Origin of the sequence: Neisseria gonorrhoeae (assembly GCF_003315235.1) — a bacterium.
Lineage (GTDB): Bacteria > Pseudomonadota > Gammaproteobacteria > Burkholderiales > Neisseriaceae > Neisseria > Neisseria gonorrhoeae.
Window position 1 is genome coordinate 60133 of record NZ_QNRU01000004.1, and the last position, 56771, is coordinate 116903.

The following is a 56771-nucleotide window of genomic DNA, read 5'->3' on the forward strand; positions in this document are numbered from 1 at the left end:
CATCGCCCGTTCCAGCCTTTCAGACGGCATCAGTGCGTCGAAAAACTGGAACGGGATGCCGCGACTGCCGAAGGTATCGGCAATGTGCGCCCTGCGTTCTGCGGCGGAAGCCAAGCTGATAACGTGGTTTTGCATTAAATCTCCTGTTCTTTCCCTGCCGAATCCGACCGCGCCTGCCGGCGGTTTTTAATCAGCCGGTACAAAATGCCGAAGTATTGCCTCAAGGTAAACAGCCGCCTCATCCTGCCGTCTGCCGCGAAATCCAGCCACGCGCCGGAGGGCGGCGTGTCCGTCCGTTTGAAGCATTGGTACAAAAACCGGCGGGCGCGTTCAAAATCTTCTTCCGGCAAATCCTTCTCCGGCAATTCGTACGCCGCTGCTTTTGTTTGGCGGTATTCTAGGCTGTCGAACCGGGTTTTAAAACCCATAGACTGCAAAAAATCGTTTCTGGCGGTTTTTTGGATGCCTTGCGCGATTTCGTGTTGGCGGACGCTGTGTTTGGATGAAACCTGATTGGCGTGAAGGCGGTATTTGACCAAGGCTTCGGGATAATAAGCCAGCCTGCCCAATTTGCTGACATCGTACCAAAATTGGTAATCTTCCGCCCAATCCCGCTCGGTGTCGTAACGCAAACCGCCGTCAATGACGCTGCGCCGCATAATCATCGTGTTGTTGTGTATGGGGTTGCCGAAAGGGAAAAAGGCGGCGATGTCTTCGTGCCGGGTCGGCTTTTTCCAAATTTTGCCGTGTTTGTGGTGCCGCGCCAGCCGGTTGCCGTCCTTTTCTTCCGACAAAACTTCCAGCCACGCGCCCATCGCAATGATGCTGCGGTCTTTTTCCATCTCGCCCACGATTTTCTCAATCCAGCCGGGGGCGGCAATATCGTCGGCATCGGTGCGCGCAATATACCCCCCCCCCGACTTTGCCAATTCGTCCAGCCCGATGTTTAAAGAGGGAATCAGGCCGGAATTTTGAGCTTGTGCAAGGATTTTGATACGGCTGTCGCGCTTTTGAAAATCCTTGGCAATGGCAAGTGTGCCGTCTGTCGAGCCGTCATCGACAATCAAAATATCCAAGTTGCGCCAAGTCTGATTCACGACGGCGGCTAATGATTGGGCAAAATATTTTTCTACGTTGTAGGCGCAAATCAATACGCTGACTAAAGGCTGCAATTTACTCTCCCGATAATTTGATGCCGCCTGAAGGCTTCAGACGGCATTTGGACTGTACAACGGTTACTCGCCCAAAAGCGCGATGTCGGCCACCGCGTTCATCTGCTCTGCCAAGCGGTTCAGCAGGTTCAGGCGGTTTTGTTTTACGGCGGCATCTTCCGCCATCACCATCACGCCGTCGAAGAAGGCATCAACCTGCGGCTTGACGGAAGCCAGTTCGGACAAAGCAGTTTGGAAATTGCCTTCGGCGACGGCGGCGGCAATTTTCGGCTGCAAACCTTGCGCGGCAGCGTACAGGGCTTTTTCTTCGTCCTGTTGCAGCAGGCTTTCATTGACTTCGCCCAACGCGGCATCGGCTTTTTTCAGCAGGTTTTGCACGCGTTTGTTGGCGGCGGCGAGCGCGGCGGCTTCGGGCAGTTGTTTGAATACGGCGACGGCCTGCAGTTTGGCGGTCAAATCGTCCAAACGGCGCGGCTGTTTGGCGAGTACGGCGGCAACGATGTCTTGCGGATAATCGTTTTGCAGCAACACGGCAAGGCGCGCCTGCATAAAGTCGGCGGTTTCAGACGGCGTTTTCTCGTTGAGCAAACCTTGCGGGAAGCTGTCGAATGCCGTCTGAATCAGTTCGTTCACGTCCAAACCGTACTGCATCAGCATCCGCAAAATACCCAAGGCGGCGCGGCGCAGGGCGTAGGGGTCTTTGTCGCCGGTAGGAATCAAACCGATGCCCCAAATGCCGACCAGGGTTTCCAGTTTGTCGGCAAGTGCCACGGCGGCGGCAATTTTGCTTTCGGGCAGCTTGTCGCCGGCAAAACGCGGTTGGTAGTGTTGCTCAATAGCTTCGGCGATTTCTTCGGTTTCGCCGTCCAAGCGGGCGTAGTATTTGCCCATCGTGCCTTGCAGTTCGGGGAACTCGCCGACCATTTCAGTTACCAAGTCGGCTTTGGCAAGACGCGCGGCGCGCTCGGCTGCCGCGGCATCCGCGCCCAATGCTTTGGCGATGTGGGCGGCGATGCTTTGCAGACGCTCGATGCGTTCGGCCTGCGAACCGATTTTGTTGTGGTACACCACGTTTGCCAGCTTGGGCAGGCGGCTTTCCAAGGTCGCTTTTTGGTCTTGTTTGTAGAAGAACTCGGCATCAGACAGGCGCGCGCGCAATACGCGTTCGTTGCCTCGGATGATGTGCGACGGGTCTTCGGTTTGCAGGTTGGAAACCAGCAGGAAGCGGTTCATCAGCTTGCCGTTTTGGTCGAGCAGCGGGAAGTATTTTTGGTTTTGCTGCATCGTCAAAATCAAGCATTCTTGAGGCACGGCGAGGAAGTGTTCCTCAAAACCGGCTTCCAATACCACAGGCCATTCGACCAGTGCGGTTACTTCGTCCAACAGGGCTTCATCGGCGGCAACGGTCGCGTTCAGACGGCGTGCCTGCCCTTCCAATGCCGTCTGAATCGCGGCTTTGCGCCCGGCAAACGAAGCGACGACTTTGCCTTGCCCGCGCATTTGTGCGGCGTAGCTGTCGGCGTTTTCAATGATGATTTCGCCGTCGGAAAGAAAGCGGTGTCCCAAGGTTTGATTGCCGCTTTGCAGGCCCAAAACGCTGACGTTCACGACATCGCCGCCGTGCAGCACAATCAGCCCGTGAACAGGGCGCACGAAGGTAAACGTGCTGCTGCCCCAACGCATTACTTTCGGAATCGGCAGCTTCTTAACAGCTTGATTGATAATGTTTTCCAAAAGTCCGCCCAACGGTCTGCCGGTTTGGACGTATTCGTAGGCGTACACGTCCTGCCTGCCGTCGTGGATGATGGTCAGGTCTTCGATTTTCGCCCCCGCCCCGCGCGCAAAACCTTCCAAAGCCTTGGTCGGCGTACCGTCTTTTACGGCATTCGCCACGGCAGGGCCTTTTTTCACGATTTTCTGATCGGCTTGAACGGCCTTCACGTTTTTGACTTGAACCGCCAAACGGCGCGGCGAGGCATAAGCCGTAAATTCGGCCGCGCCGTCAACCAGTTGCGCTTTTTCCAAGCCTTCGGCAACGGAAGCGGCAAAATGGTTGCCCAGATTATTCAGGGCTTTTGGCGGGAGTTCTTCGGTAAGGAGTTCGATTAAAAGGGTTTGGGTTGTCATGTGAGACTTTCTGTTTGTCCGTAGGCCATGCTTATAAAGCCTGCATATGCCGTACGGCCTGTATTAATGGATACGCAATAAAGGTCGCCTGAAAACCTGTTTCAGACGACGTATCGTTATTTTTTAATCAACGGGAAGCCCAGTTTCTCACGGCTTTCGATATATTTTTGCGCCACGGCGCGGCTCAATGCACGAATACGTCCAATATAAGTTGCCCGCTCGGTTACGGAAATCGCGCCGCGTGCGTCTAAAAGGTTGAACGTATGCCCCGCTTTGAGGACCAGCTCGTAGGCAGGTAAGGCAAGGCCGGCGTTTTCTTCGGCGAACAGGCGTTTGGCTTGCGCTTCGTAGTCGTTGAACTGGCGCAGCAGCCAGTCGGCATCGCTGTATTCGAAGTTGTAGGTAGATTGCTCGACTTCGTTTTGATGGTACACGTCGCCGTAGCTTACGGTATTGCCGTCCGGCGTTTTTGCCCAAACGAGGTCATAGACGTTTTCCACGCCTTGCAGGTACATCGCCAAGCGTTCGATGCCGTAGGTAATTTCGCCGAGTACGGGCGTGCAATCGATACCGCCGACTTGTTGGAAATAGGTAAACTGGGTTACTTCCATGCCGTTGAGCCAGACTTCCCAGCCCAAACCCCACGCACCGAGGGTGGGGTTTTCCCAGTCGTCTTCGACAAAGCGGATGTCGTGGACTTTGGGATCGATGCCCAATTCGCGCAGGGAGTCGAGATAGAGGTCTTGGATATTGGCGGGGGCGGGTTTGAGGGCGACTTGGAATTGGTAATAGTGTTGCAGGCGGTTGGGGTTGTCGCCGTAGCGGCCGTCTTTGGGGCGGCGGCTGGGTTGGACGTAGGCGGCAAACCAAGGCTCGGGGCCGAGCGCGCGCAGGCAGGTGGCGGGATGGGATGTGCCGGCACCGACTTCCATGTCGAAGGGTTGGATGACGGTGCAGCCTTTGTCTGCCCAGAAGGTTTGCAGTTTGAAGATGATTTGTTGGAAGGTAAGCATGGCTTATTGTTCGATAAAATAAAGGTTTTATTTTACTGTTTCCATAGCCGCTTGAATAGATTTATCTCGAAGACAGCCTGATTTGAAACCAGGGGATGGATAATTTTTTAATTTAAATCCGGAAAATAAAAAGCACGGCCAAACGGTCGTGCTTTTTCAAACCAAACAAGTTTATTTCTTGTGCGAACGGATATAGTCCAAAGTTTTGAGCTGTGCAATTGCGGCAGCCAATGCTTTATGTGCTTCCGCCAAAGCCTTATCGTCTTTAGCTTGGGAAATGCCCGCTTCTGCGGCTTTTTTCGCCTCTTCCGCACGTGCCCGATCCATTTCCGCACTGCGGACGGCAACATCCGCCAAGACAGTTACTTTATCAGGCTGTACTTCCAAAATACCGCCGGAAACAGCAACCAAAACCTCTTTATCCTCGCCCGGAACGGTCAAACGCAACGCACCGGGACGCACCAAACTCATAATCGGCTCGTGTCGCGGATAAATACCGAGTTCGCCCTGTACAGTCGGAACAACGATAAATGTTGCCTCGCCTGAATAGATTTTCTGCTCGCCACTTACCACCTCAACTTGCATGATGCTCATGCCGACCTCCTCAGTTTAAGGTTTTCGCTTTCTCAACCGCTTCTTCGATGCTGCCGACCATATAGAATGCCTGTTCGGGCAGATGATCGTATTCGCCGTTCAAGATGGCTTTGAAGCCGGCAATGGTATCGCGCAGGGCGACATATTTGCCTGGAGAACCTGTAAACACTTCGGCAACGTGGAACGGTTGAGACAGGAAGCGTTGGATTTTACGGGCACGCATTACAGCCAGTTTGTCTTCGTCAGACAATTCGTCCATACCCAGAATGGCGATGATGTCGCGCAATTCTTTGTATTTTTGCAGAGTAGACTGTACACCGCGCGCTACGTCGTAGTGCTCTTGACCCAATACCATCGGATCCAATTGGCGCGAAGTAGAGTCAAGCGGGTCAACTGCCGGGTAAATACCCAAAGAGGCAATATCACGGCTCAATACGACGGTCGCGTCCAAGTGGGCGAAAGTTGTCGCCGGAGACGGGTCAGTCAAGTCATCCGCAGGTACATATACGGCTTGGATGGAAGTAATGGAACCGGTTTGGGTAGAGGTAATACGCTCTTGCAAACGACCCATTTCTTCAGCCAATGTCGGTTGGTAACCCACTGCAGAAGGCATACGGCCCAACAGTGCGGATACTTCGGTACCGGCCAGAGTGTAACGGTAGATGTTGTCAACGAAGAACAATACGTCACGACCTTTACCGTTTTCGTCTTTTTCGTCACGGAAGTATTCAGCCATAGTCAAACCGGTCAAAGCAACGCGCAGACGGTTGCCTGGAGGTTCGTTCATTTGGCCATACACCATGGCTACTTTATCCAATACGTTGGAATCTTTCATCTCGTGGTAGAAGTCGTTACCTTCGCGGGTACGCTCACCTACGCCTGAGAACACGGACAAGCCGCTGTGCGCTTTGGCGATGTTGTTGATCAATTCCATCATGTTCACGGTTTTACCCACACCGGCACCGCCGAACAGACCTACTTTACCGCCTTTGGCAAACGGACACAGCAAGTCAATCACTTTAATGCCCGTTTCAAGCAATTCGGTTGTGGAAGACAGTTCGTCAAACTTAGGAGCGGCTTGGTGGATGGCACGACTCTTGTCGGTATCAATTGGACCTGCCTCGTCAACAGGCGTTCCCAATACATCGACAATGCGTCCCAACGTACCTTTACCTACCGGCACAGTAATGGGCGAACCAGTATTGCTCACAGTCATGCCGCGTTTCAAACCGTCCGAGCTGCCCATAGCGATGGTACGGACTACGCCATCACCCAAAAGCTGTTGGACTTCCAAAGTCAGACCGTTTTCGTCTAATTTCAAAGCGTCGTAAACGCGCGGAATCATGTCGCGTGGAAATTCCACGTCAACAACCGCACCGATAATTTGTACGATTTTGCCTTGGCTCATTATCGTATCCTAATTTCCGTACAGGATTCAGACGGCATCAGACGGCCGCCGCACCTGCTACAATTTCTGACAATTCCGTGGTAATCGCAGCTTGACGCGATTTGTTATATACCAGACGCAACTCTTTGATGGCATTGCCTGCATTGTCTGTTGCAGCTTTCATGGCAACCATGCGGGCTGCCTGTTCGGATGCCATATTGTCGCTCAACGCCTGATAAACCACAGACTCTAAATAGCGGCGAACCAGATATTCCAACACTGCAAGTGCAGTCGGTTCGTAGCGGTATTCCCAGCTGAACGGTGATTTGGGAGCTGAATCGCCAATCACGTTCTCACCGATAGGCAGCAATACTTCCATCCTCGGTTCTTGACGCATGGTATTGACAAAACCCGAATACACCAGATGGATTCTGTCAATTTCATGTTTCTCATACCGTTGGAAAAGTTCTGTCAAAGGTCCGAGCAGCATTTCCATTTTTGGGGTATCGCCCAAATTTACGGCACTGGCAACCACATTCAGACCAATGCTCTGACACGCCATCAGACCTTTACTGCCAAGGCATACGATTTCCTCTTCAATACCTTGATTCCGATACTCTTGAACTTGTGCCAAAAACTTTTTCAGCACGTTGGCGTTCAAACCGCCACACAAACCCTTATCAGACGTAATCAAAATAAAACCGACACGTCTGATTTCCCGATGAGATTCCAGTAACGGAATACCATGATCGGTATTGGTTTGCGCAAGATGGCTCATCACCATACGCACTTTTTCGGCATACGGACGCGCCAAACGCATCCGTTCCTGAGTCTTCCGCATTTTAGAGGTTGACACCATTTGCATCGCTTTAGTGATCTTTTGGGTATTCTGAACACTGCGGATTTTGGTGAGAATCTCTTTTCCTACTGCCATTTCAGACTCCTTTCACTTCAAGCCTTATGCCTGATAGGCGTAAGAAGATTTGAAGGATTTCATGGCTGCTTCAAGCGTTTTCTCGCTCTCGTCGGACATTGCACCTGAAGCATTGACGGCTTCCAAAACTTCCGGATGTTGGGTACGGACAAAGCTCAAAAATTCAGATTCAAAAGCTAGAGCTTTGGCAACCGGAACATCAGAATACGAACCGTTGTTGATTGCCCAAAGGGTCAAAGCCATTTCAGCCGTATTCAACGTACTGAACTGTTTCTGTTTCATCAGTTCGGTTACGACTTCGCCATGCTCCAACTGTTTGCGCGTAGCTTCATCCAAATCGGATGCAAATTGCGAGAACGCCGCCAATTCACGATATTGTGCCAACGCCAAACGGATACCGCCACCCAGCTTTTTAATCACTTTGGTTTGTGCAGCACCGCCTACGCGGGATACGGAAATACCGGCATTGATTGCAGGACGGATACCGGCGTTGAAGAGGTCGGTTTCCAAGAAAATCTGACCGTCGGTAATCGAAATGACGTTAGTCGGAACGAAAGCAGATACGTCGCCCGCTTGGGTTTCGATAATCGGCAACGCGGTCAGAGAACCGGTTTTGCCTTTTACTTCGCCGTTGGTCAATTTCTCCACTTCGTGTTCATTGACACGTGCCGCACGTTCCAACAGACGGGAGTGCAGGTAGAACACATCGCCGGGATAGGCTTCGCGGCCGGGCGGACGGCGCAAAAGCAGGGAAATTTGACGGTAAGCCACAGCCTGTTTGGACAAATCGTCATAAACAATCAAGGCATCTTCGCCACGATCGCGGAAGAATTCACCCATCGTACAACCTGAATAAGGTGCGATATATTGCAATGCCGCCGCTTCAGATGCAGTTGCAGCAACCACAATCGTGTGTTCCATCGCGCCATGCTCTTCCAATTTGCGGACCACGTTGGCAATAGAAGATGCTTTTTGACCGATAGCGACATAGATACAGATAACACCCGTACCTTTTTGGTTGACGATGGCATCCAATGCTACGGCCGTTTTACCTGTCTGACGGTCTCCAATAATCAACTCACGCTGACCGCGACCGACAGGAATCATAGAGTCAATCGCCTTCAGACCGGTTTGCATCGGCTGATCAACCGATTTGCGTGCAATCACGCCCGGTGCGATTTTTTCGACAGGGGCGGTCAAAGTTGTATTAATCGGGCCTTTGCCGTCGATAGGCCGACCCAATGCATCGACGACGCGTCCGACCAATTCGCGTCCGACCGGCACTTCTAAAATACGGCCGGTACAGGTAACCGTGTCGCCTTCTTTAATATGTTCGTACTCGCCCAACACTACGGCACCGACGGAGTCGCGCTCCAGGTTCATCGCCAAGCCTAAAGTGTTACCCGGGAATTCGAGCATCTCACCTTGCATTGCATCTGACAAACCATGGATGCGAACGATACCGTCAGTTACCGAAATCACCGTACCACGGGTACTCACTTCGGCATTTACAGACAGATTTTCGATCTTGGCTTTAATCAGATCGCTAATTTCAGCAGGATTAAGCTGCATGAAAACTCTCCTAATTCGTCATAGTCGTGTACAAAGCACTCAGTTTGCCTTGTACAGACAAATCCAAAACCTGATCACCCACTTCAACTTTTATGCCGCCAATCAGCTCCGGTTCGATTTCGACAGAGATTTTCAGCTCGCTGTCGAAACGCTTATTCAGCATTTGCGCCAACTCGCCGACCTGTTTGTCGGTCAACGGATAGGCACTGTAAATGACGGCAGATTTGATATGGTTGAATGATAAGGTCAAGTCTTGATATTGAGCATACACTTCCGGCAATATCGACAAACGTTTCTGCCCGGCCAAGACGATAACAAAGTTTTTTAACTCCTTGTCTTTCAAACCGACCAAATCGATGAGGATATCTGCTTTTTCTGAAGCATTCGTTTCAGGACGGTCAATCAATGAAGCCACCTTCCCTTCCTGAACAACCGCCGCAAGTTTTTCCAGTCCGCCCAACCAAGACTCAATTTGGTTTTTTTCCTGAGCCAGACCGAACAATGCCTTTGCATAAGGTCTGGCGATCGTTGCGAACTCTGCCATAAGATTACAACTCCTGTTTCAGGGTATCGAGCAGTTTTGCGTGTTTGGAAGCATCGACTTCGCTGCGCAAAATAGATTCGGCACCTTTGACAGCCAACACGGCAACCTGATCGCGCAGGGATTCGCGTGCGCGGAACAATTCCTGCTCCACATCGGCCTTTGCCTGAGCTGCAATGCGCGCCGCCTCGGAAGAAGCCTGTTCTTTGGCTTCTTCGACAATTTTGGCGGCACGTTTTTCGGCGTTGGCAACCATTTCGGAAACCTGATTACGCCCTTCTGCCAAAAGTTCTGCAACCTTTTTTTCAGCCTGCTCGAAATCGCTTTTACCACGCTCGGCGGCAGCCAAGCCCTCGGCGATTTTTGCGGCACGCTCATCCAAAGCTTTTGCAATCGGCGGCCACACAAATTTCATGGTAAACCATACCAAACCGAAAAAGACGATGATTTGAGCGAATAATGTTGCATTGATATTCACGTTACTTAACCTTCGTATTGGGGTTAATCAAACAGGCTGCACCTGTACGAACGGACGAATCCGTCCTGATTATGCACCTGCAAACGGGTTGACGAAGGCGAACAGTAGTGCAATGGCGACACCGATCAAGAATGCGGCATCAATCAGACCGGCAATCAGGAACAGTTTGGTTTGCAGCGGACCAATCAGTTCAGGTTGGCGAGCAGAAGACTCCAAATATTTAGAACCGACCATTGCGATACCGATAGATGCACCCAATGCACCCAATGCAACGATCAAACCACATGCGATAGCAATCAAACCCATTTTAAACTCCTTAAAGAAACAAAGGTTAAACTACAAAAACAAACTACTTGGGAAAATCAGTGGGCATCGTGCGCCTGCCCGATATAGACGAACGCCAACGCCATGAAAATAAATGCCTGCAGGGTAATCACCAAAATATGGAAAATCGCCCATGCCAAACCGGCAATAATGTGGAATACAAACAGAATCGGATCCATGACTTCAACGCTGCCGGAAGCCGCCCAAGCACCGCCAAGCAAGGCTATCAGCAGGAATACCAGCTCGCCCGCATACATATTGCCGAACAACCGCATACCGTGGGATACGGTTTTAGAAAGAAACTCGACCAAGTTCAACAGAAAGTTCGCAGGTGCGAGTTTTGCACCGAACGGCGCACTGAACAACTCGTGAAACCAGCCGCCCAATCCTTTGATTTTGATGTTGTAATAGATACAAATCAGCAACACGCCGACAGCGAGTGCCAAAGCGGTGTTCAAATCGGCAGTCGGTACGATGCGCAGCAGGGCGTGATGGTTGCCGGTAATGCCCTGCCATACCATCGGCAGCAAATCGACCGGCAGCATATCCATCGCGTTCATCAGGAAAATCCAAACAAACAGCGTCAGACCCAACGGCGCGACGGCTTTTCTAGACTTTTCGCTGTGAATGATGCTCTTACACATATCGTCCACAAACTCGAACAAGATTTCCACGGCGGCCTGGAAACGTCCGGGAACGCCTGCCGTTGCTTTTTTTGCACCGCGCCACAACAGGAAGCTGCCGATTACGCCCAACAGGACGGCAAAAAAAACGGCATCAAGGTTAATAAACGAAAAATCAGCAATGTTTTTCAGTCCCTGACCCTGAGTAACATCCGACAAACTGGTCAAGCTCTGCAAGTGGTGCTTGATGTAGTCGGCAGCGGTAATGGTTTCACCTGCCATAATCTTTCACTCTCAACAATACTAAAAAAACCAGATGGCTGACACCGAGCAGCCCCATCAAAAACGGGACGAACACCAGCGATTGATGCCATATTGCAAATACGGCAAGCATGGACAACAGCGACAGCACTACTTTTAAAATCTCTCCGAAGACGAACATCCTGCTTTGCAGGAAGGGGTTTCCCCTGAAAAGTTTTAGAAGTAAAACTGCAACAAACGTGGGAAGCAGGTAGGACAAACCGCCCCCGACCGCCGAAAGGAATCCGGCAAAACCCCATACGGCAAAGGCAACTGCGGCGCATATGGACAATACGGCGGATTGTAGGATGATAATCTGCTTCATAAAGGGAATGTTTCCGCCTCAGGTTTGGGGCGCGGCTAATATAATTTAGAAGCCTTATTACGTCAAGCAATATGTTAATCTTTGTGAAACTCGCCGCCGATACAGACGAGCGACTCCCCAAAATCCAACTCCGCTATTCTAACACATATTACATATGATTACAGGATATTAAGGAGTTTGTCCGCAATTTCTTTACACTTTTAATGTTCTTACGTGATTTGTTTGCTTTACGTGGAAATAATAAAAAATCAACGCGAAATTGTAGTAGTTTATCGGTCGGATTGTCGGCAGTTTGGGGAGTTTGCTCAATAAATAAAAGGTCGTCTGAAAATATTTTCAGACGACCTTTTCCGAATAAAGGATTAGCAGCGGCCTGCCGCTTTAAGCAAAGCATTGCATTGACTTTTGGCTTTGTTCGTTCCGCCTCCCGAACAAATTGCATCGGAAGTGGTAACGCCGATTGTGCTGATTACACTGGTAACATAGCATTGGCTCACGCGCTTACCCACAGTTGCGGTAAAGTTGATGCGTGTGTTCATAATTTCCTCGAAAATTAAAAATGAAAACAGGAAAACGATTCTTACGCGAAGCAGAAAAAATGTCAATAGAATTATATTTCCCACTTAAAATCTGGAAAGCTATTCTCTATATTTCAAACGGCATATCCCGCAAAATTAAGGCCGGTAATCTATGCCCAACTGCTTCAAGATATGGTCGAAGGTTTCGGGCGTGTCGAAATGCAGGATGATTTTGCCTTTTTTATGGTTGGCGGTCTTGATTTCGGCGTTGACACCCAATTTTTCAGTCAGCAAATCATTCAGGCGGCCGATGTCGGCGGCGGCAGTTTTTTTTGGCTCGGGACGTTTGTTTTGAAGGGCGGCCTGGCTGCGGCGTTCGACTTCGCGCACCGACCAGCCGTTTTTGACGGCCTTTTGCGCCAATTCGAGCTGTTCGACGACGGGCAGGGTCAGCAGTGCGCGGGCGTGCCCCATTTCGAGGCGGCGTTGGTAAAGCATTTCCTGCACGGATTCGGGCAGGCTTAAAAGGCGCAGGCTGTTGGAAATCGCGCTTCGGCTTTTGCCGACGGCTTGGGCGATGGTTTCGTGGGTCAGCCCGAACTCGTCGGCAAGGCGTTTCAAGCCTTGTGCTTCTTCGATGGGGTTGAGGTTTTCGCGCTGGAGGTTTTCGATCAAACCCATTGCCAATGCGGTTTCGTCGCTGATGGTTTTGATAACGGCGGGGATTTCGGACAGGCCGGCAATCTGAGCGGCGCGCCAACGGCGTTCGCCTGCAATCAGTTCGTATCGGGACAGTCCGTGTTCGCGCACGATGACGGGCTGTATCACGCCTTGCGCCTTAATCGAATCTGCCAGTTCCTGCAAGGCTTCGTCATCGATTTGGACGCGCGCCTGATAGCGGCCGGGCCGGATATCTTTAACCGCAACCGCAGTCAGCCGGTCGCCGCTGCTGTTGTCCGCACCGTTGGCGAGCAGCGAATCCAAGCCGCGCCCCAATCCGCCTTTTACTTTTGCCATACCGCCCTCCCGTGCCTATTCAGATAGGATGTTAAATCGGGTATTTTATCGGATATTGGGTGTTGCCGACAATTTGTATCCGTGTTTATCGGATTTCTGTTTTTTCACTATAATAGCCGGTTTGCCGTTGCAGGCGGTTTTATGGGAAAGGCGGATGATGGTACGGCGTTTGATAATCGGCATCAGCGGGGCGAGCGGTTTCCAATACGGCGTGAAGGCTTTGGAACTTTTGCGCGCGCAAGATGTCGAAACGCACCTTGTGGTATCGAAAGGCGCGGAGATGGCGCGCGCTTCGGAAACGGATTATACGAAAGACGAAGTATATGCCTTGGCTGATTTCGTCCATCCGATCGGCAATATCGGGGCGTGCATTGCCAGCGGTACGTTTAAAACGGACGGGATGCTGGTCGCACCCTGTTCGATGCGGACGCTTGCCTCTGTCGCGCACGGCTTCGGCGACAATCTCTTGACGCGTGCGGCGGATGTGGTTTTGAAGGAAAGGCGGCGGCTGGTGCTGATGGTGCGCGAAACGCCGCTGAACCTTGCCCATTTGGACAATATGAAGCGGGTAACGGAAATGGGCGGCGTGGTGTTTCCCCCTGTTCCTGCGATGTACCGCAAGCCGCAGACGGCGGACGACATAGTGGCGCACAGTATCGCACACACGCTGTCGCTGTTCGGAATCGATACGCCGGATTTGGCGGAATGGCAGGGAATGGCGGATTAAAGGACAAAAATGCCGTCTGAACACGGAATGCGGTTCAGACGGCATCATTTTATACGACTGCCTTATTTGGCTGCGCCTTCATTCCATGCGGCAGGGTATTTGTAGCCCTCGAAGCGTTTGTGCGCGTAGGCTTTGAACGCGTCGGAGTTATAGGCCTCGGTTACGTCTTTAAGCCATTGGCTGTCTTTGTCGGCGGTTTTGACGGCAGACCAGTTGACATAGGCAAAGCTCGGCTCTTGGAACAGGGCTTCGGTCAGCTTCATGCCGCTGCTTATGGCGTAGTTGCCGTTGACGACGGCAAAATCCACGTCGGCGCGGCTGCGCGGCAGTTGTGCGGCTTCAAGCTCGACGATTTTGATGTTTTTCAGGTTTTCCGCGATGTCGGCTTTGGATGCGGTCAGCGGATTGATGCCGTCTTTGAGTTTGATCCAACCCAGTTCGTTCAGCATCACCAAGGCGCGTGCGAAGTTGGACGGGTCGTTGGGCGCGGATACGGTGCTGCCGTCTTTGACTTCTTCCAGCGATTTCAGTTTGCCCGGATACAGTCCCAAAGGCGCGGTCGGCACTTGGAAGGCTTCGGTGATGTCCAGGTTGTGTTCTTTTTTGAAATCGTCAAGATAGGGTTTGTGTTGGAAGACGTTGATGTCCAACTCGCCCTCCGCCAATGCCAGATTCGGGCGCACATAGTCGGTAAATTCGACCAATTTGACGGTGTAGCCTTTTTTCTCCAGCTCGGCTTGGATTTGTTCTTTGACCATATCGCCGAAGTCGCCGACGGTCGTGCCGAAGACGATTTCTTTTTTCGCCGCGCCGTTATCGGCAGAAGGGGCGGCGGCAGAGGCTGCGGGCGCGCTGTCTTTTTGACCGCCGCAGGCTGCGAGGATGAGCGCGAGTGCGGCGGCGGAAAGGGTTTTGAAGAAGGTTTTCATATTTTCTCCTGATGTTGTGGCGGTTTCAAACAAAAATGACAGGCAGGGAGTCCTGCCGTCCGGATTCGGCGTTCAGACGGCATTTGCCGCGAACAGGGGGATTTTATAGCATTTTTCGGATAGCGGCGGGGTTTTTGGCGTTCAGACGGCATTCGGGTTTAACGTTTGTCGAGTTTCCGCGCCAACGCGTTGCCGGTGCTTTGAATCAGGATGACCAGCAGCACGAGGAGGGCGACGATGAAGACGATGACTTCGGTTTGGTAGCGGTAGTAGCCGTAGCGGATGGCGAGGTCGCCCAAGCCGCCGCCGCCTATCATGCCTGCCGCCGCGCTGTATGACAAAAGCCCGATGGCAAGCACGGTAATGCTGGAAACCATGCCCGCGCGCGCTTCGTTCAAGAGGACTTTGAGGACGATGGCAATCGGCGGCGCACCCATCGCGGCGGCGGCTTCAATCACACCTTTTGGGACTTCGCGCAGGTTTTGTTCCACCAGTCGGGCAAAATAAAACAATCCCGACACGCTCAACACCAGCGAGGCGGCAACCGGGCCGATGGTGCTGCCGACGATGGCGCGTGTGGCGGGTATCATCGCAATCATCAGGATGACGAAGGGGAAGGCGCGCATGAGGTTGACGAGGTTGTCGAGCAGGAAGTTCACCGGCTTGTTGTAATGCAGTTGGCGGCTGGAAGTTACGAAGAGCAACACGCCCAAGAGCGTGCCGAAGATGACGGCGAATGTGGTGGACAAGCCGACCATCACGAAAGTTTCGCCCAAGGCGCGGACGATTTCGTCTTTCATGCCGACGATGGTGGAAACGGCTTGTTCGAATGTTAAGTCTGCCATATCAGTCCTCCCGAATCAGTTCGCGCCCGATTTCGGATTGAGCGTGGATTTGGTTGCCGCGTACTTCGACGATTTCCACCACTTTCCCTTTATCCAACAGGGCGGCGCGGTCGCACAATCGTCTGATGACGCTCATTTCGTGGGTTACGATGACGATGGTAACGTTGAAGCGTTTGTTGATGTCTTCCAAACATTCCAAGACACTGCGCGTGGTGGCGGGGTCGAGGGCGGAAGTGGGTTCGTCGGCGAGGATGACTTGCGGCTTGGGCGCGAGCGCGCGGGCGATTCCGACGCGTTGTTTCTGCCCGCCTGAAAGCTGGGCGGGGTAGTGGCCGGCGCGTTCGGTCAAGCCGACGATTTCGAGGCACTCGGCAACGCGCGCTTTGATTTTTTCAGACGGCCATCCGGCGATTTCCAGTGGAAAGGCAACGTTGCCGGCGACGGTGCGGTTGCTTAAAAGGTTGAACTGCTGAAACACCATGCCGATATTCTGCCGCGCCTGACGCAATGCGGCGGCATCGAGCGCGGTCAGTTCTTGTCCGCAGACGTTGACTTTGCCCGTGTCGGGGCGTTCCAACAGGTTGATCAGGCGCAACAAAGTGGATTTGCCCGCGCCGGAATAGCCCATCAGCCCGAAGATTTCGCCGTCTTGAATTTCGAGGCTGGTCGGCTCGACGGCGGCAAAACGGGTTTTGTCGCGCGTTTGGTAATGCTTGGAAACCTTGTCCAAAATAATCATTGTCTTTCCCATACAACAAAGCCCGATGTCGGACACAACGGGCGCGGAAGATAAAGCTGAAATTGTCGGAACGCTTTAGCTGTTATGCCCGCAAGCTGTGTCAAATCGGCAGGTTAATTTTCGTAGGATATTATCGGGAAAGCGTTTTTTTGTCAATAAGGCAGGAAGCGGGCAACCATTTCGGACAATGCCGTCTGAAACGGGCAAAGGCAGCGGTTCGCACCAAAACGGCAAATAATTGAAAAATATATAGTGGATTAACAAAAATCAGGACAAGGCGACGAAGCCGCAGACAGTACAAATAGTACGGCAAGGCGAGGCAACGCCGTACTGGTTTAAATTTAATCCACTATAAATTATGTCGGAAACATTCCAAAGGCGGTGCAGTTTCGGCATATAATTCATGCAAACGCCTGTTCAGACGGCATTTTGTCTTTTCCAACCCTGACCGTTCAGGGTTCCGATTCTTAAGGAAATCCGATGTACCTACCCTCTATGAAGCATTCCCTGCCGCTGCTGGCGGCCCTGGTGCTTGCCGCGTGTTCTTCGACAAACACACTGCCAGCCGGCAAGACCCCGGCAGACAATATAGAAACTGCCGACCTTTCGGCAAGCGTTCCCACCCGCCCTGCCGAACCGGAAGGAAAAACGCTGGCAGATTACGGCGGCTACCCGTCCGCACTGGATGCAGTGAAACAGAAAAACGATGCGGCAGCCGCCGCCTATTTGGAAAACGCCGGCGACAGCGCGATGGCGGAAAATGTCCGCAACGAGTGGCTGAAGTCTTTGGGCGCGCGCAGACAGTGGACGCTGTTTGCACAGGAATATGCCAAACTCAAACCTGAAGGGCGCGCCCAAGAAGTCGAATGCTACGCCGATTCGAGCCGCAACGACTATACGCGTGCCGCCGAACTAGTTAAAAATACGGGCAAACTGCCTTCGGGCTGCACCAAACTGTTGGAACAGGCAGCCGCATCCGGCTTGTTGGACGGCAACGATGCCTGGAGGCGCGTGCGCGGACTGCTGGCCGGCCGCCAAACGACGGACGCGCGCAACCTTGCCGCCGCATTGGGCAGCCCGTTTGACGGCGGTACACAAGGTTCGCGCGAATATGCCCTGTTGAACGTCATCGGCAAAGAAGCACGCAAATCGCCGAATGCCGCCGCCCTGCTGTCCGAAATGGAAAGCGGTTTAAGCCCCGAACAACGCAGTTTCGCGTGGGGCGTATTGGGGCATTATCAGTCGCAAAGCCTCAATGTGCCTGCCGCCTTGGACTATTACGGCAAGGTTGCCGACCGCCGCCAACTGACCGACGACCAAATCGAGTGGTACGCCCGCGCCGCCTTGCGCGCCCGACGTTGGGACGAGCTGGCCTCCGTGATCTCGCATATGCCCGAAAAACTGCAAAAAAGCCCGACCTGGCTCTACTGGCTGGCACGCAGCCGCGCCGCAACGGGCAACACGCAAGAAGCGGAAAAACTTTACAAACAGGCGGCAGCGACGGGCAGGAATTTTTATGCCGTACTGGCAGGGGAAGAATTGGGGCGCAAAATCGATACGCGCAACAATGTGCCCGATGCCGGCAAAAACAGCGTCCTCCGTATGGCGGAAGACGGCGCGATTAAGCGCGCGCTGGTGCTGTTCCGAAACAGCCGAACCGCCGGCGATGCGAAAATGCGCCGTCAGGCTCAGGCGGAATGGCGTTTCGCCACACGCGGCTTTGACGAAGACAAGCTGCTGGCCGCCGCGCAAACCGCGTTCGACCACGGTTTTTACGATATGGCGGTCAACAGCGCGGAACGCACCGACCGCAAACTCAACTACACATTGCGCTATATTTCGCCGTTTAAAGACACGGTAATCCGCCACGCGCAAAATGTTAATGTCGATCCGGCTTGGGTTTACGGCCTGATTCGTCAGGAAAGCCGCTTCGTTATAGGCGCGCAATCCCGCGTAGGCGCGCAGGGGCTGATGCAGGTTATGCCCGCCACCGCGCGCGAAATCGCCGGCAAAATCGGTATGGATGCCGCCCAGCTCTACACCGCCGACGGCAATATCCGTATGGGGACGTGGTATATGGCGGACACCAAACGCCGCCTGCAAAACAACGAAATCCTCGCCACCGCAGGCTATAACGCCGGCCCCGGCAGAGCGCGCCGATGGCAGGCGGACACACCCCTCGAAGGCGCGGTATATGCCGAAACCATCCCGTTTTCCGAAACGCGCGACTATGTCAAAAAAGTGATGACCAATGCCGCCTACTACGCCTCCCTCTTCGGCGCGCCGCACATCCCGCTCAAACAGCGTATGGGCACCGTTCCCGCACGCTGACGTGCCGATGCCGTCTGAAACCCGCCCGGTCTTTCAGACGGCATTTTTATCCCGAACGGCATTGACGGCGAACCATAAATATAAGACAATCCGAAAATTGTTTTTCCTACTTTTTCAAGCAGCTTGACACGGCACAAGCCGACCCGTTAGGAGGTGATGTTTCCGTCACGGCGCGTATCCCGCCGCCGAAAGGCACAGCGATACGGAAAACCTACAACACCGTCTGCCCTACCCTTTCCACCGATATGATGGGCAGATGAAACAACCGAATTTATTAAAGGAAATAAAATGCCTGCAATCCGCGTAAAAGAGAATGAACCATTTGAAGTCGCTATGCGCCGTTTCAAACGCGCCGTAGAAAAAACCGGCCTGCTGACCGAGCTGCGCGCCCGCGAAGCCTACGAAAAACCGACTACCGAACGCAAACGCAAAAAAGCGGCAGCCGTAAAACGCCTGCAAAAACGCCTGCGCAGCCAACAGCTGCCGCCCAAAATGTACTAAACGTTCAAGTACAGATTACAGGTCAGCCCTGTGATATGAAGACACACCGCAAGACCTGCTCTGCGGTGTGTTTTGCTTTTCAGACGGCATCGAAACCCGCCGTTTCCATCCGACATCCCAGCGAGGACATCATGAGCCTGAAAACCCGCCTTACCGAAGATATGAAAACCGCGATGCGCGCCAAAGATCAAGTTTCCCTCGGCACCATCCGCCTCATCAATGCCGCCGTCAAACAGTTTGAAGTAGACGAACGCACCGAAGCCGACGATGCCAAAATCACCGCCATCCTGACCAAAATGGTCAAACAGCGCAAAGACGGCGCGAAAATCTACACTGAAGCCGGCCGTCAGGATTTGGCAGACAAAGAAAACGCCGAAATCGACGTGCTGCACCGCTACCTGCCGCAAATGCTCTCCGCCGGCGAAATCCGCACCGCCGTCGAAGCAGCCGTTGCCGAAACCGGCGCGGCAGGTATGGCGGATATGGGCAAAGTGATGGTCGTATTGAAAACCCGCCTCGCCGGCAAAGCCGATATGGGCGAAGTCAACAAAATCTTGAAAACCGTACTGACCGCCTGATTGCCCGAATATCGGACAAAACGCCGTCTGAAGCCCGTATCGCAGGTTCAGACGGCATTTTCAATGTCCTAATATCGAATCGGCAGGGGCAACACGGTTTCGATACGCCGAAACAGGTTTTGCCGACAAACGGATTCCGTTTGCGCCCCATCGGACAAAATGCCGTCTGAAACACGATTCCGTTCAGACGGCATAGATTTATTTGACCAATTTCAAACCTTTTTTGGCGGGCCGGGGCGCGGTTTCGGCAGAAGTGTTTTCAGACGGCGTGTCGGGGCGGTACTCCTCCAATTCAAACCCCATACCTTCTCCGGTCTCCCGTGCGAAAAGGCTGAGGACGTGTCCGACAGGTATCCATATGTCGTGCGCTTGTCCGCCGAAACGGGCGGAAAAGCTGATCCAATCGTTGTCGATTCGAAGGTTTTGCGTGGCGGTCGCGCCGATGTTGAGCATAATTTCGTTGTCGCGGACGTACTGCATGGGGACGCGCGTATGCTCGTTTACCCAGACAAGGATGTGCGGCGTGAGGCTGTTGTCGCTGCACCATTCGCAAAGTGCGCGGAGGATGTAGGGTTTGGTTGAGGTGGGCATGATGGGTTCCGTGTGGTGTGCCTGAATGTGAAAATGCCTGCAAAACGGCGGGTTTTGCAAGCATTTCGGACTTATTTGCGCATGGCTTTTTCGGCGGGTGTCAGTGCTTCGATAAAGGCTTCGCGCTGGAAGATACGCTCGGCGTATTTGAGCAGCGGCGCGGCACTTTTGCCCAGTTTGACATCGTAATGGTCGAGCCGCCACAACAGCGGGGCCAGGGCAACATCAATCATAGAAAAATCTTCGCCGAGGATGTATTTGCTTTTGCTGAACGAAGGGGAAAGCATCGTCAGGCCGTTGCCGATGGCTTCGCGCGCTTTTGCCTGTTCCTTGTTGGCGGCGGCGGGGTTTTCCAAAACTTGGACGTGGTTGAACAATTCTTTTTCCATACGGTACAGCACCAGCCGCCCCCGGCCGCGCATAACGGGATCGCCGGGCATAAGCTGCGGATGGGGGAAGCGTTCGTCGATGTATTCGTTGATGATGTTGGACTCGTGCAGCACCAAATCGCGCTCGACCAGCACGGGGACTTGGTTGTACGGGTTCATGACGGCGAGGTCTTCGGGCTTGTTGTAAATATCGATGTCTTTGATTTCAAAATCCATACCTTTTTCGTACAAAACGAAGCGGCAGCGGTGGCTGAAGGGGCAGGTAATGCCGGAATAGAGGGTCATCATAATAATTGTCGCTCCTGTGTGATGCCTGCAAAACGGCTGATTTATAGTGGATTAAATTTAAACCGGTACGGCGTTGCCTCGCCTTGCCGTACTATTTGTACTGTCTGCGGCTTCGTCGCCTTGTCCTGATTTAAATTTAATCCACTATATAAAGGTTTAATCGCGCAATTATACGCGATTTCCGGCACTTAATCCAGAAATTCGGCTCAATCTGTTGTTTTTAATATATTTTCCCCGATTTTCCGTATCAGTGCAAACTTACTGTCTTTGTTGCGCGGGCGCGCACCCTGCCAGACCGTCTGCCAGCCTTGCGGCGCATCCGCGTTTTGGGGCAGGCGGACGATACGGTAGCGGCAACGGACATCGCCGACGCGGTGCGGCAATGTGCCGTACTGCGTCCAAACAATCCGCGTGTGCAGGTCGCCGCCGCCTATGCCGATACACTCGATGCCGTCTGAAAGCTCCCGTTTTAATTCCGGGGAAAACGATGCCTCCATACTCCGGACGACGGGCGCGTGGCTTTTCGCCGCGTCCAGCCACGGCAGGAACAGCGTCATCAGCAAAGCCCAGGTCAGGGTAACGCCTGCCGCCCAGTTGGTAACCGCCTGCCTGCCGCGTATGTTTTTCCGGGTAATCGCCCACAGCCACAAGGGTGTGAACAGTACGGCAACCGCCATCGGAATGGGATCGATGTCGGGAACGTAATACGGGCTGAAGTAGGCGGCGCGTTCGGCAAGCTTGGCGGGCCAGCCGTAATTCATGGCGAAAAAGCCCGTCCACAGGAACACGGCAAACAGCCCGAACGCCATAATGCCGAACCAGTTGACAAAAGCCGCCGCGCCGCGCCTCAGGCTGTCCAGTTGCGCCGCGCCGAACAGGGCAAGCGGCGGCAGCAGCCAGACGAGGTTGTCTTGAAAACGCTGCGGATTAAAGGCGAGCAGCACCAAAACGGCAAGCATCCAGACAATGCCCAAAATCCCCCAGTCGGTCGAAAACAGGCGTGTGCGGCAAACCGTCCAAACCGCCAGCGGCAGCGCGGGCAGTGCGAACCAAAGCAGATTTTTCAGATAGTAAAACAAACTGAATGCCGTCTGAATGTGCCGCACGCCGCCGAACGTACCGAAAACGTGATAGTTGAGCCATTGCGCAAACAGCGCGGGCTGCGTTTTTGCCAAGAGCAGCGGGTAAACGGTCATAAGCGGCAGGGCAAAGGCAAGCGAGGCGACTGCCGTCAACATCAAACGCCTGCTTTGCCACGGACGGAAAAACATCAGCACGGGCAGGGGCAGCATCAGCGCAAACGCCGCCGGATAAGCTGCCGCCAGCGACATCAACGTCCAACCCGTACCGAGCAGGAAAGAGGCGGCAATCACGCGCCGGCGTGCCAGCGAGTAGCCGTGCAGCACCAGTCCGGCGGCGGCAAAGGCGGCGGCGGCGGGATTGAGGAAATGGGCAACCGGAATCAGCCCGATACAGCCGATATGGATTAAAACAACGCTGCGCCCGTGGTGTCTGCCCAAAAAGTTGAAACCGGCAAAGCCGCAAGAAGTCAGTCCGATAACGGCAAAAAATACGCCTGCAAAGCGTGCGGCATCATACGGGTCGGCTGCCCACGGCGACAGCAAATGTTTGAATGCGGCGGCAACCCAAAGATACACGGGCGGTATGCCGAAATCGGTTTGACCGAACAGATGGGCAACCAAGGGGGTGGGGCTGCCTGCCAGTGCTTCGACGGCGGTATAGACGGCAGGTTCGGCAGGATTCCACAAATCGTGGGAAAACACGCCGGGCCACAGCCAGGCAAACGCCATCAACAGCAGCAGCCACGGTTTTTCGTGGGTTTTGGCGGGCGGGCGGGCATCGGGCGGGGTATAGGTCAGCATAAGCGTGAGAAGAAATGGACGGATTGCCAAGTGTAGCAAATATTCGCACAAAGGTCGTGCAGAGACTGCTTCAGACGGCATCAGACACAAAAAGACCGGCAACAAAAAAGACTGCACGGGGCAGTCTTTGCAGATACTATCTTTTTCATAATATTTTTTCCTGGCCCGACACAGTCCATAGCATATCAAAACTGTTGTTTTCAATCAGGATATATATCCCCAATCCTAAATAAACAACGGCAACAAACCATCTGCTATATTTTTCCAAAGTTTCTCCGACAGAAGGGACTTGTGCCAATTTTTGGGCAGAAAAAACCAAGAGATAAATCATAACTAGAAAGGTAAGTAAAGCCACTATCAAATTCGCTAAATTTAAGGTAGTAAAATATGGGACAAAGACACCAATATTGTCAGCGCCACAACTTGCAAAAGTAATCATAGCGACTAGAAAAATCAGGTTTTTATTATCTTTGCGCAAACCCTCTTTGGCAATAGACTCTCCATCGGAATCTCCTAACAGCAAAACTTTGAGGCCTAGGAAAATCGGAATCAAGCCGAGCAAACCTAAAATCTCTTTACTAGGAATATAATCTAAGACAAATGCAAAAAGCAAACTTAGCAATATCAGGCTAACAGAGCCTAGAAATTGTCCTAAATAGATGTTAATGATGTCTTTTCTGCTTTTTTTTTGGCAAAAAATAACATTAGGATAAGTAAGTAAGTCTACGGCTGTCCCAGAATACAGGATTATTGAAGTAACAACATTTTGAATCATAAAACATCCCATTCAAATATATTTTTTAATGTATTCAAACATTAAACTTTGTAGATGTCAACTTCAACCCCGTCAAAATATAGTGGATTAACAAAACCGGTACGGCGTTGCCTCGCCTTGCCGTACTATTTGTACTGCCTGCGGCTTCGTCGCCTTGTCCTGATTTTTGTTAATCCACTATATAGATAAGAAGTCAGTGTGCCAAATATTAAAAAGCCCTGCCATCGAAATGATGGCAGGGCTTAATTCTTGCAAAGCGGCAATCAGCGTTTGAACAGGTTGCCGAATTTGTTGTTGAATTTGTCCACGCGGCCGGTGGTATCGACGATTTTTTGGGTGCCGGTATAGAACGGGTGGCACAGGGAGCAAACCTCGATGTTAAAGTTTTCTTTTTCCATTGCGGATTTGGTTACGAATTTGTTGCCGCAAGAGCAGGTAACGTTAACTTCGTGGTAGTTCGGGTGAATACCTTGTTTCATTTGATTTCCTTTCAAAAAAGCGGGCATAGGGGATGTACCTATGCCTCAGACAAGCTCGGCATTCTCGCTATTTTCTGTTGTTTCGTCAAGAGGATATTCGATAAAATGTAAAAAGTTCTTTTGAGGAAGGTTTGATGGAATCAAAATTCTTTTTCCTGCTGCTGCGTTTTGCCGGTTCGGTGCTGCCGCCGTCGCATATGCGCGGCATCGGCATCATCGGCAGACGGGTGCTCGGTTTTCTGGCGCGGCGGATTTCGCCGCATATCGGACGCGGGGCGTATGTGTTTCCGGATACGGTTTTGGGCGACGGCTCGGGCATCGGGGCAAACTGTGAAATCTGCCGTGGGCTGGTGGTCGGCAAAAATGTGATGATGGGGCCGGAATGCCTGTTCTATTCGACCAACCACAAGTTTGACCGTGAAAAAAACGCTTTGAGGGCTACACGGAAATCCGTCCGATTACGTTGGAGGACGATGTCTGGCCGGGGCGCAGGGTGATTGTGATGGCGGGCGTAACCGTCGGACGCGGCTCGGTCGTGGGCGCAGGCGCGGTAATTACAAAAGACATTCCGCCCTACTCTTTGGCGGCAGGCAATCCTGCGGTGGTAAAAAAGAATCTGCCGGAAGGTTGAATGCCGCCTGAACGTGTCGGGGCGGATGATCTGAAAAAACAGGAACATCGTTTCTGTTTTTTGCGCTTCAGACGGCATCGCTATTGCGCCAGCGCGGTATCGATTTCTTGGTAGAGTTTGCCGAAATCGGGTTCTCCGACGTAGGTTTTGAGAATTTCGCCTTTTTTGCCGATAAGGACGGAAGTCGGATAAACCTGTGTGCCGAATGCCTGTCCGACGGCTTTGTCCGCATCATAAATGACGGTAAACGGCAGTCCGTAGTCTTTGACGTATTGGCGGACGCTTTCTATCGGATCGATGGGCTGGGCAACGGCGAGGACTTGGAAATCTTTATTTTTGTAGTCGTTTGCCGTTTTGATGACTTTGGGCATTTCGCTCACACAACCCGGACAGGAGGGAAACCAAAAATTAATCAGGGTGACTTTGCCTTGCAGGTCGGCGTTGGAAACGGTTTTTCCGTGCAGGTCGGGCAGGGAGAAGGCGGGCGCGGTTTTACTGTCGGGGATGAGGACGGTGGCAAGGAGGATGCCGATCAGTGCGACGGCGGCGGCGGTGAGTATTTTTTTCATTCGGACAAGGCTTCCAGTGCGCGGGCAAGGGTGGCGGGCAGGCTGACGGTGCGTTGTGTGGCGGCGTGGACGGGCATCAGGGTGATGTCGGCTTCTGCGGCGGTTTTGCCGTTTGGCAGTGTAATCGTCTGGGTCAGCACAATGCGGCGCATGCCGGGGGTTTTCAGGCGGCATGAAAACTGCAATACGTCGCCTTCGACGGCGGGACGGCTGTATCGGATGTCGATGCGGGCGACAATCAGTATGAGGCCTGCCAACTCGTGCATCAGTCCGCGTTTTTCAAAAAACGCCCAGCGCGCTTCCTCGAGAAATTCGAGGTAGCGTGCATTGTTGACATGACCGTAGCCGTCGAGATGGTAATTGCGGACGGTCAGCTTCATCAGTTCAGGTTGATGGGTTGGAAGGCTTCGCGGGCAAGCGGTTCGTGTTCGAGGTCGGTGATGACGGTAGAAAGCTGGATGTCGAACCATTCGTTGAAAATGTCGGCATCGAGTGCGGGCCACTCGCGTTCGTCTTCGCACCAGTCGGCAAGTTCGGCGGCGAAAATGTCTTCGAAACGGGCTTCGATTTCGTCCCATACTTCGTCGGCGGTTTCGCACGGGCGGACAAGGTAGGAATTGGCATCGGCTTGGATGTCTTCGAGGGTCAGTCCGTCGAGGTGGTTGCCCGGCAGGGTTTGCAGCCAGTTCCAAAAAGGTTCTAAAGGGATGAGGACGAATACGCTGCGGTTGACTTCGTACATGGTTTTTCCTTTGCTGTCGCGCGGTATGCGCAAAAAAGGGATTATAGCCCAATCTGTAGTGTCGGACTGTCCGTTCCGACGGAAGGGAATGCCGTCCGAACACGGATTTTCAGACGGCATGGCTTTAGGGTTGTGTTCCAGGTTGCGTTTCGGCTTCCCCTGCTGCTTCTGCCTGTGTTTCGGATACGGAATCTTCGTGAACGGCGGGCTCTGCCGCGCCGGTTTCGGCACTTTCGACCAATTCGTCGATGTCGATGTTATCTTCCGTACCTTCGGCAGGTGTTGCACCGGTCTGCCGTGCGCGGACTTTCATATAGAGGTCGCGCGTGTAGCTGTATTTGTCGATGGCGGCTTCGTCCAGACTGTCGGTCAAATCGAGCAGGCCTTCGCGCGTACTGACGGCGGCAGCGGCAGTCGTGCCCCAGCGTCCGGCAGGGGTATGGAAAACGATATTCTTGGGCGGATAAACAGAGGTAATGCCCGTGCCGAGCGCGTCGCGGACGGTGGACGGGCCTAAGACGGGCAACACGAAATAATTGCTGTTTTTCCAGCCCCACGAGGCAAACGTGTCGCCCAAAGTGTTTTTATTGTCGGGAACGCCGCCCGCGCCGGCAATATCAATGAGCCCGCCCAAACCGAAGGTGGTATTGATGCCGACGCGGACGAGGTCTTCGCTTGCGCGTTTGATGTCCAAACGCAAGATATTGCTGCCGAAACTGACCACGTCGCGCAGGTTGTTAAAAAAATTGGACACGCCGGCGCGGACGGGTTTCGGCGTAACTTTGCGGTAGCCGCGCGCGGCAGGGGCGAAAATGTAGCGGTCGGCTTGGTCGTTGAATTTGGAAACGGCGCGGTTGTAGCCTTCATAAGGGTCGGCGGGGCGGGTTTCTGCAAATGCAGGGGCGGAAGCGAACCCGATCAGCAGGAGGATGGCGTAGGCGGTTTTTTTCATGATTTCAGCCAGTCTTTGATTTCGTACAGTTCGGACAGCGCGCGCACGGATTCGGGAATGCCGGTCAGCCTGACGCTGCCTTTGCAGCCGCGCAGCACTTCGAGCAGCAGCGACACGCAGGCGGAATCGGCACGTTTGACACCTCCGAAATCGACGGCAATGGTTTCTTTCAGACGGCATTGTTGCCGGAAACGCCCAAATGCGTCCCCGGTCAGGGTTTTGACGGTGATGTCGCCGCCGATGTGCAGTGTTCCGTTTTTGAGTTCTGTATGCATAGCGTTTGTTCGAAAAACCCATACCGCCCTCGGACGGTATGGTTTGTCGGTTATTTGCCGCCGTTTTTGGCTTTCAACTCGGCAATCAGCCCGTCGATGCCTTTGGCTTTGATGATTTCGCCGAATTGGTTGCGGTACACGGTAACCAGGCTCGTGCCTTCGATGGCGACGTTGTAGGTACGGTATTTGCCGCCGCTTTGGTAGGTGGTAAAGTCCATATTGACGGGCTTCTGACCGGGGATGCCGACTTCGGCACGGACGACGATTTCCTTGCCGCCCTTATTGACGATGGGATTGTCTTTGACGTTGACGGTCGCGTTTTTGAATTTCAGCATCGTGCCGGAATAGGTGCGGATCAGCAGGGTTTGAAATTCTTTGGCCAACGCTTGTTTTTGCGCGTCGGACGCGGTACGCCAAGGGTTGCCGACCGCCAATGCGGTCATACGTTGGAAATCGAAATAGGGAACCGCATAGGCTTCGGCTTTTGGGCGTGCAGAAGCCGCGTCGCCGCTTTTGAGGATGGTCAAAACCTGTGTGGCGTTTTGGCGGATTTGTCCCACTGCGTCGGCCGGGGAGGCAAATGCCATGCCGATGCTCAAAATACCGATGCCCAATGCGCTGATGAAGGAGGATTTTTTCATGATGTCTTTCCTGAAAATGGATGTGTATGTTTATTCTGCGGCTTTTTCCGCATTGCCGCCCTCAGCGTTTTTCTCGGCGAAGCTGGTCATGAATTTACCGATCAGGTTTTCCAGAACCATTGCAGAACTGGTTACGGAGATGGTGTCGCCGGCAGCAAGGTTTTCCGTATCGCCGCCCTGCTGCAGCCCGATGTACTGTTCGCCCAAAAGTCCCGAAGTCAGGATTTGCGCGGAAACGTCGCTGCTGAACTGATACTTGCCGTCCAAATCAAGGCGCACCCTCGCCTGATAGGATTTCGGGTCAAGCCCGATAGCGCCGACGCGCCCGACCAATACGCCTGCGGATTTGACGGGGGCATTGACCTTCAAACCGCCGATGTCGCCGAAATCGGCATAAACGGCGTAAGTTTTGTCCGAACCGCCGAACGCCGCGCCGCCCGCCACGCGGAAAGCGAGAAAGGCAACCGCCGCCGCGCCGATCAGGACGAACAGTCCGACCCAAAATTCCAATATGTTCTTTTTCATTAAAGTTCCTTGAATATCCGATGTTCCGCGTTTCGTCTTCAGACAGTCTGTCAATCTGTAAACATCCACGCGGTCAATATAAAATCGACCGCCAAAATCGTCAGGGCGGACGAAACCACCGTGCGCGTGCTGGCGCGCAAAATGCCTTCCGAAGTCGGGATGCAGTGGAAGCCCTGATGCACGGCAATCAGCGTTACCGCCACGCCGAACGCGGCGGATTTGATCAAACCGTTGATTACATCGTAATGTATCGTAATGTTGTTCTGCATCTGCGGCCAGAAAATACCGCTGTCCAAACCCAGCCAGCTCACGCCGACCAAATACGCGCCGAAAATGCCCGCGACGTTGAAAATCGAAGCCAAAAGCGGCATAGAAAACACGCCCGCCCAAAAACGCGGGGCAACCACGCGGGCGACGGGGTTGACCGCCATCACGTTCATCGCTTCGAGCTGTCCGGTCGTTTTCATCAAACCGATTTCGCTGGTCATCGCACCGCCCGCGCTGCTGGCAAACAGAATCGCCGCCAACACGGGACCCAGTTCGCGCAACAGAGAAGCCGCGACCATATAGCCCAAAATATCGGCGGATTTGAATTTCGACAACTGCGTATAGCCCTGCAAACCCAAAACCATACCGACGAACAGCCCCGAAACGGCAACAATCAGCACCGACAGCACGCCGGCAAAATACACTTGGCGCACGCTCAGGCGCGGACGGGCGAAAGCCGTGCCGGATTTCGCCAAAATGTTCAGCAGAAACAGCGTGATACTGCCGAAGGATTGAATAAGGCCGAGGGTTTTCGCCCCGACGGAACGGATAAAATTCATAAATTTCTATATGTAAGGTTCAACGGTTTCAGACGGCACCTGCTCATTTACCCGAGCAAATCCTGCTGCAACGACGTTTGCGCCGGATAGCGGTATGCCACGGGGCCGTCTGCCAGCCCGCCGACAAACTGGCGCACCCAAGGCGAATCCAGTTCGCGCATTTCCTGCGGCGAGCCGGAGAACATAATTTCGCCGTGCGCCAAGAAAATTACCTGATCGACGATTTCCAAAGATTTTTCAATGTCGTGCGTTACCATAATGCTGGTCGAACGCAAGGCCTTGTTGACGCGGCTGATCAAGTGGGCAATCACGCCCAAGGAAATCGGGTCGAGGCCGGTAAACGGTTCGTCGTACAACATAATTTCGGGGTCGAGCGCGATTGTGCGTGCCAGCGCGACGCGGCGCGACATCCCGCCGGACAACTCGGACGGCATCAGGTTTTCCACGCCGCGCAGACCGACCGCGTTCAATTTCAACAAAACCAAATCGCGAATAACCGCTTCCGGAAGTTGCGTCAGTTCGCGCATCGGAAAAGCGATATTGTCGAATACCGACAAATCGGTAAACAGCGCGCCGTGTTGGAACAATACGCCCATACGGCGGCGGTGTTCGTAGAGTTCGTCAGCCGAAAAACCCGCCAAATCCCGTCCTTCAATCAAAACCTGCCCGGACTGCGGACGAATCTGTCCTGTAATCAGCCTCATCAGCGTGGTTTTGCCGCTGCCCGAACCGCCCATCACGGCGGCAAAATTGCCTTGCGGAATGCTGAAATTGATGTCGTTCAGAATCGGGCGGTCGCCATACGCGAAGGCGACGTCTTTCATTTCGATAAAGGGGGATGGGCTCATGTACGGGCGGACGGTAGGTTTGACGGCGTGTATTTTAAGGCTTATCGGGAAGACGGGCAATTTTCAGACGGCATACGGACGGCAAGTGTTGTGAAAATGCCTTTGTCGGCGGCGGATTGTTTGCTGTGGCGAAAAATGTTATCTTTCAAATGATAACCTTTATCAGAAAACTATGGAAAAAGCAGAACATTTGAACAGCAGCCGGTTCGTCAATCTGGTCAAAAGCGGCGGCGGCTTATGTGGAGGGCAGCTACCGTTTCGATACTTTGTCCAACGGCATTTCCATCCACGGCGGTACGGTAACGGCACGGTGCGATTTTTGCAGCAGCCGCCTCGCCGAACCTTATGTGTCGTTCGTGCTGTTGCTGGAAGGGCGTTTGGACTTCGGCATCAACCGCCGCCGCTTCCGCATCGATGCGGACGGCAGCAAGATTGTCCTAATTGCCGTCGGGGAAGAAGTCCTGTTCAGCCGCTATCTTTATCGCGGCGGCAAAACGGTCAAAATGACCATTAAAGGTATGGAACAATGGCTGCCGCGTCCGGAATACGCGCGTTTCGCACCCCTGCTTTACCGCGAACCGGTCAGGATATGGGATTTGCCCCCAAACCTGCGCGGCTTGGCGGCATCCTGCCTGCAAACCGTCCCAAAGGGGCATTTGGGCGAAACATTGCGCCGCGAGGCGGACGTGTTGCGGCTGCTGTCGGATTTGTGGGACACGGTTTCAGACGGCATCGAGCCGGCGGCGGGGCAAACGGCGGAAGCAGACGCTATGCCGTCTGAAGACTTCAGCCGCACCCTGAATGCCGCGTTCGACGGCGGCGCACACCAAGTCAACCGGCTGACAGCCGCGCTGAACATCAGCGAAAGGACGCTGCAACGCCGTATGCGCGACCATTTCGGCATTACGGCAAGCGAGTGGCTGCACCACAAACAAATGCAGCACGCGCTCTATCTGTTGCAAAACGGGGGCAAAAACGTGGGCGAAACCGCGTATTTGTGCGGCTAGCGCCACGTTTCCAGCTTTATTCAGGCATTCAGGCAATATTTCGGCAGCACGCCTGCGGAAACTAAAAAAGAAAACCGGTAAGCCGTATTTGACTTGAAACCCAAAATCCGCGTGTAAAGAAACTTGTACGGTAATTTATTTGGGAATAAACCAAAACTACATCCGACTACAAAACTGGAGGGCCCGAAATGAAACAATTGGCCATGTACATCAACGGACGCTTTGAAAACGATTTCAACGGCGAATGGCGCGACGTATTGAACCCGTCCACCGAAGAAACCATCGCCCGCGAACCCAAAGGCGGCAGGGCGGACGTTGACCGCGGCGCGCGCGGCGCAACCGGCTTGGGAGCGTCTGCCTGCGGTCGAACGCGGCGCGTATTTGCGTAAAATCGCCCAAGGCATACGCGGACGCGCCGACGAGCTGACCGACACCATCGTTGCCGAAGGCGGCAAAACCAAAGACTTGGCGCGTGTGGAAGTGATGTTCACTGCCGACTATCTCGATTACCAAGCCGAATGGGCGCGCCGTTACGAAGGCGAAATCATCCAAAGCGACCGCCCGCGCGAAAACATTTTATCGTTCAAACGTCCGCTGGGCGTGATTGCCGGCATTTTGCCGCGGAACTTCCCCTTCTTCCTGATCGCCCGCAAAATGGGCCCGGATCTGGTTACGGGCAACACCATCGTCGTCAAACCCAGCAGCGTAACCCCGATCAACTGCCACATCTTCGCCGAAATCATCGATGCGGTCGGACTGCCCGCAGGCATGTTCAACGTGGTGGACGGTCCGGGTGCGGAAATCGGCAACGCCTTGTCCGCCCATCCGCAAGTCGATATGGTCAGCCTGACCGGCTCGGTTGAAGCGGGTCGCCAAGTGATGGAAGCCGCTTCCGCCAACATCACCAAAGTCTCGCTGGAACTCGGCGGCAAAGCCCCCGCCATCGTGTTGAAAGACGCGGATTTGGATTTAGCGGTGAAATCCATCTTGGCTTCGCGCGTCGGCAACACCGGTCAAATCTGCAACTGCGCCGAGCGCGTCTATGTCCACAGCAGCCTGAAAGACGCGTTCATTGAAAAAATGACCGCCGCGATGAAAGGCGTGCGCTACGGCAACCCTGCCGAAGCCGAAGCAGGCGCGCCGGAAATGGGCACGCTGATTGAAGAGCGCGCCGTCAAAGCCGTTGCCGAAAAAGTGGAACGGGCCGTCAAACAAGGTGCGAAATTGGTTTGCGGCGGCAAACGCACCGAAGGACGCGGCTATTTCTTCGAGCCTACCCTGCTGACCGACACCGACAACAGTATGGACATTATGAAAGAAGAAACTTTCGGCCTCGTGCTGCCCGTTTCCGCTTTCGACACGCTCGACCAGGTCATCGCCCTGGCAAACGACTGCGAATTCGGTCTGACCAGCTCCGTGTACACCACCAACCTGAACGAAGCCTTCTACGTTACCCGCCGCCTGCAATTCGGCGAAACCTACATCAACCGCGAAAACTTCGAAGCCATGCAGGGCTTCCACGCGGGCTGGGAAAAATCCGGCATCGGCGGCGCGGACGGCAAACACGGTTTGGAAGAATACCTGCAAACCCAAGTCATTTATCTGGAAACCGACATCTGATGCCGGTTTGACACACGGATAGAAAATGCCGTCTGAACCTGAAATCGGGTTCAGACGGCATTTTTATTACTTCACCGGCAATCAGTCATGACCGACATCGATGGTTTTCTCTATTGTAACGCGTATCGGGAACAAGAACGATTTTATCGTCCACTTTGCCGATGGCTTTCACGTCTTTACCCGGGTAGTCCAACTGGTGCAGGAAGTAGCGGATACAGTTCAAACGGGCGCGTTTTTTGTCGTCCGAACGGATGATGACCCAAGGCGCGTCGCCGGTGTGGGTGTGGAAGAACATCGCGTTTTTGGCTTCGGTGTAGTCGTCCCAGCGGTCGAGCGACTGGATGTCCACGGGGGAAAGTTTCCAGTGTTTCAGGGCGTCGTCGCGGCGGGAGATGAAGCGGCGCAGTTGTTCTTCGCGGGATACGGAGAACCAGAATTTGAACAGGTGGATGCCGCTGGCGACAAGCATACGTTCCAACTCAGGGGCTTGGCGCATAAAGAGCATATATTCGTTGGGTTCGCAGAAGCCCGTCACGCGTTCCACGCCGGCGCGGTTGTACCACGAGCGGTCGAAGAATACCATTTCGCCCGCAGTCGGCAGGTTTTGGATGTAGCGTTGGAAATACCATTGTCCGCGTTCGGTGTCAGTCGGTTTCTCCAAAGCGACCACGCGCGCGCCGCGCGGGTTTAAATGTTCCATAAAGCGTTTGATGGCGCCGCCCTTGCCTGCCGCATCCCGGCCTTCAAACAGGCTGACGATGCGCTGGCCGGAGTCTTTGACCCAGCTTTGCACTTTCAGCAATTCGATTTGCAGTTTGGCTTTTTCGGCTTCGTAGGCGGCGCGGAGCATACGTTTGCGGCAGGGGTAGTTTTCGGGCAGCGGGGCTGTGCCGGAATCTTCGGCAGAACCTTTGCCTTCATGTTCCAAAACAGCTTTTTCAAATACCTGGAGCTGGTCTTGCTTTTCGCCTAATTCTACGTTTTCAAACGGTTGCAACTGGCGGTCTGCCATAAAGGTCTCCTATTGTATTTCAGGTTGGAAATGAAAGTCCGTTTTCACAATTTTACACTTTCGCCACCGCTTTCTCTACATAAAATTACATTTTGCCCGAATTTGCCCCGCCGTCTGGAAATCCGTGTAAAAGGGGCGTATAATCAAAACATTTGCCCCGAATTGCCATGCCTTATTTCGCCCTGTTTGACGATGCCGTAAGCGGCCGCGCAAAACTCTATCAAAATCATGTGGAAAGCCGTTTTTTCCGTCCCGAAGAACTCGATGCTTTAGACGGCGCGCTGCAATCGGGATGGCAAAAAGGGCTGCATTCGGTGTTGTTTGCAGACTACGAATTCGGTTTGCCGCTGATGGGGATGGAATCCGAACGCGGCGGCAACATTGCCCTGCACTGGTTTGCCGACTGCGCCGACACCGATGCCGAAAGCTGGCTTGCCCGACATTCAGACGGCATCCCCGCCGGTATTTCCACGCCGCAATCCTCCGTATCCGAAACCGATTACCTCGACCGCATCCGCCAAATCCACGAAGCCATCCGGCGCGGCGACACCTATCAAATCAACTACACCACCCGCCTGCACCTGCAAGCCTACGGCAACCCCGTCAGCCTCTACCGCCGCCTGCGCCAGCCCGTCCCCTATGCCGTATTGTCCCACCTGCCCGATGAAGCCGGGCAATCCGCGTGGACGCTGTGTTTCTCGCCCGAACTCTTCCTCAACATCGCTTCAGACGGCATCATCAGCACCGAACCGATGAAAGGCACCGCGCCGATTTTGGGCGACGGACAAGACGAACGCCGCGCCGCCGAGTTGCAAGCAGACCCGAAAAACCGCGCCGAAAACGTGATGATTGTCGATTTGCTGCGCAACGACCTCGGCAAAATCGCCCAAACCGGTAAAGTATGCGTACCCGAGCCGTTTAAAGTATCGCGTTTCGGCAGCGTCTGGCAGATGACCAGCACCATCCGGGCGCAAGCCCTGCCGGACACCTCGTTCGCCGACACCCTCCGCGCCGCCTTCCCCTGCGGCAGCATCACCGGCGCGCCCAAAAAAATGAGTATGCAGATTATCGAATCGCTCGAAACCGAAGCGCGCGGGCTTTATACGGGCAGCATCGGCTATTTGAACCCGTGTTCCGGCGGCTTGGGGTTTGAAGGCGCGTTCAACGTCGTCATCCGCACCCTGTCGCTCAAACCCGTTTCAGACGGCATTGTTTCAGGCATCGGCGGCACGGATTCAAACGCGCAAGCCCGAACGGCAGGACAAGGCGGGGAAACGCCGCATCCGTTTGAAGCCAATCCGCCGTATCGGGGCGTGTACGGTGTCGGTTCCGGCATCGTCATCGACAGCGACCCCGCCGCCGAATATCGCGAATGCGGCTGGAAAGCCCGATTCCTCAACGAACTGCGCCCCGATTTCGGCATTTTTGAAACCCTGCGCGCGGAAAACAGGCAATGCGCCCTGCTCGACCGCCACCTATGCCGTCTGAAAACCTCCGCCCAAGCCCTCAACCTGCCCCTGCCCGACGGCTGCGAAAATCAAATCAAACAATACATTGCCGACTTGCCCGACGGCGCGTTCCGCATCAAAGCCCTGCTCGCTTCAGACGGCATCAGCCTGTCCCACGCCGTTTTAAACCGTCTGACCGACAAACAGCGCGTCATCATTTCGCCGACCATCCTGCCCGCACAAAACTACCTGCGCCGCTTCAAAACCACACACCGCGCCATCTTCGACCAAGCGTGGCAAACCGCCGAAACGCAAGGCGCGTTCGACAGCCTGTTTTTCAATTCGGACGGCATCCTACTCGAAGGCGGCAGGAGCAACGTGTTCGTCAAACATCGCGGACAATGGCTCACGCCCTCTTTAGATTTAGACATTTTAAACGGCATAATGCGCCAAGCCGTGTCGGACGAACCGCAAAAATATTTGCACACAAATCAAGTGATTGAAACACACATCACACAAAAAACACTGCAAGGGGCCGAAGAAATCCGCCTCTCCAACGCCTTGCGCGGCGTATTTGCCGCCGTCCTTGCCTGAACGCGCAAAAATGCCGTCCGAACCTGCTGCCGCAAAGTTCGGACGGCATTATCCCACCATTCAAAACCGCCAATCCGCCGACACAAACACCTCGCTGTTGCGGCGTTTTGCATACGGCACATTGCTTTCCGTCTTACCGAAGCGGTAGTTCAACGTCGGCACGATGCCTTTGTACGACAACTTGTCGTGGCTCAAAGCCAGCGAGACATTCCATTCGCGGTTACGCTGCGCCTCCGTCGAAAATGCCGCAATGCCTTTGTAGTTGCGGTGGGCGTAAGACGCGGCAATCCGGCTGTTCAAACCGCCCGTCCCGCCCCACTCCTGCGCCCAACCGATATGGACGGCGTTGCGGCGGTAGGCGGCATTGTTGACCGCGCCGCCCACCGTTTCGCGTTTCGGCACAAACCGCGCAAACTGCCAGCCGCCGAACACGGTTGCCGAGCCGCCCAACCGCCTTGCCAGCGACACATAAAGCCCGTCCTGCCAACCGTCGTTGCGTTCCGCCCGGCCTTGTTCGCGGTAGCGTTGGCGGTAACGTTCCAGCGACACCGAAAGCTGCGACCGGCGGCTCAGGCGGTAAGAATGCGCCAACTGCACACCCGCCCCGTGCGCCAGCATATACGGCGCAAGCCGGCGGTCGGCAGGCGGTTTCGTTTTCGCATCAAAGCCGTCGCTACCCGACAATTGCGCCTGATAAAACGGCAAAACCCCCACCGTCTGCCGCGCATTTTTATACTGCCAGCCCAAATAAGCCCTGCCGAAAGCATCGTCATAAGCCGATTTGCGGCTGAAATAATAGCTTGTGCCCCCGACATTGGCGCGGAACAGCAGATAATGGTTGTCCGCCAGCGCAGTCAGCTTTTCCGCCCCGGCCTCATAATCCAACCCTGCCGCACGGACAGGTCCGGTAACGCTGCATATCCGGCTGCCGCCGCCCTGCAGGCAGTATTGCGGCGCGGCATTGTTGGCGTTTTTGTTCACAGAAGGGCTGATGCCGCCCGAAAAATGCCAGCCCGTCAGCCCCTCCGTTTTTTTCCGGAAACGCCCCACATTTTCCAAAACCGGCGCCGGCAAATCCAATTTTGCCGCCTCCGCAAAATGCAGCCCTGCCGACTTCAGCCGGAAATCGTCAAACTCCGCCGCCGCCAAATCCAGCAAAACCCGCTCGTCTGCCGCATTATCCCTGTGCAACGCCCGATAGCGCGCCACCGCCTCCGCCGGCCTTCCCGCCAATTTCGCCAGCAAAGCCCGCGCCCTGCCGTACAACACCGCATCATAATCCGGCAGCTTGGCATACAAATCCGCCAACGAAGCGATCAAATCCGCCTGATTGCCGTTGAGCGCGTCGCGCAAAACGTGTTCCAACAACTGCGGGCGCGACAGCAGGAAATCCCCGTCGATTACGCGCGAACCGCCGTTTGCGGCAGAATCCCCTTCCGGCGGCATTCCCGCCCAACCCTCCGCAGCCGCACGCTGGGCGCGCAACGCCGCCGCATCGTCCCGAACGTCGGGCAAGCCGGCGGCATACGCGCCGACCGCACCCCAAACACACAGCGCGGCACACAGCCGGCATACCCGATACACACTATCCTTCAATTTGCCTTCCTTAAAAAACACCGCCGGACGGCGGCGGCAGAAACGCCGCAAGCCCCACGCGCGGCGGACGCGGCGCATCATATAGTGGATTAACAAAAATCAGGACAAGGCGACGAAGCCGCAGACAGTACAGATAGTACGGCAAGGCGAGGCAACGCCGTACCGGTTTTTGTTAATCCGCTATAAAAAACAAAGGTAGAAACACGGCAGGCAAACGCAGGCACGTCCGATTTCCGCGCCGCCCCATAAAACAGTTGACATCATATAACATTTAAATTGATAATCAAAACTATTATTAATACATCATCAAGATTGAGTATGCGATGAAATACAAAGCCCTGCCCTTACTGCCGCTTGCCGCCGCCCTTGCCGCCTGTGCCGGGGGGGGGGTAGCCGAACCGCACGTCCCCGTGTCCATCCCCACCGCCACGCCGCTGCCCGCCGGCGAGGTAACGTTATCAAGCGATAACGGCAATATCGAAAACATCAACACCGCCGGCGCCGGAAGCGCATCCGACGCGCCGAGCCGCAGCAGACGCTCGCTCGATGCCGCCCCGCAAAACACATCCGGCATTTCCATTCGGCAGCGGGAAGTAGAAAAAGACTATTTCGGCTATAAATCAAAAGAAACATCATTCATCTTCAAAACACCCGGCGGCGCGCAATACGCCCTTTCATCCTACGCCGACCCCATAACCGTCAGCTACTCCTCCCCCGATTTCAAAATTCCCGACCGCCACGCAGGGCAGCGGCTCGCCGACGGCAGCCGCATCTTTATCTGCTGCAGCGACTCCGGGGCTACTTCGTATGCGGAAATTACCAAACAAGATTATATGAAATTCGGGGCGTGGATAGGTCCCAACGGCGAAATCGACCTCTTCGCCGGCGGCTTCCCCGTCGGCAAAACGCCGCCTCCTGCGTTCTCCTACGGCAGCAGCACGCCCGAAACCGCATTGTCAAAAGGTAAAATCACTTATCAGGTTTGGGGCATCCGCGTCAGAAACGGGCAATTTGTTACTTCCTCTTATACGCCGCCGAAAAGCGGTTCTTATTATGGGACACTTGCCAATACCCCCGTCCTTTCCTTTATCACCGCCAATTTCAACAGCAACACACTGGCAGGCAAAATCCTCGGCAACAGCGATTACGGGCCGGATGTGGATATTCAAAACGCAACGATTACCGGTCCGACCTTTTCCGGCGATGCCACGTCCGGCGGGAAAAACGGCAAATTGGAAGGCAAGTTTTTTGGCAAGTTCGCCAGCACCCGCAGCAGCGAAGTCAGCATAGGCGGCAAAATCACCTTTGACGGCGACCGCTCCCTCGATACCGTATTCGGCGGTGTGAGTTATGAAAAAAAACTTGATGACACCAGTCAAGATACCAACCACCTTACTAAACAATAAACCACCTCATCCCTGCAAAGGTTTCTTATGCCCATTCCCTTCAAACCCGTATTGGCTGCCGCCGCCATCGCCCAAGCGTTTCCCGCCTTTGCGGCAGACCCCGCGCCGCAGTCCGCCCAAACGCTGAACGAAATCACCGTTACCGGCACGCACAAAACCCAAAAACTCGGCGAAGAAAAAATCCGCCGCAAAACCTTAGACAAGCTCTTGGCCAACGACGAACACGACCTGGTGCGCTACGACCCCGGCATTTCCGTCGTCGAAGGCGGCAGGGCGGGTTCTAACGGCTTTACCATACGCGGCGTGGACAAAGACCGCGTCGCCATCAACGTTGACGGGCTGGCGCAGGCGGAAAGCCGCTCTTCCGAAGCCTTCCAAGAATTGTTCGGCGCGTACGGCAACTTCAACGCCAACCGCAACACTTCCGAGCCGGAAAACTTTTCCGAAGTAACCATCACCAAAGGCGCGGACTCGCTCAAATCCGGCAGCGGCGCATTGGGCGGCGCAGTCAATTACCAAACCAAATCCGCAAGCGACTATGTTTCCGAAGACAAGCCCTACCATTTGGGGATAAAGGGCGGCAGCGTCGGCAAAAACAGCCAAAAATTCAGCAGCATTACCGCCGCCGGCAGGCTCTTTGGTTTGGATGCCTTATTGGTTTATACCCGCCGCTTCGGCAAAGAAACCAAAAACCGCTCGACCGAGGGCGATGTCGAAATTAAAAACGACGGATATGTCTTTGACCCGGCCAACCCCTCGCCCAGCAGATACCTTACCTACAAAGCCACAGGGGTTGCTCGCTCCCAACCCGACCCGCAAGAATGGGTAAACAAAAGCACCCTGTTCAAGCTGGGCTACAATTTCAACGACCGCAACCGCATCGGCTGGATTTTTGAAGACTCGCGCACCGACCGTTTTACCAACGAGCTGTCTAATTTGTGGACGGGTACGACCACGTCTGCCGCAACGGGCGACTACCGCCACCGCCAAGACGTGAGCTACCGCCGCCGCACCGGCGTCGAATACAAAAACGAATTGGAACACGGCCCGTGGGACAGCCTCAAGCTGCGCTACGACAAGCAGCGCATCGATATGAACACTTGGACTTGGGACATCCCGAAAAATTACGATACAAACGGCATCAACGGCGAGGTTTACCATTCGTTCCGGCATATCCGCCAAAACACCGCGCAATGGACTGCCGATTTTGAAAAACAACTCGACTTTTCCAAAGCCGTTTGGGCGGCGCAATACGGCTTAGGCGGCGGCAGAGGGGACAATGCCAACTCGGATTACAGTTATTTCGCAAAACTGTACGACCCCAAAATCCTCGCTTCCAACCAAGCCAAAATCACGATGCTGATCGAAAACCGGTCGAAATATAAATTTGCCTATTGGAACAATGTGTTTCACTTGGGCGGCAACGACCGCTTCCGCCTGAATGCGGGCATACGCTACGACAAAAACAGCAGCAGCGCGAAAGACGATCCGAAATACACCACCGCCATCCGGGGGCAGATTCCCCATTTGGGTTCGGAACGCGCGCACGCGGGCTTCAGCTACGGCACAGGGTTCGACTGGCGGTTTACCAAGCATCTGCACTTGTTGGCAAAATACAGCACCGGCTTCCGCGCACCGACTTCGGACGAAACCTGGCTGCTGTTCCCACACCCCGATTTCTACCTGAAAACCAATCCCGAACTGAAAGCGGAAAAAGCCAAAAACTGGGAATTGGGCCTGGCGGGCAGCGGCAAAGCTGGCAGCTTCAAGCTTTCGGGCTTCAAAACCAAATACCGCGACTTTATCGAATTGACGTATATGGGCGTTTCGTCAGACGATAAAAACAACCCCAGATACGCCCCGCTTTCAGACGGCACGGCATTGGTCAGCTCGCCCGTTTGGCAAAACCAAAACCGCACCGCCGCCTGGGTGAAAGGCATAGAGTTTAACGGCACTTGGAACCTCGACAGCATCGGGCTGCCCAAAGGGCTGCACACCGGCCTCAACGTCAGCTACATCAAGGGCAAGGCAACGCAAAACAACGGCAAAGAAACGCCCATCAACGCGCTTTCGCCGTGGACGGCGGTTTACAGCCTGGGCTATGACGCGCCTTCCAAACGCTGGGGCGTCAACGCCTACGCCGCGCGCACCGCCGCCAAAAAGCCGTCCGACACCGTCCACAGCAACGACGACTTGAACAAACCGTGGCCTTATGCCAAACACAGCAAGGCCTATACGCTGTTCGACCTTTCCGCCTACCTCAACATCGGCAAACAGGTTACGCTCCGCGCCGCCGCGTACAACATTACCAACAAGCAGTACTACACTTGGGAATCTTTACGCAGCGTCCGCGAGTTCGGCACGGTCAACCGCGTCAACAACAAAACCCACGCCGGCATCCAACGCTTTACCTCGCCGGGCAGGAGCTACAATTTCACCATCGAAGCGAAGTTCTAAGCTCCTGATGTGCCAATGCCGTCTGAAACCCGATGATTTGGGTTTCAGACGGCATTTTTTACGGTCGCACCGCCGCCCCCTTTCAGGCTTGTACCAAGCCCAATCCCGCAACTCTCCGTCATTCCCGCAACTCTCCGTCATTCCCAGGGAAGTGGGAATCTAGAAACGCAAAGCCACAGGAACTTATCCGAAACAACAGCAACCTAAAATTCGTCATTCCCACGAAAGTGGGAATCCAGTTCGTTGAGTTTCAGTTATTTAAAATAAATTTTGAAACTTTAATCCCATCATTCCCGCGAAAGCGGGAATCCGGAACGTAAAATCTAAAGAAACCGTTTTATCCGATAAGTTTCCGTACCGACGGGGCTGGATTCCCGCCTGCGCGGGAATGACGGCGGAGCGGTTTCTGTTTTTTCCGATAAATTCCTAAAACTTAAAATTTCATCATTCCCACAAGGACAGAAAACCAAAAACAGAAACCTAAAATTCGTCATTCCCGCAAAAACGGGAATCCAGTTCGTTGAGTTTCAGTTATTTAGAATAAATTTTGAAACTTTAATCCCGTCATTCCCGCGAAAGCGGGAATCCGGAACGTAAAATCTGAAGAAACCGTTTTCCCGATAAGTTTCCGTGCCGACGGGGCTGGATTCCCGCCTGCGCGGGAATGACGATATTTCAGTTTTCTGTTTTTGATTTTTTTGTTTTTACAGGAATGACGGGGCTTTCAGTATTGAAAAAAGTTGCCGTACCGCGCCGATAATTTCCGCCTGCGCGGAATGAAGATTTAAGCGTTGCCCGAAATTCAAAAAACCAAAACCGAACGGATCGGATTCCCGTTTTTATGGGATAACGGAATGTTCAGCCGGACACCGCCACAATGCCTCCGGCCCGCTTATTTTCCGATGCAAAACCTCGAAAAAATCACGCCGAGCAGGTCGTCCGCCGTAAATTCCCCCGTAATTTCGCCGCACGCGACCTGAGCCAGCCGCAAGTGTTCGGCAAACAGCTCGATTTGATGGTTGCCGCACAAAACGGCCAGCGACAATTCTTCCTGCGCCGCCTTGAGTGCGTTGACGTGCCGCGTCCGCGCCAAAAACAGCCCTTCGCTTTCGCCCTGCCAACCGGCCTCGCACAACAGCGTCCGTTTCAGCGCGTCCAAGCCGTCGCCGGTTTTCGCCGACAGCGCGATGACGGTTTCCGCGCCCGTACCGAACCCGCCTGCCGCGTGTGCGTGCAAATCGGATTTGCTGTGGATTTCAATGCGTTTCAAATCCGACGGCAACGTATCCAAAATCATCCGCGTCTTTTCATTCAAACCCTCGCGCGGATCGACCAACACCAGCGCGACATCGGCTTCGGATACGGCTTTGCGGCTGCGTTCGATGCCGATGCGTTCGACCACGTCGTCCGTCTCGCGCAAACCTGCCGTATCGACAATATGCACCGGCACGCCGTCAATCAGGATACGTTCCCTGACCGCGTCGCGCGTCGTTCCGGCAATATCGGTAACAATCGCCACTTCGTCGCCCGCCAGCGCGTTCAACAGGCTGGACTTGCCGACATTCGGCGCACCGACCAATACGACATTCAGACCTTCGCGTAAAATCGCGCCCTGCTGCGCGTTGGCAAGCACATCATCCACGGCGCGGCGCAAGCCGTCCAGTTTGCCGCGTGCGTCCGCCGCTTCGAGAAAATCGATGTCTTCCTCGGGAAAATCCAGCGCCGCTTCGACCAGCATCCGCAAGGTAATCAAGTCTTCGACCAAACCGTGTATCCGCCGCGAAAAATCGCCCTTGAGCGAGCGCAACGCCAGACGCGCCGCCGAACGGCCGGATGCGTCAATCAAATCCGCCACGCCTTCCGCCTGTGCCAAGTCCAGTTTGTCGTTTAAAAACGCACGTTTGGTAAACTCGCCCGGCTCGGCAAGGCGCGCGCCCAGTTCCAAACAGCGGTTCAGCAGCATCTCCATCACTACCGGCCCGCCGTGTCCCTGAAGCTCGATGACATCTTCGCCCGTAAAACTTGCCGGCGCGGCAAAAAACAGTAGCAGCCCGCTATCGATTGCCTGTCCGTCCGCGTCCGTAAAATCAGCATAGGTTGCCACGCGCGGCTCGGGCGTTTTCCCACACAAAGCCTGCGCCATCGGCAACAGGTTTTTCCCCGATATGCGTATCACGCCCACGCCGCCGCGTCCGGGCGCGGTCGCGACTGCCGCAATCGTTGGAACGTTATCCGACATAAAACCCCCGAAAATTCAAAACAGCCGCGATTATAGCAAATGCCGTCTGAAGTCCGACGGTTCGGCTTTCAGATGGCATTGCCGGCTTGTGTAAAACGATATTCCGACACCGCACGGCACAAAACCCTGCCCCGCATTCCGCCTCCGGTCGGTTTTTACCGCCGAAAACGGCGGGGTTCCGACCGAAAAGGAACGGGGATAAAGTAAAGTGTGATATGATTTCGTATTCAAAATGATGCCTTTATGTGCAACCCATCGATTGCTCCGGCGAGTTGATAAAAATCCCCTTTTTTTCCTTCCCGCCCTTCCCTGCACCATCTCCGAACAGAAGCGGCAAAATACGCCGAACCGCACATATAGCCACATCCCGCGCGCCGCCCGGAAGCGGAAGCCGCGCCCTCCCAAACAAACCGAATCCCGTCAGATAAGGAAAAATAATGAAAACAACCGACAAACGGACAACCGAAACACACCGCAAAGCCCCTAAAACCGGCCGCATCCGCTTCTCGCCCGCTTACTTAGCCATATGCCTGTCGTTCGGCATTCTGCCCCAAGCCCGGGCGGGACACACTTATTTCGGCATCAACTACCAATACTATCGCGACTTTGCCGAAAATAAAGGCAAGTTTGCAGTCGGGGCGAAAGATATTGAGGTTTACAACAAAAAAGGGGAGTTGGTCGGCAAATCGATGACGAAAGCCCCGATGATTGATTTTTCTGTGGTATCGCGTAACGGCGTGGCGGCATTGGCGGGCGATCAATATATTGTGAGCGTGGCACATAACGGCGGCTATAACAATGTTGATTTTGGTGCGGAGGGAAGCAATCCCGATCAGCACCGCTTTTCTTACCAAATTGTGAAAAGAAATAATTATAAAGCAGGGACTAACGGCCATCCTTATGGCGGCGATTATCATATGCCGCGTTTGCACAAATTTGTCACAGATGCAGAACCTGTTGAGATGACCAGTTATATGGATGGGTGGAAATACGCTGATTTAAATAAATACCCTGATCGTGTTCGAATCGGAGCAGGCAGACAATATTGGCGGTCTGATGAAGACGAACCCAATAACCGCGAAAGTTCATATCATATTGCAAGCGCATATTCTTGGCTCGTCGGTGGCAATACCTTTGCACAAAATGGATCAGGTGGTGGCACAGTCAACTTAGGTAGCGAAAAAATTAAACATAGCCCATATGGTTTTTTACCAACAGGAGGCTCATTTGGCGACAGTGGCTCACCAATGTTTATCTATGATGCCCAAAAGCAAAAGTGGTTAATTAATGGGGTATTGCAAACAGGCAACCCCTATATAGGAAAAAGCAATGGCTTCCAGCTAGTTCGTAAAGATTGGTTCTATGATGAAATCTTTGCTGGAGATACCCATTCAGTATTCTACGAACCACATCAAAATGGGAAATACTTTTTTAACGACAATAATAATGGCGCAGGAAAAATCGATGCCAAACATAAACACTATTCTCTACCTTATAGATTAAAAACACGAACCGTTCAATTGTTTAATGTTTCTTTATCCGAGACAGCAAGAGAACCTGTTTATCATGCTGCAGGTGGGGTCAACAGTTATCGACCCAGACTGAATAATGGAGAAAATATTTCCTTTATTGACAAAGGAAAAGGTGAATTGATACTTACCAGCAACATCAACCAAGGCGCGGGCGGTTTGTATTTTGAGGGTAATTTTACGGTCTCGCCTAAAAACAACGAAACGTGGCAAGGCGCGGGCGTTCATATCAGTGATGGCAGTACCGTTACTTGGAAAGTAAACGGCGTGGCAAACGACCGCCTGTCCAAAATCGGCAAAGGCACGCTGCTGGTTCAAGCCAAAGGGGAAAACCAAGGCTCGGTCAGCGTGGGCGACGGTAAAGTCATCTTAGATCAGCAGGCGGACGATCAAGGCAAAAAACAAGCCTTTAGTGAAATCGGCTTGGTCAGCGGCAGGGGGACGGTGCAACTGAATGCCGATAATCAATTCAACCCCGACAAACTCTATTTCGGCTTTCGCGGCGGACGTTTGGATTTGAACGGGCATTCGCTTTCGTTCCACCGCATTCAAAATACCGATGAAGGGGCGATGATTGTCAACCACAATCAAGACAAAGAATCCACCGTTACCATTACAGGCAATAAAGATATTACTACAACCGGCAATAACAACAACTTGGATAGCAAAAAAGAAATTGCCTACAACGGTTGGTTTGGCGAGAAAGATGCAACCAAAACGAACGGGCGGCTCAATCTGAATTACCAACCGGAAGAAGCGGATCGCACTTTACTGCTTTCCGGCGGAACAAATTTAAACGGCAATATCACGCAAACAAACGGCAAACTGTTTTTCAGCGGCAGACCGACACCGCACGCCTACAATCATTTAGGAAGCGGGTGGTCAAAAATGGAAGGTATCCCACAAGGAGAAATCGTGTGGGACAACGATTGGATCGACCGCACATTTAAAGCGGAAAACTTCCATATTCAGGGCGGACAAGCGGTGGTTTCCCGCAATGTTGCCAAAGTGGAAGGCGATTGGCATTTAAGCAATCACGCCCAAGCAGTTTTCGGTGTCGCACCGCATCAAAGCCACACAATCTGTACACGTTCGGACTGGACGGGTCTGACAAGTTGTACCGAAAAAACCATTACCGACGATAAAGTGATTGCTTCATTGAGCAAGACCGACATCAGAGGCAATGTCAGCCTTGCCGATCACGCTCATTTAAATCTCACAGGACTTGCCACACTCAACGGCAATCTTAGTGCAGGCGGAGACACGCACTATACGGTTACGCGCAACGCCACCCAAAACGGCAACCTTAGCCTCGTGGGCAATGCCCAAGCAACATTTAATCAAGCCACATTAAACGGCAACACATCGGCTTCGGACAATGCTTCATTTAATCTAAGCAACAACGCCGTACAAAACGGCAGTCTGACGCTTTCCGACAACGCTAAGGCAAACGTAAGCCATTCCGCACTCAACGGCAATGTCTCCCTAGCCGATAAGGCAGTATTCCATTTTGAAAACAGCCGCTTTACCGGAAAAATCAGCGGCGGCAAGGATACGGCATTACACTTAAAAGACAGCGAATGGACGCTGCCGTCGGGCACGGAATTAGGCAATTTAAACCTTGACAACGCCACCATTACACTCAATTCCGCCTATCGACACGATGCGGCAGGCGCGCAAACCGGCAGTGCGGCAGATGCGCCGCGCCGCCGTTCGCGCCGTTCCCTATTATCCGTTACGCCGCCAACTTCGGCAGAATCCCGTTTCAACACGCTGACGGTAAACGGCAAATTGAACGGTCAGGGAACATTCCGCTTTATGTCGGAACTCTTCGGCTACCGCAGCGGCAAATTGAAGCTGGCGGAAAGTTCCGAAGGCACTTACACCTTGGCTGTCAACAATACCGGCAACGAACCCGTAAGTCTCGAGCAATTGACGGTAGTGGAAGGAAAAGACAACACACCGCTGTCCGAAAATCTTAATTTCACCCTGCAAAACGAACACGTCGATGCCGGCGCATGGCGTTATCAGCTTATCCGCAAAGACGGCGAGTTCCGCCTGCATAATCCGGTCAAAGAACAAGAGCTTTCCGACAAACTCGGCAAGGCGGGAGAAACAGAGGCCGCCTTGACGGCAAAACAGGCACAACTTGCCGCCAAACAACAGGCGGAAAAAGACAACGCGCAAAGCCTTGACGCGCTGATTGCGGCCGGGCGCAATGCCACCGAAAAGGCAGAAAGCGTTGCCGAACCGGCCCGGCAGGCAGGCAGGCGGGGAAAATGCCGGCATTATGCAGGCGGAGGAAGAGAAAAAACGGGTGCAGGCGGATAAAGACACCGCCTTGGCGAAACAGCGCGAAGCGGAAACCCGGCCGGCTACCACCGCCTTCCCCCGCGCCCGCCGCGCCCGCCGGGATTTGCCGCAACCGCAGCCCCAACCGCAACCCCAACCGCAGCGCGACCTGATCAGCCGTTATGCCAATAGCGGTTTGAGTGAATTTTCCGCCACGCTCAACAGCGTTTTCGCCGTACAGGACGAATTGGACCGCGTGTTTGCCGAAGACCGCCGCAACGCCGTTTGGACAAGCGGCATCCGGGACACCAAACACTACCGTTCGCAAGATTTCCGCGCCTACCGCCAACAAACCGACCTGCGCCAAATCGGTATGCAGAAAAACCTCGGCAGCGGGCGCGTCGGCATCCTGTTTTCGCACAACCGGACCGGAAACACCTTCGACGACGGCATCGGCAACTCGGCACGGCTTGCCCACGGTGCCGTTTTCGGGCAATACGGCATCGGCAGGTTCGACATCGGCATCAGCGCGGGCGCGGGTTTTAGTAGCGGCAGCCTTTCAGACGGCATCAGAGGCAAAATCCGCCGCCGCGTGCTGCATTACGGCATTCAGGCAAGATACCGCGCAGGTTTCGGCGGATTCGGCATCGAACCGCACATCGGCGCAACGCGCTATTTCGTCCAAAAAGCGGATTACCGATACGAAAACGTCAATATCGCCACCCCGGGCCTTGCATTCAACCGCTACCGCGCGGGCATTAAGGCAGATTATTCATTCAAACCGGCGCAACACATTTCCATCACGCCTTATTTGAGCCTGTCCTATACCGATGCCGCTTCCGGCAAAGTCCGAACGCGCGTCAATACCGCCGTATTGGCGCAGGATTTCGGCAAAACCCGCAGTGCGGAATGGGGCGTAAACGCCGAAATCAAAGGTTTCACGCTGTCCCTCCACGCTGCCGCCGCCAAGGGGCCGCAATTGGAAGCGCAGCACAGCGCGGGCATCAAATTAGGCTACCGCTGGTAACCGCCGGATATGCCGAAAGGGGTTTGACGATGCCGCCGTGCACTGTCAAACCCCTTTTTCTGCCACCTTGTGCCTACTCCATCGTCTGATAACCGTCAAATTGATTTTTAGCCCATGTTCGGCGAGTCGGGGAAATCTATAGTGGATTAAATTTAAATCAGGACAAGGCGGCGAAGCCGCAGACAGTAAAAATAGTACGGCAAGGCGAGGCAACGCCGTACCGGTTTAAATTTAATCCACTATATATCTTCGTCCGCGCCGAAATAGTCTATGCCCGATATACAATTTTGATACACAAACTTGGAAATATCGGTATCGTCGCCGGTGCGATAGAATGCGGATAGTTTTTCATTGAATCGCGGCATCTGCATTTCGGAGATTTCCAGGATACCGCAGCCCCCCGCCATCATCAGGCCGTTGGCAAATAGGGTTGCCGTCCGTTTGTTGCCGTCCCAAAAAACCTGCTGCCGCATACAATAGAGCATGAAACGAACGGCTGCTTCCGTCGTCGAACCGCTTTGCAGTCCGATATTTTGCAACACGCGGGCCACTTCAATTTCCTTCACCGGATTCGGGGCATGACGGGAACCGTCCAATAGCGTTACGCCGACCGAACCGGTACGGAAATCCACGGGTACCAAAGAATCGTCCTTGGCAACAATGTTGTTGATTCTTTTAAGGAGTGAAATATTGACCGGTTCGCCGTTTGAAATATGCGAAATCACATATTGATAGGCACGTTTCAGGTTCAAGATGGTTTGGATGTCTTCCAGTGACGCGGAGGCTACATTTTTGTCATTGATAATTTGCTCGGTCTGCAACAAGGTCGTCTGACAATTCTCAAAACGGCTGAGGTTGTGAATTTGAGCAACCAATACTTTCTTTGCCAGAAAAATATTTTCTTCCAAACTCAACTTGTATTTGTCGGGAAACACGATAATTCCTTAAATAATTAAAGCAGTACGTTAAATCATCATCTTATCATCACTTTCGGGGTTTATGTTGCGTGCGTCCGTTTTCTAATACGGTTTCCCATCCCGCGAAACGCGGCGGAAGCCTGTGCAAAAAACCTGTTCACGAAATTTTCCGCATAAAGATACGCTGAAAATGCGCTAAAAATGGCTGTGTTTGAATATCGGTTGATTTCATCCGTTTGTGTAACCTCGCGCCGGTTTTGTCATGATTTTGCATTATTTTTGTTATGCGGATATTTCACGGGATGACAAAACGGGCGCAAAAAAGCCCGATTGGAAAATCCGAATCAGGCTTTTTTGTGATGTTCTGTTCGATTTGTGCGCTAACTGCCGACCGGAGCGTCCGCGCCCGGTTTGGCAGGTCGGATTCTCGAATCCGACTGCTATTTGAGATGGCAGGCTTTTGTCGGATACAAGTATCCGACCTACGGCTTGCTATTGATTTCCAATCATTCGAATCGGGTATTTTACTTCCTTAAATTTTGATAAATCAAAACGTAACAGTTCAATACTTGTGCATTCTCAATGTGCCTCTTCCCAATTCTCCCCTACGCCAACCTCAGCCACCAGCGGTACATCCAATAATCCGCCGTCCACTTTCGCCATAATCTGCGGCAGTTTTTCTTTGACAAAATCCAGTTCGGTTTCAACGACTTCCAGCACCAGTTCGTCATGCACCTGCATGACCAGTTTGCTGCCGATGCCGTCTGAAAGCCAGTTTCGCACGTTTATCATGGCGCGTTTGATGAGGTCGGAAGCGGTGCCTTGCATGGGGGCGTTGATGGCGGCACGCTCGGCTCCTGCGCGGGCGTTGGCGTTTTTGTTGCGGATGTCGGGCAAATAGAGCCTTCTGCCGAACAGGGTTTCGACGTAGCCTTGGGCGGCGGCTTGTTCTTTGGTGCGCTGCATGTATTCGGCAACGCCGGGATAACGGGCGAAGTAGCGGTCGATAAAGTTTTTGGCGGAAAGGTTGTCGATGCCCAATGATTTTGCCAAACCGTATTGCCCCATACCGTAGATTAAGCCGAAGTTGATGGTTTTGGCGTAGCGGCGTTGCTCGGGCGAGACGTTTTCGGGCGCAGTGCCGAACACTTCGGCGGCGGTGCGGCGGTGTACGTCTTCGCCGCTTTGAAATGCGGCAATGAGGGTTTTGTCACCGGAGAGGTGCGCCATAATGCGCAGCTCGATTTGGGAATAGTCGGCGGAAACGATGACGCTGCCCGGCGGTGCAGTGAAGGCGCGGCGCACGCGGCGGCCTTCGGCGGTGCGAATGGGGATGTTTTGCAGGTTGGGGTTGTTGCTGGCGAGGCGGCCGGTAATGGCGACGGCTTGGGCATAGGTGGTATGCACGCGGTTATCCCGGGGCGAAATCATTTCGGGCAGTTTGTCGGTGTAGGTGGATTTGAGTTTCGCCAGGCTGCGGTTTTGCAGGATGATTTTGGGCAGGGGGTAGTCGGGCGCGAGCTGTTCGAGCACGGCTTCGTTGGTGGAAATGCCGCCTTTGGCGGTTTTTTTCAGCCCTTTTGTCGGGATGCCCATTTTGTCGAACAGGATTTCTTGCAGCTGTTTGGGCGAGTTGAGGTTAAACGGTTGACCTGCAGCGGCGTAGGCTTCCTGTTCGAGCTTCATCAGCTCCGCGCCGAGTTCCGCGCTTTGGCGGGCGAGTTCGGCGCGGTCGATTTGCACGCCGTTGCATTCCATTTCAAACAATACCTGCGCGACGGGAAGCTCCATTTTTTCATACATTTCAAGTTGTTTGTCGTCCATTTGCGCGCGCAGGCGCGCTTCGAGGCGCAGGGCGAAATCGGCATCTTGGGCGGCGTATTCGGTCGCCTGCCCGATGGCGACATCGGCAAAACTGATTTGCTTCGCGCCTTTGCCGCACAGCGATTCGTAGGTAATGGTTTCTAAACCGAGCCAGCGTCCGGACAATTCGTCCAAGCCGTGTCCGAGATGGCTCTCGATGATGTAGGAAGCGAGCATCGCGTCGCCGGCAATGTTGTTTAACGCGATGCCGTAGTTGGCGAAAACGTGTTGGTCGTATTTGAGGTTTTGACCGATTTTTTTCAGGGCGGGGTTTTCCAAATGCGGCTTCAGACGGCCTAATACGTCTTGCAAATCAAGCTGTTCGGGCGCGGCAGTCAGGCTGTGGCCTACGGGGATGTAAACCGCTTCGCCTGCTTGGAACGCAATGCTGATGCCGACCAGCTCGGCATTCATCGCATCTAATGACGTGGTTTCCGTATCAATGCCGATTGTGTCCGCCTTCGCTAGTTTGTCCAACAAGGCGGCAAACTGAGCTTCGGTGGTAACGGCTTGATAATCCAGTTTTTCAGGGGCGGTGGCTTTTTCAGCTCGTTTTTCAGACGGTATTTCCGCATTCAAAGCCGCCTGCTCGCCGATGCTGTCGCTACCGAACAAATCATCGGTCGAGCCGGTATTCATGTTTGATTCCGCTTCTTTCAGCCAAGTACGGAAGCCCCAGCGTTTGAAATCAACCGCAAGCTGCGCCCATTTCGGCGCGGTACGGCGCAGGCTTTCGATGCCGTCTGAAAGCTCGGTGTGCAAGTCCACATCGGTTTTAATCGTGACCAAATCATACGACAGCGGCAGTTGGGGCAGCGCGGCTTGCAGGTTTTCGCCGACCTTGCCTTTGATTTCCGGAGCGTGTTCCATCACGCCTTGCAACGAACCGTAGGCTTCCAGCCATTTCACCGCCGTTTTCGGGCCGCATTTTTCCACGCCCGGTACGTTGTCCACCTTGTCGCCGATCAGCGCGAGATAATCGCGGATTTGGTCGGGGCGAACGCCGAATTTTGCCTTCACGCCTTCAATATCCAGCGTTTCTCCGCTCATCGTGTTCACCAGCGTAACGCGCTCATCCACCAACTGCGCCATATCCTTATCGCCCGTCGAAACAATGACTCGCAAACCATGTTCCGCCCCCTGTTTCGCCAGCGTGCCGATCACATCGTCCGCCTCCACTTGCCCAATCACCAATACCGGCCAGCCCGTCAGGCGCACCAAATCCGGCAGGGCTTCCGCCTGCGGGCGCAAATCGTCCGGCATCGGCGGGCGCGTCGCCTTGTATTCTTCAAACATTTGATGGCGGAAATTTTTGCCTTTCGCATCAAAAACCACCGCGCAATAATCGTGCGGATATTCCGACCGCAAACGGCGCAACATATTCAATACGCCATACAGCGCACCCGTCGGCGCACCGTCAGGCGCAGTCAGGTTTTGCCCCATCGCGTGATACGCGCGGTAGAGATAGGAAGAGCCGTCAACGAGGAGGAGTGTAGGTCTGTTGGACATAAAAAACCCGCTTGAAACCGATAAGGGACAGAAAAAATAGGGAAGGACGATGCCGGCTTAAAACCCGCCCCCGTACAACCCCGGATTATAACGGAAAAGGCAAATGCCGTCTGAAACCCTTGTTCAGACAGCATTTGCGGCGGATTAAGCGTTCAGCAGGCTTTCATCCAAAGCCAAATCGCCGTTTCGGTTAACCGCCACTTTGCGCGCCAACACGTTTTGCGCGATTTGTTGCGCTTCGGCGAGCGAGTGCATCAGATAAGTGCCGCATTGGTATTCGTTCAACTCGGGGATTTTACTTTGGTCTTTGACATTCAAAACATCCTGCATCGAAGCCAACCACGCATCGGCAACCTGCTGTTCGGAAGGCGTGCCGATAAGGCTCATATAAAAACCGGTGCGGCAGCCCATCGGGGAAATGTCGATGATTTCCACGCCGGCGCCGTTCAAGTGGTCGCGCATAAAGCCGGCAAACAAATGCTCCAGCGTGTGGATGCCTTTTTCGGGCAGGATTTCTTTATTGGGGATGCAAAAGCGCAGGTCGAATACAGTAATGGTGTCGCCTTTGGGCGTGGTCATGGTTTTCGCCACGCGTACGGCAGGGGCGTGCATACGGGTGTGATCGACTTTGAAACTGTCTAACAGGGGCATTTGGGTATCCTTTTGTGCGGGTTATGTAGGTTTTCGGGATAGGATTTTGTCCAGCAATTCATCGTCCAAGACGCGGTTTTCGACTTTTACCCATTCGCCGCCTGCTTCAGGGAAGCCGTTGCGGCAATATCCTGCCTGTTCGACAAAATCATAGACGGCATGGATGTAGTCGTTGATACACAATGCGGCTATGGTGCAGGCGCCATCCCATAAAATCAAGACATGATTGGGGATATGTTTGTCGGATACATCTTCGACATTGTAGATGTGCAAGGCATCCAAAATCCCCTCTTGCGAAGCGGCATAGAAGTAGCCCGTGTTGCCATCATCTTCAAAGACAACACCATAAGGGATATGTTTGGAAAATGATTCTAAAACTTTAGGCGTGCCGACAGTAAAATTTCCGATTTCGGCAGTCCGATATAGAGGTAATTGTGCCATTGGGTAACAATCTTTTTCTATCGAAAATTGAATCACAATTCGGCAATCTCAACCGCTTCGCCCGAAGCCGCGCTCAGGGCTTCGTTTAAAACGTCGTAAAAATCGCGGCTGTCGCGCGTTGCCAGCCATTTGCCGTTTTGTTCGGCGAAATGGTAGCCGCCGCTTTTTGCGGCAATCCACAATTCTTGGTTGGGCGTGTGGCGGTTGACGATGATTTGCGTGCCGTCTCCGGCTTCGATGGTCAGGACGTTTCCGGCAAACCGGCAGTCGAAATCCCAGCCGTTTTCGTCGATTTGGTCTTCGATGTGTTCAAATAATGCTTCGCTCGCGCGGATAAACTCGCTTTCGGTCATCATAGCTTTTTGCATGTTTTTTGTTTAAGATGCCGAATCTTGCCACATTCGCGCTTATGAAGGAAGTTTACCGATGAAATACGGCGTATTTTTTGCGGCGGCAACCGCCCTCCTGCTTTCCGCCTGCGGTTACAAAGGCGGCCTCTACCTGCCCAAAGAAGGCGATACGGCGCGTTTCGGCGTGATCCAAACCGGTTTGCAGCTTCAAGGCAAACCGCAATCCGCCCCACCAACCCAAAAATGAAAACGAAAATATGACCCTGTTTTGCGAACAAGTCCCCTACCCCCGCCTTGCCGAAGAATTCGGCACGCCGCTTTATGTGTACAGCCAATCCGCGCTGACCGGAGCATTTGAAAACTATCAAACCGCCTTTGCCGCTTTGAACCCGCTTGTCTGCTACGCCGTCAAGGCAAACGGCAACCTGAGCATTATCAAACACTTTGCTTCTTTGGGCAGCGGTTTTGACATTGTGTCGGGCGGCGAATTGGCACGCGTTTTGGCGGCAGGCGGCGATGCGGCGAAAACGATTTTTTCCGGCGTAGGCAAAAGCGAGGCGGAAATCGAGTTCGCGCTGAATGCCGGCGTAAAATGCTTCAATATGGAAAGCATCCCCGAAATCGACCGCATTCAGAAAATTGCCGCGCGTTTGGGCAAAACCGCGCCCGTCTCCCTGCGCGTCAATCCCGATGTCGATGCAAAAACCCATCCCTACATCTCCACAGGTCTGAAAGCCAACAAATTCGGCATCGCCTACGCCGACGCGCTCGAAGCCTACCGCCATGCCGCACAACAGCCCAATTTGAAAATCATCGGCATCGACTGCCACATCGGTTCGCAACTGACCGACTTAAGCCCACTGGTCGAAGCCTGCGAACGCATTTTGATTTTGGTTGACGCTCTTGCCGCCGAAGGCATTGTTTTGGAACATTTGGACTTAGGCGGCGGCGTCGGCATTGTTTACAAAGACGAAGGCGTCCCCGATTTGGGTGCGTATGCCCGAGCGGTTCAAAAACTGATGGGGACACGCCGTCTGAAACTCATTCTTGAGCCAGGCCGCAGCTTGGTCGGCAACGCAGGTGCATTGCTGACGCGCGTCGAATTTGTCAAACACGGTGAAGAGAAAAACTTTGTGATGGTCGATGCGGCGATGAACGATTTGATGCGCCCAGCCCTATACGATGCCTACCACCACATCGAAGCGGTTGAAACCAAAAACATTGAGCCTCTGACCGCCAACATCGTCGGCCCGATTTGTGAAACCGGCGACTTCCTCGGCAAAGACCGCACCATCGCCTGCGAAGAAGGCGATTTGCTGCTTATCCGCAGCGCGGGCGCATACGGGGCCAGTATGGCTAGCAATTACAACACGCGCAACCGTGCGGCGGAGGTGTTGGTTGACGGCGGCGGATACAAACTCATCCGCCGGCGCGAAACCTTGGAACAGCAAATGGCAAACGAACTCGCCTGCCTATAAGCCGAACATCAAAATGCCGTCTGAAGCCTTCAGACGGCATTGTCCGTTTAAAGTGACATCTTGGCGGAATATTCAAACACAGCCTGTTTTCAAATGACGACGCAACAAATCCCCGTCTCGCCCGACTGACGAAGGGAATTGTTGAAAAAAATTACGCGCCCCTTTTATGGGGTGCAATATCTAAGGAATTGAAATGAAGCACGCTCCGATTATCCTCCTGCTTACCGCTTCGTCCGCCGCCCTACTTTCGGCGGGCTGCACCGCCCTTCCCTCTGACCGGCCGCCGCTTCGCACCCTGCCGAAAAGCGCGCCCATCCAACCCGCCAACCCATACAGCCGGCCGCCTTCAGGCACGCCGGACGGCGCATTCAGCACCCGCGCCTCAAACGGGCGCGTCTTGAAAAGCATCGTCAAAAACGGCGTGTTCGACCGCTTTGTCGATATTTACCATCCAAACGGCAAACTGCATTCGCACACGCCGGTTGAAAACGGCGTGGCGCAAGGCTATACCGAACAGGGCATATTGCGGACGCGCATCCTGTACCGGGGGACGGGCATATCGTCCGAGCGCAAACTTTGGATGCGTCGGGCAAGGTGGAACGCGAATGGCAGCCGTAAAACAAATGCCGTCTGAAGCGGTTCAGACGGCATTTTTAACGTTCTAAAGGCTTACTCTTCCGGCAGCCTTAACAGGGAAAGCAGCAGCCCGCCCCAAATCACCGCGATGGCGGCAACCATCATCACAATGGCGGAAGTACTCATTTTTCTCCTCCTTGTTCATGTTCGTGTTCGTCTTTGACATTAAAATCCTGACCGTGTTTCCAAGGCAGCAGCGACAGCAGCAGCCCGAACATGATTAACGCCGCCGACATCCCCCAGCCGAAAATATTGAGGAAACCATCCGGATAATCGCCGTAGTTTTTTTCCAACAATCCGGCGGTGTCCTGATACAGCATATAGCCGAGCATCACGACGGTAAACACGACGCAGGCCGTCCACAAGCCGCCGACGCGGATGGAGGACAAGGCGTTCAGGTGCCTGCGTAATTCCGGCAACCTGCCGCCGATGATGATGGCGGCAACATAAACAAAGCCGGCGGCAACAATGCCGTAGGTGTTGACGAATTTGTCCATCACGTCCAAAACAGGCAGCCCCGTCGCCGTACCGAACAGCAGCGTGGAAACAATGCCCATCGGAATGCAGACCAGCAGCGTGGCGTTGACGCGCCCGATGTTCAGCTTGTCCTGAATCGCCGCCACAATCACTTCAAGGATGGAAATCATCGACGTAACGCCGGCGAACACCAGCGAACCGAAAAACAATATGCCGATCAGCCAGCCCATCG

The 56771-nt window shown here is 53.8% G+C and carries 53 protein-coding genes and 6 pseudogenes (1 of these 59 running past the window's edge); 16 read left to right on the forward strand and 43 right to left on the reverse strand.

Annotated elements, in window-relative coordinates:
* The 15 genes from DFR77_RS03285 to DFR77_RS03360 form a co-directional block, all read right to left on the reverse strand.
* Positions 1 to 135 (reverse strand): glycosyltransferase family 25 protein (locus tag DFR77_RS03285; RefSeq protein ID WP_146778608.1); only part of this gene is annotated, 135 nt, incomplete at its 3' end.
* Entirely contained in the window at positions 135 to 1172 is a 1038-nt protein-coding gene (locus DFR77_RS03290) for a glycosyltransferase family 2 protein (protein WP_082281781.1), read from the reverse strand. The genes DFR77_RS03290 and DFR77_RS03285, both read right to left, overlap by 1 nt.
* 63 nt (positions 1173 to 1235) lie before the next feature.
* Positions 1236 to 3299 carry a glycine--tRNA ligase subunit beta gene (gene glyS, locus DFR77_RS03295; protein WP_113852037.1) on the reverse strand — a complete coding sequence of 688 codons (2064 nt, stop codon included), beginning with the start codon at positions 3297 to 3299 and terminating at the stop codon, positions 1236 to 1238.
* 116 nt (positions 3300 to 3415) lie between these two features.
* A complete protein-coding gene (gene glyQ / locus DFR77_RS03300) occupies positions 3416 to 4312 on the reverse strand; it encodes a glycine--tRNA ligase subunit alpha (protein WP_003692424.1) in 897 nt (298 codons plus the stop codon).
* 171 nt (positions 4313 to 4483) lie between these two features.
* Positions 4484 to 4906 (reverse strand): F0F1 ATP synthase subunit epsilon, encoded by a 423-nt coding sequence (locus DFR77_RS03305; RefSeq protein ID WP_003687159.1) that lies wholly within the window; start codon positions 4904 to 4906, stop codon positions 4484 to 4486.
* Between the two features lie 10 nt (positions 4907 to 4916).
* Positions 4917 to 6314 carry a F0F1 ATP synthase subunit beta gene (gene atpD, locus DFR77_RS03310; protein WP_003690451.1) on the reverse strand — a complete coding sequence of 466 codons (1398 nt, stop codon included), beginning with the start codon at positions 6312 to 6314 and terminating at the stop codon, positions 4917 to 4919.
* 37 nt (positions 6315 to 6351) lie between these two features.
* Positions 6352 to 7227: a F0F1 ATP synthase subunit gamma gene (gene atpG, locus DFR77_RS03315; protein WP_002218049.1), complete on the reverse strand. Its 876-nt coding sequence runs from the start codon at positions 7225 to 7227 to the stop codon at positions 6352 to 6354.
* A gap of 24 nt (positions 7228 to 7251) precedes the next feature.
* The gene (atpA, locus tag DFR77_RS03320; RefSeq protein WP_003687154.1) at positions 7252 to 8799 is read right to left on the reverse strand and encodes a F0F1 ATP synthase subunit alpha; all 1548 of its coding nucleotides are present in this window, start codon (positions 8797 to 8799) and stop codon (positions 7252 to 7254) included.
* Positions 8800 to 8809: 10 nt separating this feature from the next.
* Positions 8810 to 9343 (reverse strand): F0F1 ATP synthase subunit delta, encoded by a 534-nt coding sequence (locus tag DFR77_RS03325; protein WP_002214793.1) that lies wholly within the window; start codon positions 9341 to 9343, stop codon positions 8810 to 8812.
* Between the two features lie 4 nt (positions 9344 to 9347).
* Complete coding sequence (locus tag DFR77_RS03330) at positions 9348 to 9818, reverse strand: F0F1 ATP synthase subunit B (protein WP_003687152.1); 471 nt, start codon at positions 9816 to 9818, stop codon at positions 9348 to 9350.
* A 69-nt stretch (positions 9819 to 9887) separates the two neighbouring features.
* The gene (atpE, locus tag DFR77_RS03335) at positions 9888 to 10124 is read right to left on the reverse strand and encodes a F0F1 ATP synthase subunit C (RefSeq protein WP_002214801.1); all 237 of its coding nucleotides are present in this window, start codon (positions 10122 to 10124) and stop codon (positions 9888 to 9890) included.
* Between the two features lie 56 nt (positions 10125 to 10180).
* Positions 10181 to 11047: a F0F1 ATP synthase subunit A gene (gene atpB / locus DFR77_RS03340; RefSeq protein ID WP_003690445.1), complete on the reverse strand. Its 867-nt coding sequence runs from the start codon at positions 11045 to 11047 to the stop codon at positions 10181 to 10183.
* A complete protein-coding gene (locus DFR77_RS03345) occupies positions 11037 to 11390 on the reverse strand; it encodes an ATP synthase subunit I (RefSeq protein WP_003690443.1) in 354 nt (117 codons plus the stop codon). The genes atpB and DFR77_RS03345 overlap by 11 nt, the downstream gene beginning before the upstream one ends.
* A gap of 362 nt (positions 11391 to 11752) precedes the next feature.
* Positions 11753 to 11929: a hypothetical protein gene (locus DFR77_RS03355; protein WP_003696565.1), complete on the reverse strand. Its 177-nt coding sequence runs from the start codon at positions 11927 to 11929 to the stop codon at positions 11753 to 11755.
* 135 nt (positions 11930 to 12064) lie between these two features.
* Entirely contained in the window at positions 12065 to 12925 is an 861-nt protein-coding gene (locus DFR77_RS03360) for a ParB/RepB/Spo0J family partition protein (protein ID WP_003687145.1), read from the reverse strand.
* 157 nt (positions 12926 to 13082) lie between these two features.
* Between DFR77_RS03360 and DFR77_RS03370 the strand changes: the two genes are divergently transcribed.
* Positions 13083 to 13652, forward strand: a complete 570-nt coding sequence (locus DFR77_RS03370) for a UbiX family flavin prenyltransferase (RefSeq protein WP_020996754.1) — start codon at positions 13083 to 13085, stop codon at positions 13650 to 13652.
* 62 nt (positions 13653 to 13714) lie between these two features.
* Here the strand turns inward: DFR77_RS03370 and DFR77_RS03375 are convergent, their stop codons facing one another.
* The 3 genes from DFR77_RS03375 to DFR77_RS03385 all read right to left on the reverse strand — a co-directional run bounded on the left by DFR77_RS03375 (position 13715) and on the right by DFR77_RS03385 (position 16165).
* A complete protein-coding gene (locus DFR77_RS03375) occupies positions 13715 to 14581 on the reverse strand; it encodes a MetQ/NlpA family ABC transporter substrate-binding protein (RefSeq protein ID WP_003687141.1) in 867 nt (288 codons plus the stop codon).
* Between the two features lie 158 nt (positions 14582 to 14739).
* Complete coding sequence (locus DFR77_RS03380) at positions 14740 to 15426, reverse strand: methionine ABC transporter permease (protein WP_003692419.1); 687 nt, start codon at positions 15424 to 15426, stop codon at positions 14740 to 14742.
* Between the two features lies 1 nt (position 15427).
* Positions 15428 to 16165: a methionine ABC transporter ATP-binding protein gene (locus DFR77_RS03385; RefSeq protein ID WP_003687134.1), complete on the reverse strand. Its 738-nt coding sequence runs from the start codon at positions 16163 to 16165 to the stop codon at positions 15428 to 15430.
* A 480-nt stretch (positions 16166 to 16645) separates the two neighbouring features.
* On the opposite strand from DFR77_RS03385, the gene ltgA reads away from it, so the two are divergent.
* From ltgA to DFR77_RS03400, 3 genes are all read left to right on the forward strand, one after another.
* A complete protein-coding gene (gene ltgA, locus DFR77_RS03390) occupies positions 16646 to 18496 on the forward strand; it encodes a lytic transglycosylase LtgA (RefSeq protein ID WP_003692416.1) in 1851 nt (616 codons plus the stop codon).
* 288 nt (positions 18497 to 18784) lie between these two features.
* Positions 18785 to 18997 (forward strand): 30S ribosomal protein S21, encoded by a 213-nt coding sequence (gene rpsU / locus DFR77_RS03395; protein ID WP_002214819.1) that lies wholly within the window; start codon positions 18785 to 18787, stop codon positions 18995 to 18997.
* 131 nt (positions 18998 to 19128) lie between these two features.
* On the forward strand, positions 19129 to 19575 hold the full coding sequence (locus DFR77_RS03400; protein WP_020996753.1) for a GatB/YqeY domain-containing protein: 447 nt from the start codon (positions 19129 to 19131) through the stop codon (positions 19573 to 19575).
* Positions 19576 to 19773: 198 nt separating this feature from the next.
* Here DFR77_RS03400 and DFR77_RS03405 read toward each other — a convergent pair whose 3' ends face one another.
* The 6 genes and pseudogenes from DFR77_RS03405 to rpmE form a co-directional block, all read right to left on the reverse strand.
* Positions 19774 to 20166 carry a ClpXP protease specificity-enhancing factor gene (locus DFR77_RS03405; RefSeq protein WP_003690431.1) on the reverse strand — a complete coding sequence of 131 codons (393 nt, stop codon included), beginning with the start codon at positions 20164 to 20166 and terminating at the stop codon, positions 19774 to 19776.
* A gap of 71 nt (positions 20167 to 20237) precedes the next feature.
* Positions 20238 to 20843: a glutathione S-transferase N-terminal domain-containing protein gene (locus DFR77_RS03410; RefSeq protein WP_003687122.1), complete on the reverse strand. Its 606-nt coding sequence runs from the start codon at positions 20841 to 20843 to the stop codon at positions 20238 to 20240.
* Between the two features lie 44 nt (positions 20844 to 20887).
* Positions 20888 to 21001: pseudogene (locus DFR77_RS14645) on the reverse strand (IS5/IS1182 family transposase); the annotation flags it as partial.
* A gap of 48 nt (positions 21002 to 21049) precedes the next feature.
* On the reverse strand, positions 21050 to 22726 hold the full coding sequence (locus DFR77_RS03415; protein ID WP_010361207.1) for an ArnT family glycosyltransferase: 1677 nt from the start codon (positions 22724 to 22726) through the stop codon (positions 21050 to 21052).
* A 145-nt stretch (positions 22727 to 22871) separates the two neighbouring features.
* Positions 22872 to 23501: a CadD family cadmium resistance transporter gene (locus DFR77_RS03420; RefSeq protein ID WP_025456086.1), complete on the reverse strand. Its 630-nt coding sequence runs from the start codon at positions 23499 to 23501 to the stop codon at positions 22872 to 22874.
* A 263-nt stretch (positions 23502 to 23764) separates the two neighbouring features.
* Positions 23765 to 23980: a 50S ribosomal protein L31 gene (gene rpmE, locus DFR77_RS03425; RefSeq protein ID WP_003713538.1), complete on the reverse strand. Its 216-nt coding sequence runs from the start codon at positions 23978 to 23980 to the stop codon at positions 23765 to 23767.
* Positions 23981 to 24114: 134 nt separating this feature from the next.
* Here rpmE and DFR77_RS03430 point away from each other — a divergent pair, with 134 nt between their 5' ends.
* Positions 24115 to 24477: a hypothetical protein gene (locus DFR77_RS03430; protein ID WP_020996752.1), complete on the forward strand. Its 363-nt coding sequence runs from the start codon at positions 24115 to 24117 to the stop codon at positions 24475 to 24477.
* 5 nt (positions 24478 to 24482) lie between these two features.
* Positions 24483 to 24611 (forward strand): LbetaH domain-containing protein, encoded by a 129-nt coding sequence (locus DFR77_RS13285; protein ID WP_020996751.1) that lies wholly within the window; start codon positions 24483 to 24485, stop codon positions 24609 to 24611.
* An 80-nt stretch (positions 24612 to 24691) separates the two neighbouring features.
* Here DFR77_RS13285 and DFR77_RS03435 read toward each other — a convergent pair whose 3' ends face one another.
* From DFR77_RS03435 to DFR77_RS03475, 9 genes are all read right to left on the reverse strand, one after another.
* Positions 24692 to 25180, reverse strand: a complete 489-nt coding sequence (locus DFR77_RS03435) for a peroxiredoxin family protein (protein ID WP_003687111.1) — start codon at positions 25178 to 25180, stop codon at positions 24692 to 24694.
* Positions 25177 to 25560, reverse strand: coding sequence for an acyl-CoA thioesterase (locus DFR77_RS03440; RefSeq protein ID WP_003687109.1), 384 nt, complete (start codon positions 25558 to 25560; stop codon positions 25177 to 25179). Before DFR77_RS03440 ends, DFR77_RS03435 begins: the two co-directional genes overlap by 4 nt.
* On the reverse strand, positions 25560 to 25922 hold the full coding sequence (locus DFR77_RS03445; protein ID WP_002229974.1) for a hypothetical protein: 363 nt from the start codon (positions 25920 to 25922) through the stop codon (positions 25560 to 25562). The genes DFR77_RS03440 and DFR77_RS03445 overlap by 1 nt, the downstream gene beginning before the upstream one ends.
* 124 nt (positions 25923 to 26046) lie before the next feature.
* A complete protein-coding gene (locus DFR77_RS03450; protein WP_003687107.1) occupies positions 26047 to 26874 on the reverse strand; it encodes an MlaA family lipoprotein in 828 nt (275 codons plus the stop codon).
* Positions 26871 to 27149 (reverse strand): STAS domain-containing protein, encoded by a 279-nt coding sequence (locus DFR77_RS03455; protein ID WP_003690420.1) that lies wholly within the window; start codon positions 27147 to 27149, stop codon positions 26871 to 26873. The genes DFR77_RS03450 and DFR77_RS03455 overlap by 4 nt, the downstream gene beginning before the upstream one ends.
* A gap of 50 nt (positions 27150 to 27199) precedes the next feature.
* Entirely contained in the window at positions 27200 to 27790 is a 591-nt protein-coding gene (locus DFR77_RS03460) for an MlaC/ttg2D family ABC transporter substrate-binding protein (RefSeq protein WP_003687105.1), read from the reverse strand.
* 30 nt (positions 27791 to 27820) lie between these two features.
* Positions 27821 to 28315: an outer membrane lipid asymmetry maintenance protein MlaD gene (mlaD, locus tag DFR77_RS03465; protein ID WP_003687104.1), complete on the reverse strand. Its 495-nt coding sequence runs from the start codon at positions 28313 to 28315 to the stop codon at positions 27821 to 27823.
* Positions 28316 to 28365: 50 nt separating this feature from the next.
* Positions 28366 to 29142 carry a lipid asymmetry maintenance ABC transporter permease subunit MlaE gene (mlaE, locus tag DFR77_RS03470; protein ID WP_003690418.1) on the reverse strand — a complete coding sequence of 259 codons (777 nt, stop codon included), beginning with the start codon at positions 29140 to 29142 and terminating at the stop codon, positions 28366 to 28368.
* 47 nt (positions 29143 to 29189) lie between these two features.
* Positions 29190 to 29990: an ABC transporter ATP-binding protein gene (locus DFR77_RS03475; protein ID WP_020996750.1), complete on the reverse strand. Its 801-nt coding sequence runs from the start codon at positions 29988 to 29990 to the stop codon at positions 29190 to 29192.
* Positions 29991 to 30162: 172 nt separating this feature from the next.
* Between DFR77_RS03475 and DFR77_RS03480 the strand changes: the two are divergent.
* Positions 30163 to 31078: pseudogene (locus tag DFR77_RS03480) on the forward strand (helix-turn-helix transcriptional regulator).
* Positions 31079 to 31185: 107 nt separating this feature from the next.
* Positions 31186 to 32617: pseudogene (aldA, locus tag DFR77_RS03495) on the forward strand (aldehyde dehydrogenase).
* Between the two features lie 81 nt (positions 32618 to 32698).
* Here aldA and ppk2 read toward each other — a convergent pair.
* Positions 32699 to 33629, reverse strand: a pseudogene (gene ppk2 / locus DFR77_RS03500) (polyphosphate kinase 2).
* Positions 33630 to 33796: 167 nt separating this feature from the next.
* Here ppk2 and DFR77_RS03505 point away from each other — a divergent pair.
* Positions 33797 to 35671 (forward strand): bifunctional chorismate-binding protein/class IV aminotransferase, encoded by a 1875-nt coding sequence (locus DFR77_RS03505; protein WP_003687089.1) that lies wholly within the window; start codon positions 33797 to 33799, stop codon positions 35669 to 35671.
* A 60-nt stretch (positions 35672 to 35731) separates the two neighbouring features.
* Here DFR77_RS03505 and DFR77_RS03510 read toward each other — a convergent pair whose 3' ends face one another.
* On the reverse strand, positions 35732 to 37348 hold the full coding sequence (locus tag DFR77_RS03510; protein WP_012504106.1) for a surface lipoprotein assembly modifier: 1617 nt from the start codon (positions 37346 to 37348) through the stop codon (positions 35732 to 35734).
* Positions 37349 to 37590: 242 nt separating this feature from the next.
* On the opposite strand from DFR77_RS03510, the gene hupA reads away from it, so the two are divergent.
* The gene (gene hupA / locus DFR77_RS03515; protein WP_003699363.1) at positions 37591 to 38673 is read left to right on the forward strand and encodes a haemoglobin-haptoglobin-utilization protein HupA; all 1083 of its coding nucleotides are present in this window, start codon (positions 37591 to 37593) and stop codon (positions 38671 to 38673) included.
* A 27-nt stretch (positions 38674 to 38700) separates the two neighbouring features.
* Positions 38701 to 41130 carry a haemoglobin-haptoglobin-utilization protein HupB gene (gene hupB, locus DFR77_RS03520; protein WP_003687084.1) on the forward strand — a complete coding sequence of 810 codons (2430 nt, stop codon included), beginning with the start codon at positions 38701 to 38703 and terminating at the stop codon, positions 41128 to 41130.
* Positions 41131 to 42022: 892 nt separating this feature from the next.
* On the opposite strand, the gene mnmE is transcribed toward hupB, so the two are convergent.
* Positions 42023 to 43369, reverse strand: a complete 1347-nt coding sequence (mnmE, locus tag DFR77_RS03540) for a tRNA uridine-5-carboxymethylaminomethyl(34) synthesis GTPase MnmE (RefSeq protein ID WP_003704621.1) — start codon at positions 43367 to 43369, stop codon at positions 42023 to 42025.
* A gap of 437 nt (positions 43370 to 43806) precedes the next feature.
* Between mnmE and app the strand changes: the two are divergent.
* Together app and DFR77_RS13665 are read left to right on the forward strand one after the other, a co-directional pair.
* A pseudogene (gene app / locus DFR77_RS03550) lies at positions 43807 to 48217 on the forward strand (adhesion and penetration autotransporter App).
* Positions 48218 to 48354: 137 nt separating this feature from the next.
* Positions 48355 to 48465, forward strand: a pseudogene (locus tag DFR77_RS13665) (IS5/IS1182 family transposase); the annotation flags it as partial.
* Here DFR77_RS13665 and DFR77_RS03555 read toward each other — a convergent pair.
* The 5 genes from DFR77_RS03555 to cyaY all read right to left on the reverse strand — a co-directional run bounded on the left by DFR77_RS03555 (position 48457) and on the right by cyaY (position 53954).
* On the reverse strand, positions 48457 to 49152 hold the full coding sequence (locus DFR77_RS03555; RefSeq protein ID WP_003687079.1) for a Fic family protein: 696 nt from the start codon (positions 49150 to 49152) through the stop codon (positions 48457 to 48459). The pseudogene DFR77_RS13665 and the gene DFR77_RS03555 sit on opposite strands and share 9 nt — an antisense overlap.
* Before the next feature lie 561 nt (positions 49153 to 49713).
* Entirely contained in the window at positions 49714 to 52506 is a 2793-nt protein-coding gene (gene polA / locus DFR77_RS03565) for a DNA polymerase I (protein WP_003687077.1), read from the reverse strand.
* Between the two features lie 144 nt (positions 52507 to 52650).
* Positions 52651 to 53157 (reverse strand): S-ribosylhomocysteine lyase, encoded by a 507-nt coding sequence (gene luxS / locus DFR77_RS03570; protein WP_003687075.1) that lies wholly within the window; start codon positions 53155 to 53157, stop codon positions 52651 to 52653.
* A gap of 21 nt (positions 53158 to 53178) precedes the next feature.
* Positions 53179 to 53598 carry a DUF2251 domain-containing protein gene (locus tag DFR77_RS03575; RefSeq protein WP_003687072.1) on the reverse strand — a complete coding sequence of 140 codons (420 nt, stop codon included), beginning with the start codon at positions 53596 to 53598 and terminating at the stop codon, positions 53179 to 53181.
* 32 nt (positions 53599 to 53630) lie between these two features.
* The gene (gene cyaY / locus DFR77_RS03580; protein WP_002226758.1) at positions 53631 to 53954 is read right to left on the reverse strand and encodes an iron donor protein CyaY; all 324 of its coding nucleotides are present in this window, start codon (positions 53952 to 53954) and stop codon (positions 53631 to 53633) included.
* A 70-nt stretch (positions 53955 to 54024) separates the two neighbouring features.
* Between cyaY and lptM the strand changes: the two genes are divergently transcribed.
* The 3 genes from lptM to DFR77_RS03595 all read left to right on the forward strand — a co-directional run bounded on the left by lptM (position 54025) and on the right by DFR77_RS03595 (position 56060).
* Positions 54025 to 54195 (forward strand): LPS translocon maturation chaperone LptM, encoded by a 171-nt coding sequence (lptM, locus tag DFR77_RS03585; RefSeq protein WP_003687071.1) that lies wholly within the window; start codon positions 54025 to 54027, stop codon positions 54193 to 54195.
* A gap of 10 nt (positions 54196 to 54205) precedes the next feature.
* Positions 54206 to 55426 (forward strand): diaminopimelate decarboxylase, encoded by a 1221-nt coding sequence (lysA, locus tag DFR77_RS03590; RefSeq protein ID WP_003690402.1) that lies wholly within the window; start codon positions 54206 to 54208, stop codon positions 55424 to 55426.
* A 193-nt stretch (positions 55427 to 55619) separates the two neighbouring features.
* A complete protein-coding gene (locus DFR77_RS03595; RefSeq protein ID WP_003694629.1) occupies positions 55620 to 56060 on the forward strand; it encodes a toxin-antitoxin system YwqK family antitoxin in 441 nt (146 codons plus the stop codon).
* A 35-nt stretch (positions 56061 to 56095) separates the two neighbouring features.
* On the opposite strand, the gene DFR77_RS03600 is transcribed toward DFR77_RS03595, so the two are convergent.
* Entirely contained in the window at positions 56096 to 56188 is a 93-nt protein-coding gene (locus DFR77_RS03600; protein WP_010356218.1) for a methionine/alanine import family NSS transporter small subunit, read from the reverse strand.
* Positions 56185 to 56771 carry the 3' portion of a sodium-dependent transporter gene (locus DFR77_RS03605; RefSeq protein WP_010359695.1) on the reverse strand. The gene runs 949 nt beyond the window's last position, so only the last 587 of its 1536 coding nucleotides appear in the window; the start codon falls outside the window, past its right edge — the gene reads right to left on this strand; its stop codon occupies positions 56185 to 56187. The genes DFR77_RS03600 and DFR77_RS03605 overlap by 4 nt, the downstream gene beginning before the upstream one ends.

What these genes read in the sequence shown, in the direction of transcription:
- glyS (WP_113852037.1), bottom strand. Translation starts at nt 3,299, where the DNA reads ATGACAACCCAAACCCTTTTAATCGAACTCCTTACCGAAGAACTCCCG.
- glyQ (WP_003692424.1), bottom strand. Translation starts at nt 4,312, where the DNA reads ATGCTTACCTTCCAACAAATCATCTTCAAACTGCAAACCTTCTGGGCA.
- DFR77_RS03305 (WP_003687159.1), bottom strand. Translation starts at nt 4,906, where the DNA reads ATGAGCATCATGCAAGTTGAGGTGGTAAGTGGCGAGCAGAAAATCTAT.
- atpD (WP_003690451.1), bottom strand. Translation starts at nt 6,314, where the DNA reads ATGAGCCAAGGCAAAATCGTACAAATTATCGGTGCGGTTGTTGACGTG.
- atpG (WP_002218049.1), bottom strand. Translation starts at nt 7,227, where the DNA reads ATGGCAGTAGGAAAAGAGATTCTCACCAAAATCCGCAGTGTTCAGAAT.
- atpA (WP_003687154.1), bottom strand. Translation starts at nt 8,799, where the DNA reads ATGCAGCTTAATCCTGCTGAAATTAGCGATCTGATTAAAGCCAAGATC.
- DFR77_RS03325 (WP_002214793.1), bottom strand. Translation starts at nt 9,343, where the DNA reads ATGGCAGAGTTCGCAACGATCGCCAGACCTTATGCAAAGGCATTGTTC.
- atpE (WP_002214801.1), bottom strand. Translation starts at nt 10,124, where the DNA reads ATGGGTTTGATTGCTATCGCATGTGGTTTGATCGTTGCATTGGGTGCA.
- atpB (WP_003690445.1), bottom strand. Translation starts at nt 11,047, where the DNA reads ATGGCAGGTGAAACCATTACCGCTGCCGACTACATCAAGCACCACTTG.
- DFR77_RS03345 (WP_003690443.1), bottom strand. Translation starts at nt 11,390, where the DNA reads ATGAAGCAGATTATCATCCTACAATCCGCCGTATTGTCCATATGCGCC.
- DFR77_RS03355 (WP_003696565.1), bottom strand. Translation starts at nt 11,929, where the DNA reads ATGAACACACGCATCAACTTTACCGCAACTGTGGGTAAGCGCGTGAGC.
- DFR77_RS03360 (WP_003687145.1), bottom strand. Translation starts at nt 12,925, where the DNA reads ATGGCAAAAGTAAAAGGCGGATTGGGGCGCGGCTTGGATTCGCTGCTC.
- DFR77_RS03370 (WP_020996754.1), top strand. Translation starts at nt 13,083, where the DNA reads ATGGTACGGCGTTTGATAATCGGCATCAGCGGGGCGAGCGGTTTCCAA.
- DFR77_RS03375 (WP_003687141.1), bottom strand. Translation starts at nt 14,581, where the DNA reads ATGAAAACCTTCTTCAAAACCCTTTCCGCCGCCGCACTCGCGCTCATC.
- DFR77_RS03380 (WP_003692419.1), bottom strand. Translation starts at nt 15,426, where the DNA reads ATGGCAGACTTAACATTCGAACAAGCCGTTTCCACCATCGTCGGCATG.
- DFR77_RS03385 (WP_003687134.1), bottom strand. Translation starts at nt 16,165, where the DNA reads ATGATTATTTTGGACAAGGTTTCCAAGCATTACCAAACGCGCGACAAA.
- ltgA (WP_003692416.1), top strand. Translation starts at nt 16,646, where the DNA reads ATGTACCTACCCTCTATGAAGCATTCCCTGCCGCTGCTGGCGGCCCTG.
- rpsU (WP_002214819.1), top strand. Translation starts at nt 18,785, where the DNA reads ATGCCTGCAATCCGCGTAAAAGAGAATGAACCATTTGAAGTCGCTATG.
- DFR77_RS03400 (WP_020996753.1), top strand. Translation starts at nt 19,129, where the DNA reads ATGAGCCTGAAAACCCGCCTTACCGAAGATATGAAAACCGCGATGCGC.
- DFR77_RS03405 (WP_003690431.1), bottom strand. Translation starts at nt 20,166, where the DNA reads ATGCCCACCTCAACCAAACCCTACATCCTCCGCGCACTTTGCGAATGG.
- DFR77_RS03410 (WP_003687122.1), bottom strand. Translation starts at nt 20,843, where the DNA reads ATGATGACCCTCTATTCCGGCATTACCTGCCCCTTCAGCCACCGCTGC.
- DFR77_RS03415 (WP_010361207.1), bottom strand. Translation starts at nt 22,726, where the DNA reads ATGCTGACCTATACCCCGCCCGATGCCCGCCCGCCCGCCAAAACCCAC.
- DFR77_RS03420 (WP_025456086.1), bottom strand. Translation starts at nt 23,501, where the DNA reads ATGATTCAAAATGTTGTTACTTCAATAATCCTGTATTCTGGGACAGCC.
- rpmE (WP_003713538.1), bottom strand. Translation starts at nt 23,980, where the DNA reads ATGAAACAAGGTATTCACCCGAACTACCACGAAGTTAACGTTACCTGC.
- DFR77_RS03430 (WP_020996752.1), top strand. Translation starts at nt 24,115, where the DNA reads ATGGAATCAAAATTCTTTTTCCTGCTGCTGCGTTTTGCCGGTTCGGTG.
- DFR77_RS13285 (WP_020996751.1), top strand. Translation starts at nt 24,483, where the DNA reads ATGGCGGGCGTAACCGTCGGACGCGGCTCGGTCGTGGGCGCAGGCGCG.
- DFR77_RS03435 (WP_003687111.1), bottom strand. Translation starts at nt 25,180, where the DNA reads ATGAAAAAAATACTCACCGCCGCCGCCGTCGCACTGATCGGCATCCTC.
- DFR77_RS03440 (WP_003687109.1), bottom strand. Translation starts at nt 25,560, where the DNA reads ATGAAGCTGACCGTCCGCAATTACCATCTCGACGGCTACGGTCATGTC.
- DFR77_RS03445 (WP_002229974.1), bottom strand. Translation starts at nt 25,922, where the DNA reads ATGTACGAAGTCAACCGCAGCGTATTCGTCCTCATCCCTTTAGAACCT.
- DFR77_RS03450 (WP_003687107.1), bottom strand. Translation starts at nt 26,874, where the DNA reads ATGAAAAAAACCGCCTACGCCATCCTCCTGCTGATCGGGTTCGCTTCC.
- DFR77_RS03455 (WP_003690420.1), bottom strand. Translation starts at nt 27,149, where the DNA reads ATGCATACAGAACTCAAAAACGGAACACTGCACATCGGCGGCGACATC.
- DFR77_RS03460 (WP_003687105.1), bottom strand. Translation starts at nt 27,790, where the DNA reads ATGAAAAAATCCTCCTTCATCAGCGCATTGGGCATCGGTATTTTGAGC.
- mlaD (WP_003687104.1), bottom strand. Translation starts at nt 28,315, where the DNA reads ATGAAAAAGAACATATTGGAATTTTGGGTCGGACTGTTCGTCCTGATC.
- mlaE (WP_003690418.1), bottom strand. Translation starts at nt 29,142, where the DNA reads ATGAATTTTATCCGTTCCGTCGGGGCGAAAACCCTCGGCCTTATTCAA.
- DFR77_RS03475 (WP_020996750.1), bottom strand. Translation starts at nt 29,990, where the DNA reads ATGAGCCCATCCCCCTTTATCGAAATGAAAGACGTCGCCTTCGCGTAT.
- DFR77_RS03505 (WP_003687089.1), top strand. Translation starts at nt 33,797, where the DNA reads ATGCCTTATTTCGCCCTGTTTGACGATGCCGTAAGCGGCCGCGCAAAA.
- DFR77_RS03510 (WP_012504106.1), bottom strand. Translation starts at nt 37,348, where the DNA reads ATGATGCGCCGCGTCCGCCGCGCGTGGGGCTTGCGGCGTTTCTGCCGC.
- hupA (WP_003699363.1), top strand. Translation starts at nt 37,591, where the DNA reads ATGAAATACAAAGCCCTGCCCTTACTGCCGCTTGCCGCCGCCCTTGCC.
- hupB (WP_003687084.1), top strand. Translation starts at nt 38,701, where the DNA reads ATGCCCATTCCCTTCAAACCCGTATTGGCTGCCGCCGCCATCGCCCAA.
- mnmE (WP_003704621.1), bottom strand. Translation starts at nt 43,369, where the DNA reads ATGTCGGATAACGTTCCAACGATTGCGGCAGTCGCGACCGCGCCCGGA.
- polA (WP_003687077.1), bottom strand. Translation starts at nt 52,506, where the DNA reads ATGTCCAACAGACCTACACTCCTCCTCGTTGACGGCTCTTCCTATCTC.
- luxS (WP_003687075.1), bottom strand. Translation starts at nt 53,157, where the DNA reads ATGCCCCTGTTAGACAGTTTCAAAGTCGATCACACCCGTATGCACGCC.
- DFR77_RS03575 (WP_003687072.1), bottom strand. Translation starts at nt 53,598, where the DNA reads ATGGCACAATTACCTCTATATCGGACTGCCGAAATCGGAAATTTTACT.
- cyaY (WP_002226758.1), bottom strand. Translation starts at nt 53,954, where the DNA reads ATGATGACCGAAAGCGAGTTTATCCGCGCGAGCGAAGCATTATTTGAA.
- lptM (WP_003687071.1), top strand. Translation starts at nt 54,025, where the DNA reads ATGAAATACGGCGTATTTTTTGCGGCGGCAACCGCCCTCCTGCTTTCC.
- lysA (WP_003690402.1), top strand. Translation starts at nt 54,206, where the DNA reads ATGACCCTGTTTTGCGAACAAGTCCCCTACCCCCGCCTTGCCGAAGAA.
- DFR77_RS03595 (WP_003694629.1), top strand. Translation starts at nt 55,620, where the DNA reads ATGAAGCACGCTCCGATTATCCTCCTGCTTACCGCTTCGTCCGCCGCC.
- DFR77_RS03600 (WP_010356218.1), bottom strand. Translation starts at nt 56,188, where the DNA reads ATGAGTACTTCCGCCATTGTGATGATGGTTGCCGCCATCGCGGTGATT.